This window comes from Streptomyces sp. NPDC048612 (genome assembly GCF_043199295.1).
In the GTDB taxonomy this organism is placed as follows: domain Bacteria; phylum Actinomycetota; class Actinomycetes; order Streptomycetales; family Streptomycetaceae; genus Streptomyces.
Map to the genome: position 1 here is coordinate 1 of NZ_JBICVV010000030.1, position 56,825 is coordinate 56,825.

The window sequence follows — 56,825 nt, forward strand, 5'->3', positions numbered from 1 at the left end:
GGTTTCCGGACGTAAAGCGAAGCAGTCCGGAAACCCTGCCCCGGAGGCCCGTCACCGCACCCGACACCCACCCGCCCGCCGCAGGCGCAACGGCGAGAAACCACCACGGCGGGAAAGACAACAACGTGGGCCGAAAGCAAAGCGCAGCCGAAACGTGGGAGGCTAAACGATCCGCCCCAGGCGAACGACGAGATCCGCGAACATCCCGTCCGCCGGCTCATCCGCGAGAATGCGGCGGACCACGTCCGCCATCCGCGCGTCGTACGCCGCACTCACCGCCGCCAGCGCAGCGAAATCGTGGACCAGCTGGCGTTCCAGTTCGGCGCGTGGCACGTGGTGGCCGTCCAGCCAGAGGAGGGCGGTGGTCTCGGCGAGGGAGACCCAGGAGCGGATGACCAACTGCAGGCGGGGGGCGGGGTCGGGGATGCCGAGGTGGGCCAGGATCTGTTCGTAGGCGGCCTGGCGGACGCCGTCGATCATCGCGCCGGTGTGGGCGGAGCCGATCGCGGGGCCGCCGCGCATCAGTGCCGAGAAGCCGGGGCCGTGCTCGGCCACGAAGTCGAAGAAGCGCTCCATGACGCGCAACAGCCGGGCGCCGAGCGGGCCTTCGTGGGGTTCGACGAAGCGGGCCGTGAGTTCCTCGGCGGCCCGTCGCAGCGCGGCCTCGTACAGCTGCTGCTTGCCCGGGAAGTAGTGGTAGACCAGCGGCCGGGAGATACCGGCCGCCTCGGCGACCTCGTCGATCGACACGTCCTCCGGGGAACGCCGGCCGAAGAGGTCGAGTGCGACAGAGATCAGCTGCTCACGCCGCTCCTCGACGCCCATCCTGCGGCGCGTCCCGGTGGTCATGCGGCCACCCTAACGACCTGGGGCGCGGCGCGGAATCGGCGCTTTCATCACAGATCGAGCACAAGTCGTCCACCGCGTGCGCGGGAGACACAGACGGATCGGGCAGTGCCTGGTCGCGGATCGCCCGCAGCGCACTGGTGTCGGCGGGGACGGTGACCGTGCGGCCGGTGCGGTGCGGTCCATCTCCAAGGGGCCGCCCAAGGGAATGCCGGTACCCCTTGGGCGGGGAAGGCTCAGGGCGCGGTCCAGGGGGCCGCGGGGTGCGCCTCGCCGCCGGCCGTCAGGGCGTGGTCGAGGTCCATCACCGGGCGCAGCGTTCCCAGCAGCGCGCCCACGCACATCTCCCGCAATTCGGTGCGGCTGAAGGCCTGGTGGGTCAGCCACTCCACGCACAGTGCGCGCACGAACACCAGCCAGCTCATCAGCGCCGCCGGCACCATGTCCCCGGGGCCGTCGCCGAGCCCGGTGGAGTCCAGCAGCCGCCGTCGCAGCTCCGTCAGTTCGCCGGTGATGACGGTCTGGATCACCGGGTCGCCGGCCAGCACCCGGTTCGCCGCGAGCACGGTGTGCCGGTTCGCGGCGAAGTAGTCGATGTGCGCGTCGAGTCCGGCGCGCAGCTGCTCGGGTACGGGGCGGGCCGGATCGAGTTCCGTACGGGTCAGCAGCCGGTCGGCGGCCTGCTGGTAGACGGCGGCGAACAGGTCGCGCTTGTTCGGGAAGTGGCGGTACAGGAGGGCGCGGGAGACGCCGGCCCGTTCGGCGACCTCCTCCATGAACACCTCGTCGTACGGCTTCGCCGCGAAGAGCCGGGCTCCGGTGTCGAGCAGCTGGCTGCGGCGCTCGGTGGGGGCGAGTCTGCGGCGTGGGGGCATGGCTCCGAGGTTACTTGACACCTGTCTACTATCGCCCGTACGTTCGCCCTGAGTAGACAGGTGTCTACCAGCGGCATCTGTCAACGGGGAAAGGGTGGCCGGGGCATGGCCGGACTTCTCAAGTGGCTTGCGCTGGCGATGGGGACCGCCTGCGCGGTGATCGGCGTCCTCCACTTCGCGCTCGGCATCGACTCGGTGCCGGGGGAGGCCGCGGCGGGTGCCACCGTCGACAGCCGGGAGCGGTTCTACGGGGCGGTCTTCCTCGGCTACGGCCTCGCCTGGATCTGGGCGGCGCGGCAGAGGCCCATTCCGGCGCGGGCGGTGCGGTGGCTGGCCGGGATCTTCCTGCTCGGCGGCCTCGGCCGGCTGCTGTCGATGGCCGTGCACGGCTCACCCCAGTGGTTCCAGACCGCCCTGACGGTCGTCGAACTCGCCCTGCCGCCGCTGTACTTCTGGCTGGCCGCCGCCGACGAGCGGGCCGTGGCGGCCCGGCCCTCACCGCGCCGCGCCGAACGCGTCCTCCCCTGAGCGGCCCGTCCTAGGACCTGTCGTCCTAGCCGAGCGCCTCGATCCGGCGGCCGTTCGCCAGCCGTCCGGCCAGCTCCGCGCGGTCGCCCGCCTTCGCCGGGACCGCCAGCAGCCGCCCGGTCACCTGACCGGAGACCCCGCCGGACGCCGTGACCGAGGCGACCTGGCCGCTGCCCGCCGCCAGCAGCCACCACCGCTTGTCGGCGGCCTTCCACAGCACCCCCGCCAGCGCCCGCGGCGCCCGCGGTCCGCAGGCCGTGCCGCCCTCGGCGCGGGCCGCGACCGTGCCCGGCTCGTTCGGCCGGCCGCTCGGGGCGGGCGTCTGGATCTGCGCCATCGTCCGGCTGCCCGGCCCCCGCCAGGTCTCGGCGCGGGTGCACAGCCAGGCCGCGCTGCCCGCGCCCCCGGGCAGCGGCTGGCGGGCGAACTCCCAGGCGTTGACCGTACGGACCCCCTGGCCGCGCACCGCGGCCAGCTGGCAGGCCGTACGCGCCCACGCCGTCCGGGCCTTCGGGGAGGTCACCTCGCCCGGCTTGCGCGGGGCGCCGTACGTCAGCCGGGCCGGGACCAGCTCCCCGAGATCGGTCAGCAGCGGGCGGCCCATCCGCAGCGCGGGCCAGGTCGTGCAGGTCGCGGAGGACCGCGCCGTGGGCACCGGGTCGGTCACCCCGCCCGCCCCGACCGCCACCGGCTGGGCCACCGCCTCCGGCTTGACCAGATCGGCCAGCCGCGCCGACTTCACCCACGGAGCGGTCAGATAGCGGATATTGCCCTGCGTACGGCTCACCACCACCGCGGCCGCGGAGCCCGCCTCCGCGCCGTCGGTGCGCGCGAAGTCCAGCGCCGCGCCCGTGCCGTCGCTCCGGCCCTCGCCGTCCGCGGCCTCCGCGTAGCGCACCACCCGCAGCCCGTCGTGCAGAAGCACCACCACGGCGTGGTCCACCACGCCCGCGAACAGCAGCTGGGCCGGGCCGGACGCCGGGCCGGCCGGGGTGCCGGGGGTCGCCGAGACCTGCACCCCGGCCCCGGGCCTGGCCCATACGGCCAGCGCCCGCCGCAGCAGCGCCCGGTCGTGGATGCGGTCGCCGCGCGCGGGCCAGGCCGTGAAGTCCTGGCGCGCGGCCTTCTTCCAGGCGGCCGCGGGGGTCACCGTCAGCTTGCCCGGGTCGAGCGCCGCCTCGGCGGCGGCGTTCTGCGCGTACGGCGGGGCGGCGGCCCCGTCCGGGCCCCAGCCCTCGCCCGGCAGCCCCAGCAGCGCCCCGCACACCAGCACGGCCGCGCCCGCCGCCAGCACCGCCCGGCCGTGCTGCCGCCGCCGGATCAGGTCGGTGGGCCTGGCCTGCAGCGCACAGGGGTCGAACTCCGTCGACTCCAGGAGCGACCGGTCCCGGCTGCCGGCCGGGGTCGCGGCCCGCTCCGCCTCGTCCAGCGCCTCCCGGGGGTGTTCCACCCCGGCGGCCTCCAGCACCCGGCGGGTCTCCGGTGCGCTCAGCCGCTCCAGATCGCGCAGGACGAAGGCCGCCCGGCCCGGCCCGGAGAGCTCGGACAGCGCCTGGTCCAGGGCCAGTTCATCGGCGCTGCCGGAGCGCGGGTACAGCCGCAGGCCCCATACCTGGGGGAGCAGCGGCGGCAGTGGGAGCCAGCGGCGGGTCCGCCCGCCGGCCAGGGCGGCCCGCAGCACCCGCAGCCGGACGAAGGCGTAGCCGGGGTCGATCGCCGCGTCCGCGCCGGTGCGCGGGGCGGGCAGGCCGGCTCCGCGGGTGGAACTACGCTGCCGCGGCAGGGTCCGCTGCACCACCCCGTGGGCGGCCAGCACCCGGCGGCCCCGGCCGCGGCCCCGGCCCGGCGGCAGCACCAGATACGCCAGCCGGACCAGCCGGGGGTAGTGCTCCACCAGCGCCGCCTCGGCCTGCTCGACGTCGATGACGTCGCCGAACTCCTCCAGGCCGCCGGGGGAGCCGTGGCCGGGACGCCGGGGTGTCGCCTGCTGCTGACTCTGCTGCTGCTTCACGTTCGGTGAAACGAGTGAATCCTGTGATGGTCACCGGCCCTCCAGGCGGCCCGAGGGGCGCCGGGAGGGCCGGTGACGGGGGCGGTCTCAGCCCTGGAGGTCGAACTCGCCGTCCCTGGCGCCGAGGACGAAGGCCCGCCACTCCGCCTCGGTGTAGCGCAGGACCACATCGGGGTCCGTGGAGTTGCGCATGGCCACCGCGCCCCGCTCCAGGAAGGCGATCTCCACCGCCTCCTCGGACTCGCCGGGCGCGCGCTGCCAGGTGGCGTCGGAGATGTCGAGGGCGTAGAGCCACTCCTTCTCAGCTGCGGCACTCATACCGTGATCCCCTCGCTCGTGGTCCGTTCCCGGGTCAGCGTACGCGGCGCTCAGGCGAGCTTCCAGCGGCGGAAAGCGGCCGTCCCGCCGTCCCCGGTCGCCGAGTTGGCGGCCGACTGGTGCAGCCCGGTGTCCTGCCGGGCGGCCGCTCCGGGCACGGTGACGGTGGCGATGTCGCGCCAGGCCGTACCGCCGTCGGTGGAGCAGGCGCCGGTGTAGGTACCGGAGTTGCCGCTGTCCCTGCCGCGGGTCAGCCGCAGCAGTACCGGGGCGGTGATGCCGGTGAGCCGCCGGTAGGTGTCCAGGGTGCCGTCGCCGTTGGCGTCGTAGGACAGCACCACGCCGTTGGCCGGTGTCACCGACAGGTTGAGGAAGCCGAGGGTGTCCGGGGAGCCGGGGGCGGCGGTGGTGAGGCGGTTGCGGACGATGAGGCCGGCGCGGGCCCAGGGCCCGGTCGGGTCCTGGGCGGTCACCTCGACGGTGACCGCGCCGCCGGCGGCCAGGGCCTCCGGGCGGTAGACCGCGCCGAACTCGGCGGTGGCCTTCCACAGGTCAGCACCCCCGCCGTGAATCGCGAACCGGTCGTCCAACTGGCCGAAAACCGCCGCATTGGTGGTGACCGTCCGCAGCTCCCGGTCCAGCGGGCCCGCGACGAAGAGGGTGCCGTGCCGGGCCGTACGGACCCGCGGCGCGCCCTGCGGGCCGTAGTCGACGGTGAGGTCGTAGGGGAGCGGGCGCAGCGGGGTCTCCAGGGGGCCGGGCGGGGCGGTGACCCGCCACCGGGCGCGGCCGGTGCCGCCGGGCGGGACCGACGGCAGCGACACCGGGCCCGACGCGGTCGCCCCGACACCGGACAGCGCGAAGTCCACCCGGCCGGTCGCGCGCAGCCCGTTGACGTTGCGCAGCGCCGCGGTGACCGTGGCCCGGCCGCCCGGCGGCAGCGCGGGCGGGTCGGCGGTGACCGTGAGCGTGCCCTGGTAGGGAGCTGTGGCGAGGGTGTCGTGGACCCGCCGTGCGGTGCGGTGGGCGTCGGTCGTGGGGCGCAGCGGATGGCTGGTGCGGGCGCGGGTCCAGGGCTCTTCGGTGGCGTACCAGTCGAAGGTCTTCGGCGGCCGGTCCGCGGCCAGGGCGTCCGCGAGGTCGTCCAGGTAGGCCTGCCACTGCGGGAGATGGACCTCGCCGATCAGGCCGTGCCAGTCGCGGTTGGCGTAGTTGGCGAGCGAGCCGCCGTCCGCGGTGGCCCGGTCCGCCCAGGTGGTGATCAGGGCCCGTGCGCTGTGCTCCAGCCGCGCCTCCTCCTCGGCGCCGGTCGCCATGGCGCGGGCGTCCGCCAGCCAGGGCCCCAGCAGGAACTGCCGGTGGGCGCCGGTGACCTCCTCGCTGAGCCGCATCAGCCGCAGCCAGAGGCCGGACAGCGCCCGGAAGGTGTCCCTGTCCTTGCGCCGGTAGGCGTCCTGGAGCTGCCCTATCAGCTGCCAGGACCGGTTGGCCAGCGCCTGCCGGGCGGCGTCCGTCAGGTCGTGGCGGTAGGCGTCGCTGTCGCGCAGCGCGGGGCGGACCGCGAGCAGCGCGGCGAACGCGGTGTCGAAGGCCGCCGGGTCGAAGGCGGGCGTGTGGGTGGCGTAGACGGTGCCGGAGCGGGCGGCGAGGTTCGGGCGGGCGGCGAAGACCGAGTCGTGCGGGCGGCCGTCCCTGCTGGAGATCTCGTACGTGCTGGTGCGCAGCGCGGCGAACGCGGCGCGGGCGTGGTCGTCGCGGGCGCCGTAGCGCAGGTCGGCGTAGCCGTCGAACCACGCGGCGCGGTCCACCGGGCGCTCCCGCCAGGCGAGTTCGCCGAACAGCTCGAAGGCGGCCGGGTCGCGCTCGGCGGCCTCCGGCATGTACGCGGTCCCGACGAGCCGGCTGCCCGGCTTGTCGCGCCAGGCCGTGAAGCGCTCGGCCCAGATGTGGGTCTTGGCGCCGAGGGTGGTGCGGCCGCCGAAGTTGGGGATCGAGCCGAAGGCGTACGGCACCCCGCCCCAGTCCCGTTCCCGGTCGGTGACCGTGTCCAGGTCGCTGAGGCCGTCCACGATCAGCATCCGGTCATGGTCGACGGCGTCCAGCAGCTCGCGCCGCGGGTTGTCCTGCCAGCCCAGGATCACCCAGGTCGCGCCGGGGCGGGCGGTGCGCAGCGCCTTCTCGACGGCGCGGGCGGCATCCGGCACCGGCACGTCCCCGGGGTCGCCGCCCTCGTGCAGCAGATCCATCTTGAAGTGGTCGGCGGGACCGAGGAGTTGTTCCTGGTGGCGGTAGAAGGCGGCGGCGACGGCGGTGAAGGCCTCGGTGCGCGGATCGAGCCAGTCGGGGCGTCTGAGGCCCGACCAGGTGCCCTGGGGGACGGTTCTGGCCCCGGGGTTGCGGGCGGCGAAACCGTCGGGGACGGTGCCGAAGTAGCCGGGGAGCACCGGGTGCATGCCCAGTTCGCGCAGCCGGCCGGTGATCCGGCGGCCCAGCTCGGCGCGCTTGGCGATCAGCGCGGCGCTGGTGGGGCCGCCGTAGCCGCTCATGTTCTGGAGCAGCCACCACGGCTGGTGCGAGGGTGCCGGGAGCCAGCCGCGGGCCTCGGTGTCGGAGTAGCCGAAGCCGGTCAGCAGCCGGTGGTAGACGGCCTCGGTGCCCGGGGTGACCAGCACCTCGTTCACCCCGCGCAGCGCCAGCGCGTCGATCAGCCGCTCCCAGCGCGGCCAGTCCGCGTACGGGGCGGTGTAGCCGTCGTGGGTGTCGTTGAGCGCGAACCGGTGCGGCAGCGCGGTCTCCCGTTCGACGGGGGAGGCCGGGGCGGGCAGCCGGGCGGGCAGCGCCACCTGGTCGCCGGCCCAGGACAGATGGACCCGGCAGGTGTACTTCAGATACCAGTTGACGCCGGTCAGCAGCACCGCGGGGGTGGTCCCGGAGACCGTGACGCGGCCCGTACGGCCCTCGATCCGGAAGCGGTCCCGGGCGCCGTCCCGGGCGAGCGGCTCCAGCGTGAACTGGTCGGCGTGCCGGGGCAGGAGCCGGGCCAGCGCGGCCCGTGCCGGTGCGGTGGCGTCCTCGGGTGCCCGCTCCCGGTCCCGGGCGGGCGGCGTCCCGGCGGAGGGGGCCGGAGCGGCGGAGGCGGCGGGGGCGGCCCCGCCGAACGCCGCTCCGGCGCCGAGAGCTCCGGCGGTTCCCAGCAGTGTGCGTCGTGACGGTCGGTTCACGTGTGCCCCCTGGCTCGGTGCTCACAACGGTCCCGTGCGGGGGGCACGCTAACGGTCGGCCCGCCGCGCTCCAAGTAGGCCGGACCCGCCGGGACCCGCCGGGTGCCCGGGGCCGGCGGGTGAGCACGCAGGCGGGAAGGGGCGCTCGTCCCGGCCGGCGCCGTCCCCGCGGTCCGGGCCGGTGCCAACCCCGCCCCGGACCACGGCGACCAGTGTTCCGCGGGCCCTCATCCGTTCGCTCCCTGGGCTTCACGCGCCCGGCCGCCGGGCCCGGGAACAGTCTGCCGCGTAGAGAAGGGCCAGGTCATGGGGTGCGTCCCCGGCCGGGGCAGACCCGGCAGCACCCCGGGGCGGCACACCGCCCCGTGCCCCACCGGCCCCCGCCGTCTCCACCGCCCCGCCGACTCACCCAGCCTCCCCACTCCCCAAGGAGGGCTCTCATGAGCATGGCAACGACCGCGTCCGCCGCCGTCCCCCACCCCGCGACCACCCCCGCACCGGCCCCCGCCCCCGCCGCCCCCGGCTACACCGCGGAGATCGCCGACACCCGGGCGCAGATCCGCGCCGCACAGCGCCTGCGCCACCAGGTCTTCGCCGAGGAGATGGGCGCGACCCTGCACACCCCGCTGGCCGGCCACGACATCGACGCCGTGGACGACCTCGCCGACCACCTCATCGTCACCCACACCGCCACCGGCGACGTGGTCGGCACCTACCGGCTGCTGCCGCCCGGCCGCAGCCCCCGGCTGTACTCCGACGGCGAGTTCGACCTCGGCGCGCTGGCGGAGCTGCGTTCCTCGCTCATCGAGGCAGGCCGCTCCTGTGTGCACCCCGGCCACCGCAACGGCGCCGTCATGACCCAGATGTGGGCCGCCCTCGCCCGCTACACCCTGCTCTCCGGGCACCGCTACCTGGCGGGCTGCGCCTCCGTCCCGCTCGCCGACGACGGCACCGCCGCCGTCCACGCCCGCGAACTGGGCCGGACCCGCTATGCCGCGCCCCCCGGGCTGCGGGTCACCCCGCACCACCCCTGGCACACCACGCTCCCCGCCCCCGAGCGTCCGAGCCTCGCCCAGCTGCCGCCGCTGCTCCGCGGCTATCTGCGCATCGGCGCCGTCATCTGCGGCGAGCCCGCTTACGACCCCGAGTTCGAGGTGGCCGACTTCTTCGTCGTCCTGGACATGGAACGGCTCGGCGACCGCTACCGGCGCTACTTCCTGGGGGAGCGGTGAACGGCCCCTTCGACGTCCACTCCGACTGCACCCCGGACTGCGCCGCCCACGCCCTGCCGCGGGTCCCGGCGGCCCGGATCGCCCGGCGCGGCGCCGCGTTCGCCCGCACCGTGCGGCGGGCGCTGACCGACGGTGCGCGGATGGCCGAGCCGGGACGGCTGCGGACCCACGCCCGCGCGCTGCTCGACGCGCTGGACCTCCGTGTCGAGGGCCCGGCCTCGCTCACCGCCGGGGACGGCCCCGGCACCCTCGTCGTCGTCAACCACGTCTCCTGGCTCGACATCCTCGCCCTGCTCGCCGTCGAACCGGTCACCCTGCTCGCCAAGCGCGAGGTCGGCGGCTGGCCGGTCGTCGGCGGCCTGGCCCGCCGGGCCGGCACGCACTTCATCGACCGGACCCACCCCCGCCGGCTGCCGCACACCGTGCGGGAGGTGTCCGAACTGCTCGCCGCCGGACGGTCGGTGGCGGTCTTCCCGCAGGCCACCACCTGGTGCACGGCCGGGGCGGGCACCTTCCGCCGGGCCACCTTCCAGGCCGCGGTCGACGCGGGCGCGCCGGTCCGCCCGGTGACCCTCGGCTACCGCCAGCAGGGCCGCCCCAGCACCGTCGCCGCGTTCTGCGGCGAGGACACCTTCGCGGCCTCGCTGCGCCGGGTGCTCGCCGCCCGCGACCTGACCGTACGCGTCACCGCGCATCCCCTGCTGACGCCGCTCGACGCGGGCCTGGACCGGCGGGAGCTGGCGGCCAGGGCGGCGCGGGCGGCGCTGGGCGGCCGCCCGGTGACGGCGACGGCCGGCGGCGTGCCGCGCCCGGCCGCTCCGGTGCCGCACGTCCCGCCCCGGGGTACCCCGGCCCATGTTTGAGCAGCTGGACCAGCTCACCGCGCCCCTCCAGGGCATGCTGGGATCGCCCTGGCTGTGGCTGGTCGTCCTGCTGGTGTCCGCCCTCGACGCACTGCTGCCGTTCATGCCGAGCGAGACCACGGTGGTCCTGGTCGCCGTGCTCATCGGCCCCGACCCGCCGCTGCTCGCACTGCTGGCGGGCGTCGCGGCGGCCGGGGCGCTGGCGGGCGACTGTCTCGGCTACGCGGTGGGGCGGTACGCGGGCCCGCGCGCGAGCGCCCGGCTGCTGCGCGGTGAACGCGGCCGGGCCCGGCACCTCAGGGCCCGCGCCAGGGTCGAACGGCACGCCGCCCTGCTGATCATCGCCGGGCGCTTCCTGCCCGGTGGCCGGGTGGTCGCCGCGCTGTCCACCGGGAGCCTGCGCTTTCCGCTGCGCCGCTTCGTGCTGCTGGACGCGGTGGGCGCGGGGGTCTGGGCGGTGTGCAGCGCGGCGCTCGGCGGCCTGGGCGGTGCGGCGCTCACCGACTCCCCGGCCGAGGGGGTGCTGCTGCTCTCCGGCGTCGGGCTGGTGGCGGCGGTGTGCGTGGGAGGACTGCACCGGTGGGGCGGCCCGGCGGACCGGGACGCTCCGCGGGGCGGGCCCCCTGCGGGTGCGGCACCCGGCCGGGCGGGGGAGCGGCTCCCCGCCCGGCCGGGCCTGCGGCAGCGGCAGGAGGGCGTCTGACCCGGCCTCAGAGGCTCGGTACGTACTTGTAGCCGACCCGCCGCACCGTCACGATCGACGACCGGTGCGCCGCGCCCAACTTGCGGCGCAGCCGGGCGACATGGACGTCGACGGTGCGGCCGTCGCCGATGTGCCCGTAGCCCCACACCGTGGTCACCAGCTGGTCGCGGGTGTGCACCCGGTGCGGATGGGTGACCAGATGGGCCAGCAGCTCGAATTCGAGGTAGGTCAGGTCCAGCGGACGGCCCTGGACGTGCGCGGTGCGCTGTTCGGGGTCGATCGCCACGATCGCGTCACCGGCCGGCGCGGGCGCCCCGGGCCCGGCGGCCGGCTCCGGAGCGGTGGGGGTGGCCTGCTCGGCCGGTACCAGCACGAGGTAGCCGACCATCGGCGGCTGTCCCGGCAGCGCGGGCAGGCTGTGCTGGGGTGCCGGGAGCCAGGTCGCGCCGGAGTGCAGCAGCTCGGCGGCCGTGGCGACGCTCTGATACGGAGCGCCTCCGGCCGGGACGGCGGGTGACGCGAGGGCCGCCTCCTCCGGTGTCACGGCGCGCAGCCGGTGGCGGTGGGGGTGCGCGGCGGAGGCGGCGGGAAGGGGAGCGGTCGCGGAACCGGCGGTCAGGGTACGGACGTTCGTCATGAGGAGTCAGCTCTTTCGCGCAGAGGGGCGTCGGGGACGTCATGCGCGCGGGCAGGGCGAGAAGGCGCCGTCAGCGGCGTCGGTGAGGCGTGTGCGGGCCCGCGCTCAGTGCGCGCGGCAACACAGGCGGTCGAAGGCGTGCGCCTGCCGGGACGGCCAGAAGGGCTCCAGGTCGCTGCGACCTGTCGCGGTGTCGGTGAGGCTGGCCATGGCCCTATTGAACCAGACGGTCGGTGATCTGTCCCCGGTGCGGAGCGCCACACGACGGGAATCCGCCGCGCCGGGCCCGCCCCGGCGCCGTGACCGGCGGCCGGACGGGCCCGACTCGGGCTGCCCGCAAGGGAGTTGACGACAGCGCGGCGGGGGATGGGGGAGGAGGGCGGCGGCCGGAATCCGCTGCGCGGTGCTCTGCCGTGCTCTGTCCGGCTCGCGCCCGCTCCGCCCCGGCCCGTCCCGCCGCGGCCACGTCCGGCCTCAGCTCGTCCCGCCCTTGCCCGTCCTGCCGCCCATCCCCGCTCCCATCGCCACCCCGAGCACCAGGGCCACCAGATGCCCGGCGTCGGTGAACGTCCGTCCGCGGCGCAGCACCGGGGCGGTCGCCAGCGCCAGCAGACCGGCCGTCGCCGCCGCCCGGACGCCGCGGTGCGGGACGGTCGCGGCCAGGGCGCCCACCGTGGCGTTGAAGCCGTAGCTGGCCCCGACGTCGACGGCCTGTGCGGTCGCGTCCCCGGGGCTGCTCTCCGGGGACCCGTCGGCGGTGCGCCCATGCCCCCGCGCCCGCAGGCCCGCGTAGACCAGCAGGCTGGCGCCGACGTGACCGGCCGCGAACACCCCCGCCGCGCGCCGGACGCCCCAGCGCGCCTCGGCCGTACCGAGCGCGGCGAGCAGCGCCGCGCCGTACGGCACCGGCAGCGGATGTTCGACGAACGCCGCGCTGGTGACCAGCGTCCGCCACCGGCCGGCCCGGAGGTTGGCGACGTTGGTGGAGTGCGCGCGCAGCAGTTCCGTGCGCCGTGGGCCGGGCAGCCGGGCGGTGGCGTACGCACCGAGCTGTACGGCGCCGACGTACAGTGGCGCGGCCCAGGGCACGGCGGTGCGCCGGGCGGCCCGTGCGGCACCCCGCCGAAGGGCGCCGGGCAGTGGCCGCGGGACGGCGAGCGGCATCTCAGGCCCCCATCGGCAGGCGCCTGCGCCAGTCCAGCGGCGCGACCTCGATGACCCGGTCCGGGTCGCCGTCCCAGGTCACCGGCAGACCCTGCGCGGAGAGCGCCGCGACCACCGCCCGCCCGACCCCGGCACGGTCCGCCCCGGAGGCCTCGCCGTCCGCCGCGTAGGCGCCGTACCGCAGCGACAGGCCGTGGCCCTCCGCGGCCGCCTCGGTGTCCTGGTGGTGGAAGAAGGCGAAGCCCCGGTCCCCGTCGGCGCGTTCGGCCGCTATCTCGCCCAGGGCGCAGCGGCTGCAGCAGCTGAAGTACATCCGTGCGGTCAGGCCCTGGGAGTCCAGCGCGGCGAAGGCGCGCGCGACCCGGTCGGCGTCCGTCACCTCCGGCCACTGCTCCTGCTCGGCGAGCCGCTCCTCCCACAGGCCCGCGACGATCCGCCGTGCCTCGTCGGGCGAGAGGGGGGTGTCGGCCGGGTCGAAGGCGTCACAGACGTCCTGCACGACCTGCGGGAAGGTCCGGAAGCCGGTGCGGAGGGCCTGCCGGGCCCGCTCCTCGGCGGCGGCCCGGGTCTCCGGGGCCGGACCGGGGGTGGCGGACAGGTCCGTGTGCCGCCAGTCGAGTGCCGTACGCCAGGTCTCCCCGCCGCGCGCCCAGTCCAGGAAGACCTGAACGACCTGCTCGGGGTCCTCGCTCCGTGCGCGGAAGTGCCGCTCCGGCCCGCCGTCGCGGTACTCCACGGAGAACGGCCCGTCGCCGTCCCGCCAGGTCTGGAGGTAGACCTGCGCCTGCTCGGGGTGGCGCTCGGCGACCACGAAATGGTCGTCGTCGGCACCGATCCGGCGCAGCAGCCCGGCGAGTTCGCCGGCGTCCGGGCGGGAACGGGCCGGGCCGGTCTCGGTCTTGACGGTGATCGCAAGCATGCCTTCAGCGTGCCGGCCGCCACTGACAAACGGCCCGGAGCCGCCGCGTCCGCCTCCGGCCGCCGCGCGCGGGGCCCGCGCCGTCCCGGCATGCGGAGGGGCCGGGCCCAGCCGGCCCGGCCCCGCTCACCCGCCCGTCCGCGGGTGTCAGATCTGCTCGCGCCGCGCCAGCTCGGTGCAGCAGGTGTCCACCATCAGCCGGGTGACCACGTACGGGTCGACGTTGGCGTTCGGCCGCCGGTCCTCGATGTAGCCCTTCTTCTCGACCTCGACCTGCCAGGGGATGCGCACCGAGGCGCCGCGGTCCGAGGCGCCGTAGGAGTAGGCGTCCCACGGGGCGGTCTCGTGCGCGCCGGTCAGCCGGTCCTCGATGCCGGTGCCGTACTGGCGGACGTGCTCCAGCGGCTTGCCGTCCTGGCCGAGCGCCTCGCAGGCGGTGATGATCGGGTCGTAGCCCTCACGCATCGCACGGGTGGAGAAGTTGGTGTGCGCGCCCGCGCCGTTCCAGTCGCCCTTGGCCGGCTTGGCGTCCAGCGAGGCGGTGACGCCGTAGTCCTCGGCGACCCGGTGCAGCAGCCAGCGGGCCACCCACATGTGGTCCGAGACCTCCAGCGGCGCCAGCGCGCCGACCTGGAACTCCCACTGGCCGGGCATGACCTCGGCGTTGATGCCGGACAGGCCCAGGCCGGCGGCCAGGCAGAGGTCCAGGTGCTTCTCGACGATCTCCCGGCCGAAGATCGCGCCGGCGCCCACACCGCAGTAGTAGTCGCCCTGCGGCGCCGGGTAGCCGCCGCCCTCGGGGAAGCCGAGCGGGCGGTCGCCCTTGAGGAAGGTGTACTCCTGCTCGATGCCGAACAGCGGCTCCTGGCCGGCGAACTCCTCCGCGACCGGGCGCAGCAGCGCACGGGTGTTGGACGGGTGCGGCGTCAGGTCGGTGTGCAGCACCTCGCACAGCACCAGCAGGTGGTCGCCGCCGCGGATCGGGTCGGGGCAGCTGAACACCGGCTCCAGTACGAGGTCCGAGGCGTGCCCCTCGGCCTGGTTGGTGCTGGACCCGTCGAAGCCCCACCGGGGCAGCTTGCTGCCGTCGGCCAGGATTTTGGTCTTCGAGCGGAGCGTGGCGGTCGGCTGGGTGCCGTCGATCCAGATGTACTCGGCCTTGATCACGGGGTCCTCTTCACGGTCGGTGCGGGTACGGTGCGGGCGTACCGGAGCACCTTCGCAACGCGCCATTTCTCGTCCGTTGCCCGTTTGTGAACCACAGGTTACCGAGCCGGACATCCAGGCGTTTCCAAGGTTTTCTTCGCTGCGCACCTGTGATTGCGTGCCTGGTCAGGGCTGTTTTCCCGCTGTTCCGATGTGACGGAGGCCTCAGGTGCGGGGCTTCGGCGGCCGCACCGAGCCGGGGTGCGGCGGCGACGTGTACCGCCCGGCACCCACCCGTACCACCCGACGGCACCGGCCGCGCAATCGGCGGCCCGCCCCGCGCCCCGGGAGACACTGGCCCCATGACGACCCTGCGCACCGGACTCCTCGGCACCGGCCCCTGGGCGCGGCGGGTGCACGCCCCCGCCCTCGCCGCACACCCCGGCGTCGAGTTCACCGGCATCTGGGGGCGCCGGGCGGAGGCCGCCGCGGCGCTGGCCCAGGTCCACGGCACCCGCCCGTACGCCGACCCCGACGAGCTGTTCGCGGCCTGTGACGCGGTCGCGATCGCCCTGCCGCCGTCCGTCCAGGCCCCGCTGGCGGTGCGCGCCGCCCGGGCGGGCCGGCATCTGCTCCTGGACAAGCCGGTCGCCACCTCCGTGCCCGAGGCCCGCGCGCTCGCCGACGCCGCCGACCGCGCGGGCGTCGCCTCGGTGGTCTTCTTCACCGCACGCTTCGGGGAGCAGGAAGGGGAGTGGATCGCCGCCCAGGCCGCGGCCGGCGGCTGGTTCACCGCGCACGCCGACTGGCTCGGCTCGGTCTTCGCCGAGGACAGCTCCAGCCCGTACGCCGAGTCGCCCTGGCGCCGTGCGAAGGGCGGGCTGTGGGACGTCGGGCCGCACGCGCTGTCGGTGCTGCTGCCCGTCCTCGGGGACGCGGAGGCGGTCACCGCCACCCGGGGCCCGGCCGACACCGTGCTGCTGACGATGCGGCACAGCAGCGGCGCGGCCAGTACGGCGACGGTCGGACTGACCGCCCCGGCCGCGGCCGCCGGTGTCGAGATCACCCTCCGCGGCACCGCCGGCATCACCACCCTGCCCCGCCGCCTGGACGGCCCCGAACCGGCCTACCACCGCGCCGTCGACGCCCTGCTCGCCGCCGCCGGAACCGGACTGCCGAACGCCTGTGACGTCCACTTCGGCCTCCGGGTCACCGAGATCCTGGCCGCGGCGGAGGAGACACTGCGCCCCCTCATGCCGCAGGAGGCATGACCACATGGCGCATTTGGTCGTGGAGGGCATCAGCGGCGGCCCGTAGCGTCAGGGCGTCATCTGCCGCCCCGGAACAGGGAGTTACCCCGCCATGACGTCCCCCACCAGCTTCGCCGGCTACCCCGAGGCCCTGCTCGCCGTCCTCGCCCGGGACCCGTCCCGGACCGTGCTGACCACCGGCGACGGCGGCGCGGAGACCACCGCCGGTGCCCTGCACGACACCGTCCACCGCATGGCGGCGGTGCTCACCGGGCGGGGTATCGGCCGCGGCCGGACCGTCGGCCTCCTCAGCCGCAACCGCCCCGAGGTACTGGCCGCCCGCTACGCCGCCAACCTGGCCGGCGCCCGCGTCGTCTTCCTCTACGACGGGATGGCCGCCGCGACCCTGGCCCGGATCGCCGCGAGCGTGGAGACCGCCCTGCTGCTCGTCGACCCGGCCCTCCACGACACCGCTCGGGCGCTGCTCCACCACCTCGGCGGCGCGGCCCCCGATGTCATGACCCTGGGCCCGGAGCCCGCGGCAGGCGAGCTGGGCCCCGACCTCCTGGCCGCCTGCGCCGCGCTCCCCGCCACGCCCGAGGTGCCCGGTGCCGCCCGCCCCGGGGACGACTGGTGCATCCGGCACACCGGCGGCACCACCGGCATCCCCAAGGGCGTACGGATGGCGCACGCCCCGTACACCGACATGCTCCTGAACCAGCGCATGGAAGCCGCGGGCGACCCGCCCCGCTTCCTCGCCTGCACCCCGCTCGCCCACCTCGCGGGCGTCCTGGCCGACGCCACGCTCGCGGCCGGCGGCTCCGTCGTACTGCACCGCGCCTTCGACCCCGCGGCCGTCCTCGCCGCCGTCGCCCGCGACCGCGTCACCCACCTCTGGCTGCTGCCCCCGCTCCTCTACCGCCTCCTCGACGACCCCGCCCTCCCGGCCACCGACCTCAGCTCCCTCACCCGTATCACCTACGGCGGCTGCCCGGCCTCGCCGTCCCGGCTGCTGCGGGCCGCCGAGGTCTTCGGTCCGGTGCTGTACGGGATGTACGGCTTGTCCGAGGCGATGACGGTCACCGAGGCGCGCCCGGAGGACCACCGGCCCACCGGGCCCGGCGGCCGGATCACCGTCGGCCGCGCTCTGCCCGGCGTGACGCTCGCCATCCGCGACGCGGACGGGTGGGACCTGCCGGCGGGCGAGCGGGGCGAGGTCCATGTGCGCTCGGCCGGAGTGATGGCCGGTTACTGGAAACAGCCGGAGCTGACCGCGCGGGCGCTGCCCGGCGACGGCTGGCTGCGCACCGGCGACGTCGGGACGCTGGACGACGACGGCCGGCTCTACCTCGTCGACCGGGTCAAGGACGTGATCATCGTCGTCGGCGGCCATGTCCACCCGGCGGAGGTCGAGGACCTGCTGCACACCCACCCGGCGGTCGCCCACTGCGCCGTCTACGGGGTGCGCGGACCGGACGAGACCGAGGAGGTGCACGCCGCGGTCGTGCCGGCCCCGGGCCACCGTGCGGACCCCGCCGCCCTGCGCGCCTTCGTCACCGCGCGACTGGGCGCGCTGTACGCCCCGGCCGCCGTCCGCCTCGTCGACGCCATCCCGCTCACCCCCGTCGGCAAACCGGACAAGGCGCGGCTGCGGGCGAGGGTCGACACGGCCTGAGGGGGACGCCCCACAGGGCCTCGTCCACACCGCCAAATCCCCCCTGGCCAGGGGCTTTTGTCAGTGGTGGCCACTAGAATGGGAACCAGTCAGTGAGGGTTTTTCCAACGCTCCAGGAGGTCGCCGATGGCCACTGCCACACTCATGACGAAGCCTCTCCCGGCCCACCCACTGCCCAAGAAGCCGCTGCCCGCCGGATGGCCGCGCGAGCGGTACGAATCCCACAACCGCCGCCTGAAGGCCATGCGGCTGGCCATCGCCCTGCTCGACACCGGCGTCTACCGCCCCGAGCAGGCCCCCAACCGCAAGATCCGCAGCACCGCGGCCGACATAGGGGTGCACGCCCCGTCCGACACGACCTGCCGTCTGGTGCGCGCCCTCCTCTACGACAACTGCTGACCGTTCCGGTGCGTCAACAAGGCGGCCGGCCCCGGGACTTCCCCCGGGGCCGGGGGGCCCCCCCGGGGCCCGGGGGGGGGGGGGGCCCCCCCCCCCCCCCGCCCCCCGGGCCCCCCCCCGGGGGGGCCCCCCCCCCCCACCCCCCCACGCCGGGCGGGGGGGGGCCCCACCCCCGCCCGGCCCCCGCGGCCCCCCCGCGGCGCCCCCCCCCCCCCGCCGTGCGCGCGGGCGGGGCGGCTCACCCGTCCGCGCCGTCCCCCGGTGCCGTCGCGGCGTCCAGGTCCGTCACCTCCGCCAGAGCCTCCGCCAGCCACTCCACCCAGAAGGTCTCCAGCCCGATCCCGGCCCGCAGCACCAGCCGCCGCAGCCGGTCCTCCGGATCGGCCGCCGCCCCGAAGTCGCGGTCCTCGATCTCCTGGTACTCCGCCAGCTGCCGCCGGTGCAGCGTCAGATGGCGCCGCAGTTCCGCGTCGAGCCCGGCCCGCCCCACCACCGCCGAGGCCCGCAGCCGCAGCAGCAGCGCGTCCCGGATGGGCTTGGAGTCCTGTTCGCCGGAGGCCCAGCGGGTCAGCTCGGCACGGCCCGCGGGCAGCACCTCGAACTCCTTCTTCTGCCCCCGGGACGGCTGCTCGCTGGGCAGCGCCCGGATGAAACCGGCCTGCTCCAGCTTGCCCAGCTCCCGGTAGATCTGCTGATGGCTGGCCGACCAGAAGTAGCCGATCGACCGGTCGAACCGACGGGTCAGCGCCAGCCCCGACGACGGCTTCTCTAGCAGGGCGGTCAGGATCGCGTGCGGGAGTGACATGGGGGAATCCTAGGCCGCAGCGGCCGGCGCACGGCGGGCCCGCACCGCCCGCCGCGCCCCCGGTCAGCCCCGGTTCACAGGCTCGCGGCCAGCTCCGTTCCCTGCTGGATGGCGCGCTTGGCGTCCAGCTCGGCGGCGACGTCCGCACCGCCGATGAGGTGCACCGTGCGGCCCCCGGCCCGCAGCTCCTCGTACAGGTCCCGGCGCGGCTCCTGCCCGGTGCACAGCACGACGGTGTCCACGGGGAGGGTGGTGGCCGTTCCGTCGACCGTGAGGTGCAGGCCCGCGTCGTCGATCCGCTCGTACGACGCCCCGGCGACCGTGGTCACCCCCCGGTGCCGCAGCTCCGCCCGGTGAATCCAGCCGGTGGTCTTGCCGAGCCCGGCGCCGACCTTCGAGGTCTTGCGCTGGAGCAGATGCACCTGCCGCGGGGCCTTGGGGCGCTCCGGTGCGCGCAGCCCGCCCCGGTCGGCGTACCCGGTGTCGACGCCCCAGGCGCGGAAGTAGGCCTCCGGGTCCTGGCTCGCCGCGTCGCCGGCGTCGGTGAGGAACTCGGCGACGTCGAAGCCGATGCCGCCCGCCCCGAGGATCGCCACCCGCTCGCCGACCGGCGCCCCGTCGCGCAGCACATCGAGGTAGCTGACCACGCTCGGGTGGTCGATGCCCTCGATCTCCGGGGTGCGCGGGGTGACCCCGGTGGCGACCACGACCTCGTCGTAGCCGCCCAGGTCGGCGGCCGTGACCGGGGTGTTCAGCCGTACGTCCACGCCCCGGCTGTCGAGCTGGTGGCGGAAGTAGCGCAGGGTCTCGTCGAACTCCTCCTTGCCCGGTATCCGCTTGGCGATGTTCAGCTGCCCGCCGATCTCGGCCGCGGCGTCGAACAGGGTGACCTCATGGCCGCGCTCGGCCGCGGACACGGCACAGGCGAGCCCGGCCGGACCGGCGCCGACCACCGCGAGCCGCTTGCGCCGCCGGGTGGGGGAGAGCACCAGCTCGGTCTCGTGGCAGGCCCGCGGATTGACCAGGCAGGACGTGATCTTGCCGCTGAAGGTGTGGTCGAGGCAGGCCTGGTTGCACCCGATGCAGGTGTTGATCGCCTCGGCCCGGCCGTCCCGAGCCTTGGCGACGAAGTCCGGGTCGGCGAGGAAGGGCCGGGCCAGCGACACCATGTCGGCGCGCCCGTCGGCGAGCAGCTCCTCGGCGACCTCGGGGGTGTTGATGCGGTTGCTGGTCACCAGCGGGATGGTCACCGAGCCCATGAGCCGCTTCGTCACCCAGGTGTAGGCGCCGCGCGGCACCGAGGTCACGATGGTGGGGATACGGGCCTCGTGCCAGCCGATGCCGGTGTTGATGATCGTGGCCCCCGCCGCCTCGATCTCCTTGGCGAGGGTGACCACCTCCTCCAGCGTGGAGCCGCCCGGGACGAGGTCCAGCATGGAGAGCCGGTAGATCAGGATGAAGTCGGTGCCGACGCGTTCCCGGGTGCGGCGGACGATCTCCAGCGGGAAGCGCATCCGGTTCTCGTACGAGCCGCCCCACCGGTCCGTGCGCTGGTTGGTCGCGCCGACGATGAACTCGTTGATCAGGTAGCCCTCGGAGCCCATGATCTCGACACCGTCGTACCCGGCGGACTTCGCCAGCTCCGCCGCCCGCACATAGTCCTCGATGGTCTGCTCGACCTGCTCGTCGGTGAGCGCATTCGGCACGAAGGGGCTGATCGGCGCCTGGAGGGCACTGGGCGCGACCAGGTCGGGGTGGTAGGCGTACCGCCCGAAGTGCAGGATCTGCATCGCGATCCGCCCGCCCGCCGCGTGCACCGCGTCGGTCACCGTCCGGTGCTGCGCCGCCTCCTCCTCGGTGGTCAGCTTGGCCCCGCCGTCGTAGGGCCGGCCCGCCTCGTTCGGGGAGATGCCGCCGGTCACCATCAGGCCGACGCCGCCGCGCGCGCGGGCGGCGTAGAAGGCGGCCATCCGCGCGAAGCCGTTCTCGGCCTCCTCCAGCCCGATGTGCATCGACCCCATCAGCACCCGGTTGGGCAGGGTGGTGAACCCGAGGTCGAGCGGGCTCATCAGGTGGGGGTACTGGCTCATGGGGGGCCTCCTGGCACGGGTGTCGTCGGAGTAGTTGTAGACCAGCCGGAGAGAGTTGTGCAACAAGTTGCATAAAGACGTGACGCAGAAGACTCCGCCCACCCGCCCGGCGCCCGGTTCCCCAGCACACGGTGCGCCGATGCCCGGTCGCACAGTGCGACGTGTCACAGACAACCCGGCGGCGCTGTGGGAGCTTCAACTCTGCCGCTCCTCAGTGGAGTTGCCGAAGAGGAGTTGCCGGAGGGCCGGGGTGCGCACCCGGCGGCACGCGGACCCACGGACGGCCCCGGAGGGGACGTCCGCGGCGGGCTCGCGCGGCCGCGGGCGGCCTCCGGCTCACGACGGTCTGCCCGTATGTGGAGAGGATCGAATGAGCACTGCGCAAGCCCTCACACTCGACCAGGTGGTCGACACCGCCCGGTACCCCCTGCCGGACCTCGACAGCGCCGGGGGGCAGGCCGTGATCGCCCGTGCCCGGCACGACCTCGGGACGCTCGGCTGCACCGTGCTGCCGGACTTCGTCCGCCCGGCGCTCCGCGAGGCGCTGGAGGAGGAGTGCGCCGCCCTCGCCCCCCAGGCGCACTACGACGTCGAGACGGTCAACGTCTACAACATCGCGGTGGACTCGGACCTGCCCCCCGACCACCCCGGCCGGCGGACCTTCCGGCGCGGCAACGCCTTCGTCCCCCGCGACCGCGTGCCCGCCGGGTCCCTCATCAGCCGGCTCTACTCCGCCCCGGCGTTCCAGGACTTCCTCGCCCGCTGCTTCGGACTCCCGCGGCTGCACGAGCTGGCCGACCCGCTCTCCGGGCTGGTGCTCAACGTCGTCGCACCGGGCATGGAACACCCCTGGCACTTCGACACCAACGAGTTCACCGTCAGCATGCTCACCCGGCAGGCCCAGGACGGCGGCGTCTTCGAGTACTGCCCCCACATCCGGTCCGCGGACGACGAGCACTTCGACGACGTCCGCGACGTCCTCGACGGCCGCGGCGAGCGGATGGTCCGGCGCCTCCCGCTGCACCCCGGCGACCTCCAGCTGTTCCGGGGCCGCTACTCGCTCCACCGGGTGAGCCCGGTACGCGGCGAGACCGCCCGCCACTCCGCGATCTTCGCCTACAGCGAGCGGCCCGGCGTCATCGGGAGCGTGGCCCGCACCCGGCAGCTCTTCGGCCGGGTCCTGCCCGCGCACACCGCGGCCGAGGGCCGGGCCGTCCGCGGCGACCGGCTGCTGGACTAGCGGACGGCACGGACACCCCCCCGCCGCGACCGCGCCCCGCTCCGCACGCCCCAAAGAGCGGACACGGTGGGTGACGGCGCGACCATGGACGAGTGACAGCACAGGTCCCCACGAGCCGAATCGAGAGAGCAGAATTGAATAACCGTCAGGAAAGGGCCGTCATGCCGACCTTCGCCCAGGAGGACAGCCTCCCGCGGGTGCCGCTGCCCACGCTCGAAGAGAGCTGCGAGCGGTTCCTCGCCTGGTGCGCGCCGCTGCTCACCGCCGAGCAGCGGGCGGCCACCGAGGCGGAGGTGACCGCCTTCCTCCGGCCCGGCGGCCCCGGCCGGGCGCTGCACGCGGCGCTGGAGGAGTACGACGCCACCGAGGGCGTCCACAGCTGGCTCGACACCTTCTGGCCCTACCGCTACCTCGGCCGCCGGGACCGGATCGCGCTCAACGCCAACTTCTTCTTCCTGTTCCAGGACCCCGCCCCCGGGCAGCCCCAGTCGCAGGTCGAGCGGGCGGCCGGGCTCATCGCCGGCGCCGTCGGCCACAAGCGGCAGCTGGACCAGGAACTCCTCCCGCCCGCGGTGCAGCGCGGCGTCCCCCAGACCATGGTGCAGAACAAGTACCTCTTCTCCGCCACCCGGATTCCCGGGGCGGAGCAGGACGCCGTCCGCAGCCCCTACAGCGACGCCTGGCCGGGCCCGTCCGAGGCCCGCCACATCGTGGTGTTCCACCGCGGCAACATGTTCCGGATGGACGTGCTGGGCCCGGACGGTGTCCCGCACGGCTTGGACGACCTCGAAGCCGGACTGCGCGCCGTACAGAAGGCCGGCGCCGAACCGGCCCCGCCCGGCACCCCGGTCGGCCACCTCACCACCATGGCCCGCGCGCAGTGGGCCGCCGCCCGGGAGACCCTGCGCACCCGCCACCCCGGCAACGCGCAGGCCCTGGACGACATCGAGACCGCGCTGTTCTGCGTCTGTCTGGAGGACGCCGCCCCCGCGGACACCCAGGAGGCCTGCGACCGGCTGCTGTACGGCGACGAGGGCAACCGCTGGTTCGACAAGGCGGTATCCCTGGTCGTGTTCGCCGACGGCCGGGCGGGCATCAACGTGGAGCACTGCGAACTGGACGGCACCACCATCCTCGCCTTCACCGATGCCCTGCTCGGCACCCCGGCCGAGGAACACTCCCGCCGCTCCGGAGCCCGCTCGCAGGGCCTCCCGTCCGTGGAGCCCCTCCGTTTCGAGCTGGACGACGCCCTCCGGGCACAGGTGCGCTCCGCCGCCGACGCCTTCGCGGAGTACGGCGCGGCCACCGCCACCCGCACCGTCGCCTTCGACGACTTCGGCAGCACCACCGCCAAGGCGCTGGGCGTCTCCCCGGACGCCTTCGTGCAGCTCGCCTACCAGCTGGCCCATCAGCGCGCCAAGGGCCACCTCGGCGCCACCTACGAGTCCATCGCCACCCGCCAGTGGCGGCACGGCCGGACCGAGGCGATGCGCGTCGTCACCCCGGAGATCCAGGCCTTCGTCGCCGCCATGGAGGACCCGGCGGCCTCCGCGGACGCCCGCCGGGACGCGTTCCGGGCCGCCGCCGGGAAGCATGTGGCGCGCGCCAAGGAGTGCCAGGCCGGCCAGGCGCCCGAGCAGCACCTGTGGGAGCTGGAGCTGATCCAGCGGCGGCGCGGCGCGGAACTCGGCGTCACCGAACAGCCCGCCCTCTACCGCACCCCGGGCTGGCTGACCATGCGGGACGACTACCTGAGCACCAGCTCCGCCCCGTCCGCGCACATCCAGTACTTCGGCTTCGGCTCCACCAGCAGCCGCTGCATCGGCGTCGCCTACGTCCTGCTGCCCGACCGCTTCCACCTCTACCTGAGCACCCCCCGGACGGTGGCCGGCCCGATGCGGGACTTCGCCGACCGCCTCCGCGAGGCCGTGACCGAACTGCGCGCGCTGCTGTCGCCCGGCGGGTCCCTGGACTGACCGCCCGCCCGGACCGGCGGCCGTCCCGCTGCTCTGCTACTTCAGCAGCCGGGACAGCCGCCGGTCCGCGAGGGGCTTGCCCCCGGTCTGGCAGGTGGGGCAGTACTGGAGCGCCGAGTCGCTGAACGACACCTCACGGATCGTGTCCCCGCAGACCGGGCAGGGCTCCCCCTTCCGCCCGTGCACCCGCAGCCCGCTCTTCTTCTCCGCCTTGAGATCCTTCAGGGCCAGCCCGCGGGACCGCTCGACCGCCTCCGTGAGGGTGCTCCCGACCGCCGCGCACAGCCGGTCCACCTCCTCCTCCGAGAGCGTCGCGGCCAGCTTGAACGGCGACATCCGCGCCGCGTGCAGAATCTCGTCCGAGTAGGCGTTCCCGATCCCCGCCAGCACGCTCTGGTCCCGGAGCACCCCCTTGATCTGCCGGCGCTCCCCGGCCAGCAGCTCCCGGAACGCCGCCGGACCGAAGCCAGCCGCCAGCGGATCGGCCCCGAGCCGCGCCACCCCCGGCACCTCCTGCACCTCATGCACGACATACACCGCAAGGCGCTTCTGACTCCCCGCCTCAGTCACATCAAACCCCGCCCCACCCTCCACCCCGTCGCCCGCCCCGCCGAGCCGCACCCGCAGCGCCAACGGCCCCTTCCCCGGCCGCGGCGCCACCCCCGGCAACTGCTCCCGCCACCGCACCCACCCCGCCCGCCCGAGGTGCATGACCAGGTGCAGCCCCCCGACCCGCAGATCGAGAAACTTCCCATGCCGGGTCACCCCGTCGAACGCCAGCCCTTCCAGCGCGCTGGCCGGCGGGTCGTAGGTCTTGAGCGCATGCACGGCGACGGGATACACCCGGTCGACGACCCGCCCGGCCAGGCGGCCGGTCAGAAACCGGGCCAGAGATTCAACTTCGGGCAATTCAGGCATATTGCCAGTTTGCCTTGAGTGGGGTGGGGGTGCGTGTGGAGGGGGGCTGGGGGAGGGGCCGGGGGTGGTTTGTTGTTTCCGGTGGAGGGGGCGGCGGCTCCGGCGCTCCGACGGCCCATCGGCGTCAACGGCCGCTCGTGGGCCGCGTGTTGGAGTGGCGCAGTGATCGGTCTGACTGCCGGAACCGGCCACCGTACTGCGGGCCGTAGGCCTCTGCCCACCGGCAAGATCCCCTCGATGACCAGCGGGCCGGACACCGGAGTGGGCACGCGTGGATATACGAATCCAGCGGCACCACCCCCCTGGGTCACCCTCCGTAGCCCTCTGGGTCGAGACGGCCAGGTCTACGCACTCGCGAAAAGGGCCTGACGGCGATCGGGCAACGATGAGAGGTTGCCCCCACCCCCGCAGGGCTAAGACAACCGCTCCTCAGGCCTCAGCCGGTGACTGGCGAGATCGGGCTCTGCTCCGAGAATGAACATTCAGCCGCTCGACTCAGCCGCTCGACTCGGTCGGCGACTGCAGGAGGAGACGATGAATCCGACATCGCCGCGCGGATACCTGCGCGACGCCTTGTTGTCTGTCGGCGAAAAGAGGGACGTAAACGAGGCCGTCCTCAGTGCGGCAGTCACCACCGTGCTGCGCGAACTGGCTTCGGAAGTGCTGGGCGAGCGATCGCGTGTCGATCTGGTCACCATCGGCTCTGAGGGCCACCCCTGGGGGCGAAGCCTCGGTCTTCGGCTTGCGGGCTATGACGTGGGGCTGCCGGATGTGCTCTTTTACGCAGACCAGAGCGACCTTCCGCCTCAGGTGCAGGAGGGTTTCCCGACTCTCAGGCAGGAGGAGTGGGAGGTCGTACTGCTGGTCTCCAAGCTCGTTCTCATGGGGCTTCAATCGGAGCCCGAGCCCGTGAACGACGTTGTCGACCACCATCCGCAGGTCTTCCCAAGGCTGCCCCGGTCGGGCGCGAGAGAGCAGTTCTGCCAGGCACTGGCTGACATTTCGGAACGTGCTGACCTGCAGCAGGGCGAACTCACTGCGCGGTTGCGGACAGCTTTCCGGAACTTCGCGTCGGAGACACCGGATAACAAGGACGCCGCTCAGCACATCGCGGTACTGCATAGCGAGGAGCCGGAGCAAGGGCCGCGTTTGTGCCTCAGCCGCTCGGGTTTGGCCTTCGCGAAAGTAGTGCTGAGCGCTGGCGGCTGTCCTGTTCCCAGCTGTGTACGGGAGGAATTCCCGGACCTTACCCAGGAAGAGTGGAATGCCGTCATCCACGTCACAGGACTGACGCTCATGGCGTTCGAGGCCGCCCCGCCCTCGACGTGGGATGGCGTAGCGGGTGCCGGTCGATGAACGGGCGCCCGTTCCCCACGCCACGAAGCCCCGTTCCGTAGTCGACGTTGCCTCACTTCTGACTTTTCCGTCTCGTCGGCGCCGGTTTTCGTGCCACAGTGCACCCATGCGTGCATTCATCAAGGGTGTCGGTAGCCTCGCAGTCCTTGCCGCACTGCTGTTCGGTGTGGTGGAGGTCGTAGCGTTTCTGGCGAGGTACGTGGGGCATCAAGTCTTTCACGGCGTGAACCCCACAGTTGCCGCCGCAGCGGTAACCGCAATGGCGACGGTTCTTGTAACCGTTGCCACGTTGGTCATCGGGCGCTACGTGGAACGCCGGAAAGCTGTTGAAGCGGAGATCCGGGGCAGCAAGATACCCGTTTACACCAGGCTTGTGAGCGGTCTGATGAGGACGGTCATGAATCCCGAGTCATCGAGTGAAGATGACGTGGCACAGTTCCTGCGAGAAATTACGCCAGATCTTATTACGTGGGCTTCGGACGACGTCCTGCTTGCCTGGTCAAAATTCAAGCGAGAAGCACAAGTTCTCGTGTCTGAGGATACGGTGTTCACCTTCGAGCAGCTCTTGTCCGCAATTCGCCGAGACTTTGGGCACAGCGGTAGACAAGTGAAAGAGGGGGATCTCCTGGCTCTCTTCATCAATGACATCGATGAACAGCTGGCCAGGCGGCGCGCTCAGAGCGGCGCCGTGTGAGCACTCCGGGGCCTTAGGTGGCTAGGTTCGGGGGCTATGCCGCTTCTCCGGCGCAGGCCGCTGATCGCTGTGCGCGCGTCCCAGTCGCCCGGCCTGCGGCCCAAGTGACGCCGACGAAAAGGCCGTCGGCCGTGTCTTCCGAGAAGGGAAGGACACGGCCGACGGCCCAGAGACGGCTCAGGTGAGCGGAAGCCCACTCTTACCTGCGGCGTTCTTAGAGATCGAAGTAAAGCTCGAACTCGTGCGGGTGCGGCCGGAGCTGGATCGGGGCGATTTCGTTGGTGCGCTTGTAGTCGATCCAGGTTTCGATCAGGTCGGAGGTGAAGACGCCGCCCTGCTGGAGGTACTCGTTGTCGGCCTCGAGGGCGTCGAGGACGGCCGGGAGGGAGGTGGGGACCTGGGGGACGCCCGCGTGCTCCTCGGGGGCGAGCTCGTAGAGGTCCTTGTCGATCGGCTCGGCCGGCTCGATCTTGTTCTTGACGCCGTCCAGGCCCGCGAGGAGGAGGGCGGAGAAGGCGAGGTACGGGTTCGAGGACGGGTCCGGGGCGCGGAACTCGACGCGCTTGGCCTTGGGGTTCGAGCCCGTGATCGGGATACGCATGGCCGCGGAGCGGTTGCGCTGCGAGTAGACCAGGTTGACCGGGGCCTCGAAGCCGGGGACCAGGCGGTGGTAGGAGTTCACCGTCGGGTTGGTGAAGGCCAGCAGCGACGGGGCGTGCTTGAGGATGCCGCCGATGTAGTAGCGGGCGGTGTCCGAGAGGCCCGCGTAGCCCTGCTCGTCGTAGAAGAGCGGCGAGCCGCCCTGCCACAGCGACTGGTGGACGTGCATGCCGGAGCCGTTGTCACCGAAGATCGGCTTGGGCATGAAGGTCGCGGTCTTGCCGTTGCGCCAGGCGACGTTCTTCACGATGTACTTGAAGAGCATCAGGTCGTCGGCGGCGGCGAGCAGCGTGTTGAACTTGTAGTTGATCTCCGCCTGGCCGGCCGTGCCGACCTCGTGGTGCTGCCGCTCGACCTGCAGGCCGGCCGCGTCCAGCTCCAGGGAGATCTCGGCGCGCAGGTCGGCGAAGTGGTCGACCGGCGGGGCCGGGAAGTAGCCGCCCTTGTACCGGACCTTGTAGCCGCGGTTGTTCTCCTCCGAGCCGGTGTTCCAGGCGCCGGCCTCGGAGTCGATGTGGTAGAAGGACTGGTTCGCGCCGGTCTCGAAGCGCACGCTGTCGAAGACGTAGAACTCGGCCTCGGGACCGAAGAACGCGGTGTCCGCGATGCCGGTGGAGGCGAGGTAGGCCTCGGCCTTCTTGGCGATGTTGCGCGGGTCACGGCTGTACTGCTCGCCCGTGATCGGGTCGTGGATGAAGAAGTTGATGTTGACGGTCTTGTCGCGGCGGAACGGGTCCACACGGGCCGTCGACAGGTCGGCGCGCAGCGCCATGTCGGACTCGTGGATGGCCTGGAAGCCGCGGATCGAGGAGCCGTCGAAGGCGAGTTCCTCGGCCGGGTCGAACGCCTTTGCCGGGATGGTGAAGTGCTGCATCACACCGGGCAGGTCGCAGAACCTGACGTCGACGAACTTCACGTCCTCGTCCGCGATGAACTTCTTGGCCTCGTCGGCGTTCTGGAACATCCAACTCCTCCTAGCCCGGTCACCGGTCGGCGGACGCGGGATTGCTACTCGGAACGCGACCCTCTGCGGTGGCGCGATGCCCGACCATAGGCAGGCGGGATTTCCCAAGCATGACCCATTTGTTTCGCCGAGGTTAACCGGCGGCGGCCGCCCTTACCTCCCAGTGTGCGCCAAAGAGGGGCATTTGGGGCGCCCGCTGCCGCCGTACCGGCCGACGGCTCGCGGGGGTGCCCTGTCCTCCCGGAACGTCCTTCGTGGCTGGTCCGCCAGCCGTGCGGCCGGCCCCGTGTGCGGCCCGCCTCCCCGCTCCGACCCGGACCTCCGCGAAGGGAACGTATGCGGTCGCAGTACCGTGGTCGGGTGGACAACAGGCGAGCAATCGGAACGTGGATCTCCGGGCCCCGCGCGGCAGCCGAGGACATGGGTGTCGAGTTCGGATACCGCGGGCAGCAGCTCGGGCTGCCGGAGGAGGGGCCGGGCTCGATCGCCCGCCCCGGGCGGCGCTTCGCCGCGCTCTTCATCGACTGGGCGCTGTGCCTGCTCATCGCGTACGGCCTGCTCAGCGGCGGTAAGGCGACGGCGGCGAGCAACTGGGCGCTGCTGGTCTTCGCGGTGCTCAGCGTGCTGACGGTCGGCACGGTCGGCTTCACGCCGGGCAAGCGGCTGCTGGGCCTGCGGGTGATCTCCGAGGACGGTGGCCGGATCTCGCTCCCGCGGGTCGCGCTGCGCACGGTGCTGCTCGTGGTGGTCATTCCGGCCGTGGTGTGGGACCGGGACGGGCGAGGGCTCCACGACCGCGTCTCGCGCGCCGTACAGGTCCGGCTGTAGGAAGTTCCTCTGCGCCACGGTCCGGGCCCGCTGTGGCCAGGCACGTCTGTGAGCGGGCCGCCTGCGACGGGCCCGCTCGTTGGCTGACGGGCCCCCTCCGCCCCCGGCGACCCGCGCATCGCATACAAGCCGCCCCTCCCGGCCCCCACCCCACGCAAAACGCCCCGGAGCCAAAGCCCCGGGGCGTCTCGTGTGGTCGGTCAGGTCCGGTCCGGCGGCCGCCGGGCCGAGCGGTCAGCGGGTCTTGCCGCCGCCCTTGGGCATCCGCATGCCCTTCGGCATCGGGCCCTTCGGGACGGGCATGTTGCTCATCAGGTCGCCCAGTGCCTTGAGGCGGTCGTTGACGGCCGTCACCTGCGCGCCGGGGAGTACCCGCGGCAGCTTCAGCAGGGTCGTGCGGAGCTTCTTCAGCGGCACCTGGCCCTCGCCGTCGCCCACGATGATGTCGTGGACGGGGGCGTCGGCGACGGTGCGCGCCATCCGCTTCTTCTCGGCGGCCAGCAGGCCGCGGAGCCGGTTCGGGTTGCCCTCGCCGACCAGCACGATGCCGGCCTTGCCCACGGCGCGGTGGACCACGTCCTGGCTGCGGTTCATGGCCACCGCGGGGGTGACCGTCCAGCCGCGGCCGACGTTCTCCAGCACGGCCGCCGCCGCACCGGGCTGGCCCTCCATCTGCCCGAAGGCAGCTCGCTCGGCGCGCCGTCCGAAGACGATCGCCATCGCGAGGAAGGCCAGGACGAAGCCCAGGATTCCCGCGTAGATGGGATGGCCGATCGCGAAGCCGATGGCAAGGAGAACGCCGAATACGACGATGCCTACCCCAGCGACGACAAGACCGACCTTGGAGTCGACCCGACGGGTCATCTTGTAGGTCAGGGCGATCTGCTTCAGCCGCCCGGAGTTCTCAGCGCCGGCAGCGCCGACAGCGCCCTCAGCGTTTACCTTCCTCGCCATACAGCGCAGTCTACGTGGCGCGCGGGCGCCGGGTCGCCGCGGCCTCCAGTACGTACTCGGCCTCGTGGCGGTCCTTGGCGCGGCGGCGGTCCTCCAGGACCGACGTCCAGGCGTTACGGCGGGCGGTGCGCTGTCCGCCACGCATCAGGACGGCCTCGACGGCACGCAGTGCGCCGGTGACCGTGGGACGCGGGAGAGCGGGGGCGGTGGCGGGGGTGGCGCGGAGCGGCGCGGCCTGCATGGTGGGTGACTCCCTCTGATCTGTTCGGAGAAGCAGGGGTAGGTGCGGGAGCGGTGCGTGCATCCATCGTCACGGACAGGTGTTACCAACGGATGACCTGCCGGTCAAACACCGATGAAACGTTGACGCGGCCCCCACGCCCCCCGTCCTGGGGGAGTGCGGGCCGCGTCCTCAGCATGTGCCACGTTTCACAAGAAGGCGCGCCGAGCGCGTCAAACCGCCCGACTGGCCGCCTCGGCCTCGCGCCGCTCCATGGCCTGCTGGTAGAGGCGGCCGGCGCGGTAGGAGGAGCGGACCAGCGGGCCGGACATGACGCCGGCGTAGCCGATCTCGTCGGCCTCTTCCTTGAGCTCCACGAACTCGGCGGGCTTGACCCAGCGGTCGACGGGGTGGTGGCGCGGCGACGGGCGGAGGTACTGGGTGATGGTGATCAGTTCGCAGCCCGCGTCGTAGAGGTCCTGCAGCGCCTGGCTGATCTCCTCGCGGGTCTCGCCCATGCCCAGGATGAGGTTGGACTTGGTGACCAGGCCGGCCTCGCGGGACTTGGTGATGACCTCCAGCGAGCGCTCGTAGCGGAAGCCGGGGCGAATCCGCTTGAAGATCCGCGGGACCGTCTCGACGTTGTGGGCCAGCACCTCCGGGCGGGAGGAGAAGACCTCGGCGAGCTGCTCGGGGACCGCGTTGAAGTCGGGGATCAGCAGCTCGACGCCGGTGCCGGGCATCGAGGCGTGGATCTGCCGGACGGTCTCGGCGTAGAGCCAGGCGCCGCCGTCCTCCAGGTCGTCGCGCGCGACGCCGGTGATCGTGGCGTACTTCAGCTCCATGGTCTGCACGGACTCGGCGACCCGGCGGGGCTCGTCGCGGTCCAGGGGCTGCGGCTTGCCGGTGTCGATGAGGCAGAAGTCGCAGCGGCGGGTGCACTGCTCGCCGCCGATGAGGAAGGTGGCCTCGCGGTCCTCCCAGCATTCGAAGATGTTGGGACAGCCCGCCTCCTGGCAGACCGTGTGCAGACCCTCGCTCTTGACCAGGCCCTGGAGGTGGTTGTACTCAGGACCCATTTTCGCCCGGGTCTTGATCCACTCGGGCTTGCGCTCGATGGGGGTCTGGCTGTTCCGGACCTCCAGGCGCAACATCTTGCGTCCGTCGGGTGCGACTGCGGACACGACCGGCTCCCTACGACTTCGTTTCTTCGGCGTACACCAGGGTACGCCCGTTGATTCGCACGTCTTTACGCGCGGTGCAACCCCGTATGGCGGGGCCGCATTCCCGGCGGCCCCTCGGGTGCGTCACCGGAGCCACCCCGCTCAGACCGCTCGGGGGAGCAGTTCGGCGCCCTCCAGGACGTCCCGCAGGTGCTTCTCGGCCACCGGCAGCACCTCGGCGATGGTGATCTCGCGGCCGAGCTCGTTGGCCAGCGAGGCGACACCGGCGTCCCGGATGCCGCACGGCACGATCTTGTCGAACGAGGTGTTGTCCGGATTCACATTGAGCGCGAAGCCGTGCATCGTGACGCCCTTGGCGACGCGGATGCCGATCGCGGCGAGCTTGCGGTCCTCACGGCGCTGGCCGGCGTTGGACGGCGCGTACTCCGGGCCGTTCAGCCGCGGGTCGAACAGCTCGTCCGTGACCCGCGGGTCGAAGTCGAGGTTCAGCCCGCCCAGGGCCGCCCGCTCCTCCACCGGGTCGCCCAGCACCCACACACCGCTGCGGCCCTCGACCCGGGTGCCCGTCACACCGAACTCGGCGCAGACCCGGATCAGCGCCTCCTCAAGGCGGCGGACATGGGCCACGACGTCAACCGGGCGCGGCAACTTCTGGATCGGGTAGCCGACCAGCTGGCCGGGCCCGTGCCAGGTGATCTTCCCGCCGCGGTCCACGTCCACGACCGGGGTCCCGTCCAGCGGGCGCTCGTCGTCGGACGTACGCCGCCCCGCGGTGTAGACGGCCTGGTGTTCCAGCAGCAGACAGGTGTCGGGTACCTCGTCGGCGAACCGGGCGGCGTGCACCCGGCGCTGCTCCTGCCAGGCGGATTCGTACTCCACGGCCTCGGCGCCGAAGCCCAGATGCACAAAGTGCAGCCCCTCGGGTGCGGGGGTCTCCCCCCGAGAGATCGCAGTCACGGCAGCTCCTCTTCGAACCTTCGTTGCACGGTGCTGCAACGTTGATGCCACTTCGCGCCCAGGCCACTGTACGGCCGCGGCCGCCCGTTCCCGCAGGCGGCCGGTGTCCTGGACGCTCCCGCCCTGCTCACACGATCGGATGAACGCGGGTCGCAGGCCGGGATCGGGCCGCCGAAGGCCGTTACATTCACGCCGTTCCACAAGGGCGAGGAGCATGCCGGAGCAGGGTCCGCCGGACCCGGCAGTGCGGCCCGGAAGGCAGGAGACCGGTAAAGCTGATGACGGAACGACCCCCGCACCACACGCCCAACCGCCAGCTCGCCGCACTCATCGCCGAGGCCGGCTTCTCCAACGCAGGGCTGGCCAGACGCGTCGACCAGCTCGGCATCGAGCACGGCCTCGATCTGCGCTACGACAAGACCTCGGTGACCCGCTGGCTGCGCGGCCAGCAGCCCAGAGGCACCACCCCGGCGCTGATCGCGGAGGTGTTCACCCGCAGGCTGGGGCGCCGGCTGTCCGCTCAGGACCTCGGCCTGGACGCCTGTGCGCCGGTGTACGCCGGGCTGGAGTTCGCCGCGACCCCCAGCGAGGCGGTGGACATCGTCAGCGGTCTGTGGCGCAAGGACTCCGGCAGCCATGCCGAACTCCGCAAGATCGCCTTCACCCCGGCCGGGCTCGTGGTGCCCAGCCGGGACTGGCTGATCGGCCGCGCCGACGAACGCGTCGCCCGCGGCGAGACCGTCCCCGAGGGCGGCGTGGGCCGGGTGCCCGCCCAGAACCGGGCCACGGTCCCGCGGCAGCGCCGCAACGACCAGGTCGACCGGACCCAGGGCTCCCGGGTCACCTCCGGCGACATCGCGGCGCTGCGCTCGGTCGGCGAGCTGTTCCGGGCACTGGACCACGCCTACGGCGGCGGCCACGCCCGGCAGGCCCTGGTGCGCTATCTGGAGCACGAGGCCGAGCCGATGCTGCGCGGCACCTACGGGGAGGCCATCGGCCGCCGGCTGTTCGCCGCGGCCGCCGATCTGACCCGGCTGGCGGGCTGGACCTCGTACGACATCGCGGCCCACGGCCTGGCGCAGCGGTACTTCGTGCAGGCCCTGCGGCTGGCCCAGGCCGCCGGCGACCGGGCGTACGGGTCCTACGTCCTGGTGACCATGAGCCGGCAGGCCGTCTATCTGGGGCACGGCAGGGAGGCCGTCCAGCTGGCGCGCGTCGCCCAGCAGGGCATCGGCAGCAGCGCGCCGCCCACGGTGCAGGCGCTGCTGCACTCCGCGGAGGCGCGCGGCCACGGCGTCCTGGGCGAGGTCCGGGCCTGTACGGCGGCGCTGGCCCGCGCCGAGCGGGCGCTGGAGACCGCCCGCCCCGGTGACGACACCCCGTACTGGGCACGCTTCTTCGACGAGGCGCAGCTCGCCGACGAGCTGGCGCACTGCCACCGCGACCTCCAGCAGTACCGCGCGGCCTCCCAGCACGCCGAACGCTCCCTCCAGCTGCGCGCGGCCGGGTTCGCCCGCAGCCGGCTCTTCTGCCGGGTGGTGCTGGCGACCGCGCGGCTGGGCCTGGGCGAGCTGGAGCAGGCCTGCACGCTGGGTGCCGAGGCGGCGCTGCAGGCCTCCGAGATGCGGTCCGTACGGGCGCACGAGTACATCAGGGAGTTCGAGCGCCGCCTGGAGCCCTACCGGGACGCGGCGGCGGTCCGCGGCTACCGGGAACGGGTGGCGGCGCTGGGCTGACCGGGCCCGGCGGTCGCGGTCAGGCCGCCGTGGGCAGGGAGTCCGGTTCCGTCGTGAGGCCGGGCAGGCCGAAGTCCTGGAGGACGGCGCGGGCCGCGCGCCGTCCCGAGTTCAGGGCGCCCTGGAGCGTGCTGGTGTCGCGGTGGTCGCCGCACACATAGAGACCGGCGAGCACCCGCACCGGGCGCTCCGGGTCGTACGGGGCGGGCATCGCGGGGACCGCGTACGGGGTGTGATGGGCGGTCAGCAGCTGCCGGTCCTCGGTGTGCGCGCCGTAGATCCGGTCGAGCTGGGGACGGACCGCCCGGTCGAGCACGGACACCGGCAGCGCCGCCGCGGCGCCGAGCACGGCCGTGGTGATCAGGGTCCGGCCCGGCGGCGTACGGGACGGGTCGACCGCACCGGCGACGTAGGTGTACGCGACCGGGCCGTCGGTCGGCAGGATCAGCGTGGTGTCGCGCAGGGCCGCGCCGCGGCCCCCGGGCGCCGCCGTCGCGGTGTGGTGCAGCACGGACACCGGGTGGAAGGCGGGCACCCGCAGCCCCGGCAGCAGCTCGGCCGCCTCCCGTGCGCCGGTCGCCACCAGCACCGCCCGGCAGGGGACCGGGCCGTGCTCCGCGGTGCTGACGCCGGTCGTGGAGACGGCGGTGACCCGCACCGAGGTGTGGACCGTGCCGGGGGGCAGCGCGGCGGCGAGCAGTTCGGGGACGGCCCCGGCGCCGCCGGCCGGCAGCCACAGCCGGCCCTCCGCGTAGGCGCGCAGGGCGGCGGCGGCACCCCGGCTGGAGCCGCGCAGCTGCGGATCGCACAGCAGCGCGCCCAGCAGGGGCCGCAGGACCGCGTCATGGGCGCGCGGCGGAAAGACGGGGCGGCCCGCCAGGGCGTCGCGGACCGGACGGTCGGCGGGCGGGGCGTGGGGGGCGGAGGAGGGGGGAGTGACGGCGGTGACGCCGGAGTGGTCCGTACGGCGGTCCGTGTCCGGCGCGGTCCGACGGTCGGTGGGACGGCCCGTCTGACGTCCTGCCTGACGTCCTGCCTGGCGGGCCGTCTGACGGTCCGTCCGGCGTTCGGTGCGGCGGTCGGCGCGGGAGAGCGCGCGGGCCGCGGACAGTGCGGCCTTCATGCTGCGCGGGGCGCTGAGGCGCTGCGTCCGCTGACCGTTGTGGAGCGCCAGACCGGGCGCGAACGGACGCGGTGTCAGCTCGCCGAGCCCCGGTGTACGGCGCAGCTCGGCGGCGGAGACGGCCAGCGGCCGCGCGCAGCGGTCCAGCAGGAAGCCGTCGACAGGGTCGGTGACGGACCGGCCGCCGATCCGTGGCGCGGCCTCCAGGACGGTGACCGACAACCCTGCGCCGGTCAGATGGCGGGCGGCGGCGAGACCGGCCGGGCCGGCTCCCACGATGACGACGTCCACGGCCGATACGGTGCGCAGCACTTGCCCCTCCCGGGGTCGGTCCCAAATGGCGGCACCGAGTGTCATGCCCGGTACAGCTGCGAGAGATGCCGCGTGGTGGGTGTGAGGTGAGGAGACGGCCGGGAGGGGCGGCCCGTGCGGCAGAGGTGTCCGGGGACCTAGGCGGCGGCCCGGACCGCCTCCATGATGCGGGGGTGGCGGAAAGTGAACCCGGAGTCCAGCAGCCGCCGCGGGATGACCCGCTGGCTGCCCAGCACGTCACCGGCGAACTCGCCGAGGGCGACCCGCAGAACCGGCGCCGGGACGGAGCACAGCGTGGGGCGGTTCAGCACCTTGCCCATCACGGCGGTGACTTCGCGGTTGGTGACCGGCTCCGGGGCCGTGAGGTTGACCGGTCCGGACAGGTCCTCGGTGTCGAGGAGGTGGCGGAGCGCCGCGATGTGGTCGTCCAGGGAGATGAAGCTCCAGTACTGGCTGCCGTCGCCGAGCCGCCCGCCCAGGCCGAGCCGGAAGACCGGGAAGAGCCGTCCCCACGCGCCGCCCGAGCGCGCCACCACCAGGCCGGTGCGGGCGAAGACGGTACGGATGCCCGCGTCCCGGGCCGGCTGCGCGGCGTCCTCCCAGGCCGTACAGACTTCCGGCAGGAACCCGGAACCGGCCGGCGCGCTCTCGTCCGTACGCCGGTCCCCGGTGTCGCCGTAGTAGCCGATCGCGCTGCCCGAGACGAAGACCCGCGGCGGGGTGTCCATGGAAGCGAGGGCGGCGGCGAGGGTCCGGGTGCCCAGGACCCGGCTGTCGCGGATCTCCTGCTTGTAGGCCGCCGTCCAGCGGTGGTCGCCGACCCCGGCGCCGGCCAGGTGGACCACCGCCTCGCAGCCGGCCAGCCCGGCCGTGTCGACGTCCTGCCGCCTGGGGTCCCAGCGCACTTCGCCGGCGGCCGAGGGCGCCCGCCGTACGAGCCGGACGATGTCATGGCCTCCCTCTGGGCCTCCGGCCCGTGAGGTGCCCCCAGCGCGCAGAGACCGTACGAGCGCCGTGCCGATGAGTCCGGTCGAGCCGGTGATCGCGATCCGCATGGGGCCATACTGCCCGCAGTGACGGGCCGGTGGCCGCAGCAGGGACCCGGACGCCGCGCCCCGGTCCGGAACGCCCTACGGCTTGAAGCGGTCCCACAGCCTGGGGAAGCGCTCGGCCATGGCCCGTTCGTCGTCGAAGTCGAGGTAGCCGCCGAGCGGTTCACGGGGCGGCGCGGGCAGGTCCAGGTCCGGCATCACCCCGCCGGTCAGCTGCTCGTACGCCTCGTCGGCCGCGTAGCCCAGCTCCTCGGCGTCGCCGTCCACCGCCTCGTCGAAGTCCTCGACCAGCTCGGCGAGCTGGTCCGGGTCGTGCAGCGCACCCTCGAAGACCTCCCGGCCCTGGCCGATCAGCCAGCAGCGGAAGTAGTCGAAGGCGTCGTCGCTGGCGCCGCCCAGCATCAGGGAGGCGGCGGCCCACAGGTCCCAGGAGTACGCCCGGTTGTAGCGGGCCTCGAAGTGGCGGGCGAAGTCCACGACGGCGTCCGGATCGAGCCCGAGCAGCCGCTCGACCAGTCCGTCGGCCTGCTCCTCGGGGTCGCCCTCGGCGGCCTCGCGGGAGCCGTCGATCAGCTCCCAGAACTCCGTCTCGTCCATCACCGCTCCAGCATCTGCCCTGCCGGCGCCCGTCGCATGCGGAGTCCCCCGGATGCGACGGTGCGTTATCCGGAATGGTGACGAGCTGTCCGGAAAGGTGACGGGATGTTCGGATTCGCCGCTCGCACGGCCCGGCCGGTGATCCGCCGTGTGACCGTCCCAAGAATCACTCGTTGGAAGGCGTGCAACGGCAAACGACCGTTATCCCCCACTTCGCGAAGGGCTGTTCCAGGCCATGCCCATGGACGAACGCACCCGGGCCGACGTCGAACGGGCCGAGGCGGCCATCGTCGAGCACTATCCACGGCTCGTCCGCCTCACCTACCTCGTCCTGCCCCCGTCGCTGGGCCGCCACCGCCGGGTCCTGACCGCACACGGACTGGTCCAGCGCGCGCTGCCCCGGACCCGGCTGCGCCGCCCCGACGGCGGGCTGCCGGCGCAGCGCGGCCCGGCCCCCGAGTCCGGCTACGACCTGGTCCGGCAGCGGGCCCTGCGGCTGGCGCTGGCGTACGAGGGGCAGCCGGGCCGGGGGCTGCCGGTCCTGCCCCTGGTCTGGGGGCTGCGGCTCTTCCCCCGGGCCGGCGGCGCCGATGAACTCGCCCTGGACCAGGCGCTGTCCGCCGTCCCGGCGGCGGTACGGGCCGCCCTCGGGCTGGGGCATCTGGAAGGGCTCGACGAGGACGCCGCGCGCACCGTGCTGGCGCGGGCCGGGGCCGAGGACCCGGACGCGGCGCAGCGGGCGGCCACGCAGCTGGACCGGGAGACCGGGGCCGGGGCGGCGGCCCTGCTGAGCTCGGGGGAGTTCGACCCGTGCATGGTGCAGACCCGGCCGACCGATCTGCTGCGCCGCCGGCAGCGGGTGCGGGCGGCGTCGGCGGTGGCGGCCGTGCTCACGCTCGGCGCCGCGGTGGCCGGGGCCTGGCCCGCAGCGCCCGACCCGGCCGGACGCGTCGAGACCGCCGCCCAGCAGGCGCTGAACCCGGACCGGCTGCTGCGCACCCCCAACGAGCAGTGGGCGGACACCTCCCGGGTCGACTTCACCGCCTGGCCCACCCGCGGCCGGCAGGCCGGCGACCGGAAGCTGCTGGCGCGGGCGCTGCGGGTCTGGGCGGCGCCGCCCCCCGACGCCCGGATCACGGCGGCCGCCGGCACCTCCACCCGGCCGCCCGGCCATCCGCCGCAGCTGCTGTACGCGGGCCTGATCGACAACGTCATGGTGGTGGTCCTGCACGACGGGGAGCGCCTGGTCCGCTACGCCGAGCCCGAAGACGCCACGCCCACCCTGCACTTCGCCCGGGTCGACAACGCGGATCTGCCCGGTGCCGCCGCGCTGGTGATCGGGCGCGGCAACGGCTGGATGCGCTATCTGCTCGCGCCGTGGATCTCCGAGATCACCACCCGCGACCTGCTGACGCCGGACGCCCCGCCGCACGGCCTGCATGTCGCCCCCGACGGCGTCACCGACCGCATCCCGGTCCCGCCCCCGGCGGGCACCGGCTGCGGGCACTGGCCGGTGGCCCGGCTCCGGACCTCGACCCGGATCGTGACGGCCGGCCCGAACACCCCCTTCCTCGTGGCCGACCTCGACGACCTCGTCCCCGTCCACCTCACCGCCGGGCCCCCGCCGTCCGCCGTACCGGCCGGGGCCCCCGGCGAGGCGGCCGATCCGCCCGCCCTGCGGAGCTGGACCCGTACGGCCTGCTCGCTCGGGGAGCTGCGGGGCGCCGGCGTACGGTCCGTCAACACCTGGGAGTTCGCCCGCCAGCAGCTCCCGGAGGACGGCGGCAGCGCGACCTGGATGTGCACCCGCGCCGACACCTGGCGCGGGCCCGGCCGCGTCACCCTGGGCTTCCTGCCGCCCGCCGCCCGCCCCGCCGACCCCGGACGGACCGCCGGACGGGCCGTGAACACCGCCGCCTGCAGCCGCTTCGGGCCCCACGTGGTGGGAGCCACCCACTGGCAGGCGAAGTCCGGGAAGTGGTACCTGCTCGCGGCCGGCAGCCAGGAGGTCGGTGGCCTTGACGCCACCGGCGGCGTCCGCGCCACCGCCGGGGAGGGCACTCTCGCCACGCCTGCCGCGGCGGACACCCCGGCCGAGGTCGTCGGGCGGCTGCGGAGCGGGGGGAGTGTACGGGCGCTGCGCCGCCCGTAGTCCGGCTCACTCCGTAGCCCGACCGACTCCGTGGCCGGATTCGGTGGGTCCGGTCTCAGCGGCTGGGCCTCGTGGCCGGTCTCCGTGGCCGCTGGACGGATGGCCCGCATCGCGTGCTGAATCCGGACAGGAGGTGTCGGGTATCGCTGTCAGGGTCGCCGTGCGGGACAAGGCACCTGACAGCGAGGAGTGGCGTACGTGACCGGACAGCAGGAACTGGCGGGACGGGTGGCGCTGGTGGCCGGGGCGACCCGGGGCGCCGGCCGGGCGATGGCGGTGGAACTGGGCCGGGCCGGCGCCCTGGTCTATGTGACGGGGCGGACCACCCGGGAGCGGACCAGCGAGGTCGGGCGGCCCACGGAGACGATCGAGCAGACCGCGGAGCTGGTGTCCGCGGCGGGCGGCACCGGCATCGCCGTACCGACCGACCATCTCGACCCCGCGCAGGTCAAGGCGCTGACCGAGCGCATCGACCGGGAACAGGGACGGCTGGACGTACTGGTCAACAGCGTCTGGGGCGGTGACCGGCTGATCGAGTTCGAGACCAAGCTGTGGGACCTCGACCTGGAGAACGGCCTGCGGATGTTCCGCCTCGGCATCGACACCCACATCATCACCAGCCACTACGCGCTGCCGCTGCTGATCCGGCAGCCCGGCGGCCTGGTCGTCGAAGTCACCGACGGCACCGAGGCGTTCAACCGCCGCTACCGCGACAGCCTCTGCTTCGACCTCACCAAGAACGCCCCGCACCGCATCGCCTTCGGCCTCGCCGCCGAGCTGAAGGAGTACGACGGCACGGCGGTCTCCCTCACCCCCGGCTTCCTGCGGTCCGAGGAGATGCTGGACCACTTCCGGGTGACGGAGGAGACCTGGCGCGACGCGGTGGCCCAGGAACCGCACTTCGCGATCGCCGAGTCACCCGCCCTGATCGCCCGCGGTCTGCGTGCGCTGGCCGCCGACCCGGACAAGGCCCGCTGGAGCGGGCAGTCGCTCTCCAGCGGCCAGTTGGCGAAGGAGTACGGCGTCACCGACACCGACGGCTCACGGCCGGATGCCTTCGGCTACTTCGAGGACGTGGTCTTCGGCGGTAAGGAGGGCGGCGCGGACGACTACCGGTAGTCGGGTGGGGCCCGGCGGTGGGGCCGGCCCCTCCGGGGACTGCCGCGGGGCGCGACCGGTCAGGTGTACAGCGCGGCCGTTCGCCGGGCGGAGTCGGCGAAGCGTGTGCGGAGCCCCGAGGGCGCGAGTATCTCGCCCTCCGGGCCGAGCGCCAGCAGCTGGGCGTGGGCGACGTCGGCGGACTCCACGGCGAGGGTGACGGTCAGCCGGCCCTGCTCGTCCGGGCCGCCCGTGGCCTGCGCCCGTGCGATCGCCTCGCGGGCCGCGGCCCGTTCGGTGACGTACGGCAGCTGGCGGACGCCGCGCGCGGACAGTCGCAGCACGACCTCCTCGCGCAGGATCGACCGGGCGAACTGCGCCGCCCGCTCCGCCCAGAACGCCGGGAGGTCGAACGACTCCTCGCGGCTGAACCGCCCTCCACCGTCCCCGGCACCGGCGCCCCGGTCGCGCTCCGCGAACTCCACCGCGGTGAACCGGTCGACCCGGTAGACGCGGTAGTCCCCCTCCGTACGCGCCGCCAGATACCAGACACCCGCCTTCAGCACGAGGCCGTACGGCTCCAACTCCCGCTCCACCTCGGTCTCCTTGCGGAGGTAGCGGGCGGTGATCCGGCGGTCGTCCCAGACCGCGTCGGCTATCTCGGGCAGCAGGGCCGGGGTCTCGGGCTCCTGATACCAGGCGGGTGCGTCGAGGTGGAAGCGCTGGGCGACGCCCGTCGCGGCATCCCGCAGCTCGGGCAGCAGAGCGGCGGACACCTTCAGCCGGGCCGCGGAGGCGGCGTCGGCGAGGCCCATCTCGCGCAGGGCGGAGGGCACGCCGGACAGGAAGAGGGCCTCCGCCTCGCTGCGGCCGAGGCCGGTGAGGCGGGTGCGGTATCCGCCTATGAGGCGGTAGCCGCCCGCCCGGCCGCGGTCCGCGTAGACGGGCACGCCCGCCTCGGAGAGCGAGAGGACGTCCCGGGCGACCGTGCGCTCGGACACCTCCAGCTCCTGCGCCAGCTCGGCGCCCGTCATCGACGGCCGCGTCTGGAGCAGCAGCACCATCTTGATCAGCCGTGCAGCACGCATGTGTCCATCATGCCGGGGGGTACTGACAATGGCTGGGGGCCGCTTCGTTCGTCTGCGGGGTGCGGTTGTGGCTGGGCGCGCAGTTCCCCGCGCCCCTTTGGGGGCGCGAGCTGGTCGCCGTGTCGGGCGTTGGCGCGGGCCCGGTGGTGGCTTGCGCCTGCGGGGCCTGTGGTTGCCGCGGGGGTCGGAGGGGACGCACCGGGGCCCGTCCTCGGCGCGGGCGACGCGGCTCAGTGCGATTGAGTGCCCCGGCGTTCGCTCCGGTCCTGCGGGCGGTCCCCGGTACATCCCCTCCGACCGTCCCCCGTTGCCGACTGCGGACCGGTGACACCGCGCCTCACGGCCACGACTCAGCCGCGCCCAAGCTCGGGGCGGGGCCGAACCAGCTGCCTGCCAAGGGGATGCCGTACGGGTCTGCCGTAACGGTGATCGGTACGGCGGGTCAGCCGCGTACGGACGGCGGTCGGAGGGGATGTCCGGTGAGCCGCCCGCAGGACCCGGAGCGAACAACGGGGTTCCGAACCTCAGGGACCAGCATCGCCCGCGCCGAGGACGGCTTACCGGGCGTCCCCTCCGACCCACCACCCACCCGCCGTAGGCGAACGGCGCCCAGCCACCGGCAACCCGCAACCCGCAACCCGGCCACAAGGAAACGGCAGCAAGGAAATCCCGGCCCGGCCGTAGTCAGGGCGTGACCGGCCGGGCCGGTGGTGGGTTCCCGTGCGGAGGCCCCGGGCGCGGGATGGTGGCCTCCGCACGGGAGATCGGGGTGCCCCGGTGAGGGGCGAGGGGCGGCCGGCCGCCGCCCAAGGTGTCACCGGCCGCGGCGCGGCCCGTGGCTCAGAGGCCGTAGCGCTCCTTGGCCTCCTTGACGGTCTCCGACTTGACCTCGCCGCGGCGGGCCAGGGCGGCCAGGGCCTGGACGACGACCGACTGCGGGTCGACGCCGAAGTGCCGGCGGGCCGCCTCGCGGGTGTCGGAGAGGCCGAAGCCGTCGGTGCCGATGGAGGTCCAGTCCTGGTCGACCCAGGGGGCGATCTGGTCCGGGACCGCGCGCATCCAGTCGCTGACCGCGACGACCGGGCCGGGGGCGCCGGCCAGGGCACGGGTGACGTACGGGATGCGGTCCTCGCCGTCCAGACGGGCGGCATCGCACTCCAGGGCGTCCCGGCGCAGCTCCGTCCAGGACGGCGCCGACCAGACGTCCGCGGCCACGCCCCAGTCGTCGGCCAGCAGCTGCTGCGCCTCCAGGGCCCAGTGGATGGCGGTGCCGGAGGCCAGCAGCTGGAGCTGCGGGCTGTCGGCCTCGGGGCGGGGGCCCTCGTTGAAGCGGTACAGGCCCTTGAGGATGCCCTCCTCGACGCCCTCCGGCATGGCCGGCTGGACCTTGGTCTCGTTGTAGACCGTGAGGTAGTAGAAGACGTCCTCGGCGTCCGGGCCGTACATCCGGCGCAGGCCCTCCTTGACGATGACCGCGACCTCGTAGGCGAAGGCCGGGTCGTAGGAGAGCGCCGCCGGGTTGGTGGAGGCGATCAGGTGCGAGTGGCCGTCGGCGTGCTGGAGGCCCTCGCCGGTCATCGTCGTACGGCCCGCGGTGGCGCCGATGACGAAGCCGCGGCCCAACTGGTCGGCGAGCGCCCAGAACTGGTCGGCGGTGCGCTGCCAGCCGAACATCGAGTAGAAGATGTAGAAGGGGATCATCGGCTCGCCGTGCGTCGCGTAGGACGTCGCGGCGGCGGTGAAGTCGGCGAGCGAACCGGCCTCGGTGATGCCCTCGTTGAGGATCTGGCCGTCCTTGGCTTCCTTGTACCAGAGGAGCTGGTCACGGTCGACCGGGTCGTACGTGGCGCCCTTCGGGGAGTAGAGGCCGGCCGTCGGGAAGAGGGACTCCATGCCGAAGGTGCGGGCCTCGTCGGGGACGATGGGGACCCAGCGCTTGCCGGTCTCCTTGTCCCGCATCAGGTCCTTGACCAGCCGGACGAACGCCATGGTGGTGGCGATCTCCTGGCTGCCGGAGCCCTTCTTCAGGGCGTCGAAGGTCTTGTCGGCGGGCATCGGCAGCGGCTTGGCGGCGACCTTGCGGGCGGGGGCCGGGCCGTCGAGGGCGGCGCGCCGTTCGCGCAGGTAGACCATCTCGGGGGAGTCGTCGGCCGGGCGCCAGTACGGCACCCGGTCGCCCTCCAGCGCGCTGTCCGGGATGGGGAGTTCGAGGACGTCACGCATGGTGCGGAACTCCGCCATGGTGAGCTTCTTCATCTGGTGGTTGGCGTTGCGGGACTCGAAGCCCGTGCCGAGGGTGTAGCCCTTGACGGTCTGCGCCAGGATGACGGTCGGCGCGCCCCGGTGCTCGACGGCGGCCCGATAGGCGGCGTACACCTTGCGCGGCTCGTGGCCGGCGCGGGAGGTCTGGAACAGCTCCAGCAGCTTGGCGTCGGTGAGGCGGTCGGCGAGGGCCTTCAGGGACTCGTTCGCGCCGAAGAAGTGCTCGCGCAGGTAGGCGGCGTCGCGGGTGGCGTACGTCTGGAACTGCGCGTCGGGGGTCTCGCCGAGGCGGCGGATCAGCGCGCCGTCGGTGTCGAGCGCGAAGACCTCGTCCCAGGCCTGGCCCCACAGCGATTTGACGACGTTCCAGCCGGCCGCGCGGAACTGGGCCTCCAGCTCCTGCACGATCTTGAAGTTGGGGCGGACCGGACCGTCGAGGCGCTGCAGGTTGCAGTTGATGACGAAGGTCAGGTTGTCCAGGCCCTCGCGGCCGGCCAGCGCCAGGGCGGCGGTCGACTCGGGCTCGTCCATCTCGCCGTCGCCCAGGAACGCCCAGACGTGGGAGTTGGCGGTGTCCTTGATGCCGCGGTGCTCCAGGTAGTGGTTGAAGCGCGCCTGGTAGATCGCGGAGAGCGGGCCGAGGCCCATGGAGACGGTGGGGAACTCCCACAGCCACGGCAGCCGCCGCGGGTGCGGGTAGGAGGGCAGGCCCTCGCCGCCGGTCTCCTGGCGGAAGTGGTCGAGGTGGTCCTCGGTGAGGCGGCCTTCGAGGAAGGCGCGGGCGTAGACGCCGGGGGAGGCGTGGCCCTGGATGTAGAGCTGGTCGCCGCTGCCGTCGCCCTCCTTGCCGCGGAAGAAGTGCTGGAAGCCGGTCTCGTAGAGCCAGGCGGCGGAGGCGAAGGTGGCGATGTGGCCGCCGAGGCCCAGCGCGGAGCCGCGGGTGACCATCGCGGCGGCGTTCCAGCGGTTCCAGGCGGTGATCCTGGCCTCCATCGCCTCGTCGCCGGGGAAGGCGGGCTCGGCGGAGGTCGGGATGGTGTTGACGTAGTCCGTCTCCAGCAGGGACGGCAGGGCGGTGCCCTCGGTGCGCGCGGTGTGCTCCAGGGCCCGGCGCATCAGGTACGCGGCGCGGTGCGGGCCCGCCGCCTCGGTGACGGCGTCGAGCGACTCGCGCCACTCGGTGGTCTCCTCGGGGTCGCGGTCCGGGAGCTGGTCGAGCTGGCTGTACGGCAGACGCACGGTTTCGGGCATGGGTGGCCCCTTTCCGGACGGGAGGTAGCTCGGGGGTGCCGTCGTGATCGGGCCGCGTCCTCAGGGTGGACGGCGGCCTGACGACACCCCCTACGAGTTCGGCAGGCAGGGTTGTCGCGCCCCGAGGGAGGACGATACGCCCCTGATCGATGATCGATCAACGCTCAAACAAAGAAAACCGCAGGTCGGCACGGGGTGCCGCATTTTCGGGCACCCCGTGCCAGCCCTGCGGAGGGTCCGTGGCGCCCTCCCGGCGCCGCGTCAGACCTGGGGAGCGCAGCTCAGCACATGCGCCTTGAGCACGCTCCCGATCTTCGGATCGCGCCGCCGGAACGCGTCGACGATCTCCTGGTGGTCCTGGGAGTGCGCGCGCGGCTCCGGGCTGAACCAGCGGATCGACAGCGTCGTCCAGACCTCGATGCCCAGCGATTCCCAGGTGTGCAGCAGGACGGCGTTCCCGGCCGCCCGCACGATCTCCCGGTGGAAGGCGACCGTGTGCCGCACCTGCGCCTCCCCGTCGCCCGCCAGGTCCGCCGCGCGCAGCGCCGCGACCTCCCGCTCCAGCGCCCCGGTGTCCTCGGCCAGCCGCCCCGCGGCCAGTTCGGCGGCCACCTGCTCCAGCCCGGCCCGCACCGGGTAGCTCTCCTTGAGGTCGTCGGCGGTCAGATTCCGCACCCGTACGCCCTTGTTCGGCGCCGACTCGATCAGCTGCAGCGACTCCAGCTCGCGCAGCGCCTCCCGTACGGGCGTCTGGCTGACCTCCAGCTCCACCGCGATCCGCCGCTCCACGATCCGCTCACCCGGCTGCCAGCGGCCGCTGACGATCCCCTCAAGGATGTGCTCGCGGATCTGCTCGCGCAGCGAATGGACGACCGGCGGGGTCATGAGGTGCTCCTTCAGAGCGGTGGGTGGCAGGAGGGCCATTATCCGGGAGGCGCGGGGGGACCTGGGCGGGTTCTGGCGCGCTCCGTCCCCGCCCCGGGGACGCAAAAGGGCCGGCCCCGGCTCGTACGAACCGGGGCCGGCCCCTAGGACACGCCTGCTGCGTGACCGCCGGGACTCAGAGACCGATCTCGGTCTCGAACTCCGCGGCCTCCAGGATCTGCTTGACCGTGGTCAGGTAGCGGGCGGCGTCGGCGCCGTCCACCAGACGGTGGTCGTAGGAGAGCGCGAGGTAGGTCATGTCGCGCACCGCGATGGTCTCGCCGAGGTCCGGGTGGTTGATGACCACCGGGCGCTTGACGGTGGCACCGATGCCCAGGATGCCGACCTGGTTCGGGGGCACGATGACGGTGTCGAACAGGGCGCCGCGCGAACCGGTGTTGCTGATGGTGAAGGTCGCACCGGACAGCTCGTCCGGCGTGATCTTGTTCGCGCGGACCTTGCCCGCCAGGTCCGCCGTCTTGCGGGCGATACCGGCGATGTTGAGGTCACCGGCGTCCTTGATGACCGGGGTCATCAGGCCCTTCTCCGCGTCCACCGCGATACCGACGTTCTCGGTGTCGAAGTAGGTGATCGTGCCCTCGTCCTCGTTGATCCGGGCGTTGACGACCGGGTGGGCCTTCAGCGCCTGGACCGCGGCCTTGACGAAGAACGGCATCGGGGAGAGCTTGACGCCCTCACGCTGCGCGAACCCGTCCTTGGCCTGGTTGCGCATCCGCATGATCTTGGTGATGTCCACCTCGACCACGGAGGTCAGCTGCGCCTGGCTGTGCAGGGCCTTCATCATGTTGTCGCCGATGACCTTGCGCATCCGCGGCATCTTGACGGTCTGACCGCGCAGCGGCGACGCCTCGATGGTCGGGCCCGTCGACTTGGCAGCCGCGGCCGGGGCGGCGGCGGCCGGCGCGGCGGCCTTGGCGGCCTCGGCGGCGGCGATGACGTCCTGCTTGCGGATACGGCCACCGACGCCGGTGCCCTTGACGGTGGCCAGGTCGACGCCGTTCTCGGCGGCGAGCTTGCGCACCAGCGGGGTGACGTACGCGCCCTCACCGGCGGCCGGAGCCGGGGCGGCGGGGGCGGCCGGAGCGGCCGGAGCCGGCGCGGGGGCCGGAGCCGGAGCCGGGGCGGCGGGCGCCGGGGCGGCGGCAGCCGGAGCGGGCGCCGGGGCCGGGGTGGGCTCCGGAGCGGGCGCGGCGGCGGGGGCCGGGGCGGCCGGAGCCGGCGCGGCGGCCGGGGCTGCACCAGCGGCACCGATGACGGCGAGCTTGGCGCCGACCTCGGCGGTCTCGTCCTCGCCGACCACGATCTCCAGCAGGGTGCCGGAGGCCGGGGCGGGGATCTCGGTGTCGACCTTGTCGGTGGAGACCTCCAGCAGCGGCTCGTCGGCCGAGACCTCGTCGCCGACCTCCTTCAGCCAGCGGGTGACGGTGCCCTCGGTGACGCTCTCACCGAGCGCGGGGAGGACGACGTCCGTGCCCTCGGCGCCACCCGCGGGGGCGGCGGCGGGGGCGGGGGCCTCGGCGGCCGGAGCCGGCTCGGGCTCGGGCTGCGGCTCGGCCGCGGGCGCCTCGGCGGCGGCCGGGGCCGCCTCGGCAGCCGGCGCACCGGTGCCGTCGTCGATGACGGCCAGCTCGGCGCCGACCTCCACGGTCTCGTCCTCGGCCACCTTGATGGCGGTCAGGACGCCGGCGGCGGGCGCCGGGATCTCGGTGTCGACCTTGTCGGTCGACACCTCGAGCAGCGGCTCGTCGGCCTCGACGCGCTCGCCTTCGGCCTTCAGCCAGCGCGTGACGGTGCCCTCGGTGACGCTCTCGCCGAGCGCCGGCAGGGTTACGGAAACCGCCATGGTTTCAGTTGCTCCTTACAAGTGTGGTGCGGATGTGGTCGCGCCCGGGACTGGGGTCAGTCGTGGGAGTGGAGAGGCTTGCCGGCCAGGGCCAGGTGGGCCTCGCCGAGTGCCTCGTTCTGCGTCGGGTGCGCGTGCACGAGCTGCGCAACCTCGGCCGGCAGGGCCTCCCAGTTGTAGACCAGCTGGGCCTCACCGACCTGCTCGCCCATACGGTCACCGACCATGTGGACGCCGACCACGGCACCGTCCTTGACCTGGACGAGCTTGATCTCGCCCGTGGTCTTGAGGATCTTGCTCTTGCCGTTGCCCGCGAGGTTGTACTTCAGAGCGACGACCTTGTCGGCGCCGTACAGCTCCTTGGCCTTGGCCTCGGTGATACCCACCGAAGCGACCTCGGGGTGGCAGTACGTCACGCGCGGCACGCCGTCGTAGTCGATCGGCACGGTCTTCTGACCGGCCAGCCGCTCCGCCACCAGCATGCCCTCGGCGAAGCCGACGTGCGCGAGCTGGAGGGTGGGAACGAGGTCACCGACGGCCGAGATGGTCGGCACGTTGGTCTGCATGTACTCGTCGACCAGGACGTAGCCGCGGTCCATCGCGACGCCCTGCTCCTCGTAGCCCAGGCCCGCCGAGACCGGCCCGCGGCCGATCGCGACCAGCAGCACCTCGGCCTCGAAGGTCTTGCCGTCGGCGAGGGTCACCTTGACGCCGCCGTCGGTGTACTCGGCCTTGTCGAAGAAGGTGCCGAGGTTGAACTTGATGCCACGCTTGCGGAAGGCCCGCTCCAGCAGCTTGGAGCTGTTCTCGTCCTCGACCGGGACGAGGTGCTTGAGGCCCTCGACGACGGTCACGTCGGTGCCGAAGGACTTCCACGCGGAGGCGAACTCGACGCCGATGACGCCGCCGCCCAGCACGATCGCGGACTCCGGCACGCGGTCCAGCGTGAGCGCGTGGTCCGAGGAGATGATGCGGTTGCCGTCGATCTCCAGGCCCGGCAGCGACTTCGGCACGGAGCCGGTCGCCAGCAGGATGTGACGGCCCTGGACACGCTGGCCGTTCACGTCGACGGAGGTCGGGGAGGACAGACGGCCCTCACCCTCGATGTAGGTCACCTTGCGGGAGGCGACCAGGCCCTGCAGGCCCTTGTACAGGCCCGAGATGACCTCGTCCTTGTACTTGTGGACGCCCGCGATGTCGATGCCCTCGTACGAGGTCTTGACACCGAACTGGGCGGCCTCACGAGCCTGATCCGCGATCTCACCGGCGTGCAGCAGTGCCTTGGTGGGGATGCAGCCGTTGTGCAGGCAGGTGCCGCCGAGCTTGTTCTTCTCGATCAGGGCGACGTCCAGGCCCAGCTGCGCCCCGCGCAGGGCAGCGGCGTAACCACCGCTACCGCCTCCGAGGATCACTAGGTCGAAAACGGTGCTGGCGTCGTTCGCCACGTCACGTCCTCCATGCATGGGTACGCCGGAGCCGGTCTCCGATGACCGGGCGGCGGCTGTGGTTCGGCCGCTTTTACTTCGGCCCTGGGTAAGGGGGGCCCTGTCCTGCCGAGAACCCATCTTCGCACTTGTTCCGTGAAGCCGGGACGGCGGGCCGGGCTGTGGGACGGCGATCAGCCGCCCCGTACGGGTTACTGATGCGTACGAAATGTGCGGTACCGCGCGGCGCCGCCGGGGCGGGGCGGTGGCGGGAAACGCGTGGACGTACGGATTTCGTCGGGGGTGAACGCGGGGCGGCCGCGCGGCGCCCGCGTGCCGACGGCCCCGGGCGGACTGCCCGGGGCCGTGGCGGATATCACGGGCGGCGGCGGGGAGGCCCCGCCCGGCCGTCAGCCCAGGTCGCCCGCGGCGGTGCGCTCCGCGAGCCGGACCAGGGTGCGTACCGCGGAGCCCGTGCCGCCCTTGGGCGTGTAGCCCCAGGGCGCGCCCTCGTGGTAGGCCGGGCCCGCGATGTCCAGGTGCGCCCACGGGATGCCCTCGCCGACGAACTCCTTGAGGAAGAGCCCGGCGACCAGGCCGCCGCCCATCCGCTCGCCCATGTTGGCGAGGTCGGCGACCGGGGAGTCCATGCCCTTGCGCAGCTCGGACGGCATCGGCATCGGCCAGGACTGCTCGCCGACCTCCTCGGCGATCTCGTGGACCGAGGTACGGAAAGCGTCGTCGTTGGCCATGATCCCGAAGGTGCGGTGGCCCAGGGCCAGCACCATGGCGCCGGTCAGGGTGGCGACGTCCACGATCGCGTCCGGCGACTCCTCCGAGGCGCGGGTCAGCGCGTCGGCCAGGACCAGGCGGCCCTCGGCGTCGGTGTTGAGCACCTCGACCGTCTTGCCGCTGTACATGGTCAGCACGTCACCGGGGCGGGTGGCGGAGCCGGACGGCATGTTCTCGGCGAGCGCCAGCCAGCCGGTGACGTTGACCTCCAGGCCGAGCCGGGCGGCGGCCACGACCGCGGCGAACACGGCGGCCGCGCCGCTCATGTCGCACTTCATGGTCTCGTTGTGGCCGGCCGGCTTGAGCGAGATGCCGCCCGAGTCGTAGGTGATGCCCTTGCCGACCAGCGCCAGGGTCTTGGCGGCCTTGGAGTGGGTGTAGGCGATCCGCACCAGCCGCGGCGGGGTCTGCGAGCCCTGGCCGACGCCCATCAGGCCGCCGTAGCCGCCCTTCTTCAGCGCCTTCTCGTCCAGCACCTCGACCTTGAGGCCGAACTCCTTGGCCGCGGCCTGCGCCTCGGCGGCGAACGACTTCGGGTCGAGGTCGTTGGGCGGCAGGTTGATCAGGTCGCGGGCGCGGTTGATCTCGTCGGCCAGCGCCAGGGAGCGCGCGGCGGCGGCCTTGAAGTCCTTGTCGCGCGGCTTGGTGCCCAGGAGCGCGACCTCCCCGAGCGGCGCCGACTTGGCGTCGTTCTTCTTGCCGCCCTTGGCGTTCTCACGGGAGGCGGCGTAGGAGTACGCGCCGAGCAGGGCGCCCTCGCTCACCGCGGCGGCCGCCTCGGCGTCCTCGACGGGCAGGGCGAAGCCGGCCTTCTTGCTGCCGGACAGGGCGCGGGCGGCGCTGCCCGCGGCGCGCCGCAGCGCCTCGTGGCCGTAGCCGTCGCCCTTGGCCGGCGCCTCGCCGAGGCCGGCCGCCACCACGACCGGCGCCTTGAGGCCGTCCGCTGCGGGCAGCTTGGTCACCTCGCCCTCGGCACCGCTCGCGCCGAGGGTCTCCAGCACGGTGGCGAGCTTGCCGCCGAAGGCCTTGTCCACGGCTTCCGCGCCGGGGGCGACGACGACGCCCTTGGCGCCCTTGGCCACGCCGACGACGACGGCATCCGCACGCAGCGTCGCGGCGGAAGAAGTACTGAGGGTCAGTGCAGTCACGGTGATGAGGGTCCTGTTCCGTCCGGGGAATCCGTCTGCGCGCAGCGCGCTGCTCGGCTGAGCCTACGCTCGGTGGCGCCACAAGGCCCGTCCGATAGCACACCGGCACATAAGGGTGCCCCGGCAGTTGCCCGCATACCGGGTGAACCGGCCGACCGCGGACGCCGGTTGGGCGGGCGGAAGGGGCGGGCGCGCGTGCTAACCGAGCGTCAGCACGACCAGTGCCGTGAGCCCCGCGCTCTCCGCGAGCGCCCCGAACACATCGCCGGTCACCCCGCCGAACCGCCGCCGGCAGTGCCGGAGCAGCAACTCGCCCAGCCCCAGGCCGCACAGCGCCGCGAGCCCGGTGTGCAGCGCGCCGTACGGGCCGAAGCCGGCGCCGGCCGCCGCGCACCCGGCGGCCACCAGCAGCGCGCACAGCAGCGCCGCCCGCGCCGGGACGGTGCCCGCGACCGCCGCGCCGAGCCCCTCAGGACGGGCGGCCGGCACCCCCGTACGCGAGGCGAGGGTCAGCGCGCAGCGCGCCGTGACCGCCGCGACGGCCGCCGCAACGGCGCCGTGCACCCAGCCGTCCGCGAACAGTTCGGACAGCGCGGCCACCTGGGCCAGCAGGGCGAACAGCAGCGTGATCACCCCGAACGGGCCGATGTCGGACTGCTTCATGATGCGCAGCGCGTCCTCGGCGGGCTTGCCGCTGCCCAGGCCGTCGGCGGTGTCGGCGAGGCCGTCCAGGTGCAGTCCGCGGGTGAGCACGGCGGGCACCGCGGCGGAGGCGACCGCGGCGAGCAGCGGCCCGCCGCCGAGCGTCAGCAGCGCCCCGCCGGCCGCGGCCGCGCACAGCCCGACGACCAGCCCGGCCAGCGGTGCGCAGAGCATCCCGCCGCGGGCCGCCGCCCGGTCCCAGCGGGTGACGCGGACCGGCAGCACGGTCAGCGTGCCGAACGCGAAGCGCAGGGCGTCGGACGGGGCCAGGGGAGCGGGGATCTCGGTCACCGCGGCAGGCTATCCGGGCGTCCACCGCGTTTGACTGCCGGTTCCGGCCGCCCGGACAGGGCCTAATGGTGGCTATGTGTCCTTACGCGACAAAGGGGAGCGTGTGGGATGGGCCACTGGTGGTACCGCAACATCGTCGAGCCGGGGAAGCTGCCGCTGCTGCTCGCCCTCGCCTCGTTCGTGCTGACCTTCCTGGTGACCCGGGCCGTCACCCGCCTCATCCGCGCGGGCCGGGGGCCGTTCCGCAACCTCACGCCGGGCGGGGTCCATATCCACCATGTCGTCCCCGGCGTGGTGCTGATGGTCGTCGGCGGCTTCATCGGGCTGGCCGGCGCCCGGCGCGGCTTCGGCACCGGGGTCGCCGCGGTGCTGTTCGGGATGGGCGTGGGCCTCGTGCTGGACGAGTTCGCGCTCATCCTGCACCTGGACGACGTGTACTGGACGGAGGAGGGGACCAAGAGCGTCGAGATCGTCATCCTCACCGTCGCCCTGGTCGCCCTGATCCTCGGCGGCTTCCTGCCGTTCGGCGTCAACGAACTCAGCCCGGACGAGGAGACCGACCGCTTCACGGTCGTGCGGACGGTCGCTGTCAACTTCCTCTTCGCGGTCGTCGCCCTCCTCAAGGGCAAGGGCCGGATCGCGGTCATCGGGGTGTTCGTGCCGTTCGTCGCGGTCTTCGGTGCGGTCCGGCTGGCCCGGCCCAACTCGCCCTGGGCCAGGCGCTGCTACCGCAACCGCCCGAAGGCGCGGGCCCGCGCCCGGGTCCGCGCCTACCGTCACGACCGCCGCTGGTCGTCGGTGCGCCGCAAGGTCGAGGACTTCGTCGGGGGCGCGCCGAGCCGCTGACCCGCCGGGCGCGGCCACAGCTCCCGCACCCCGCACAGCACCAGCACCGCCAGGATCGCCGCGATGTGTTCCTTGCCCGCGAGGTTGTTCTTGATGGACACCACCTCGACGACCATCGCCACCACCACCGCGGCACAGGTGAACCAGGCGCGGTAGCGCCAGCACACGAACACCGCCAGCCCCACCACGGCCGCCGACGGCCCGGTGTCGATGACGTACTTGTCCGAGTCGGGCAGCCCCACCGGGCTCACCGGGCCGATCCAGATGCCGATCCGCGCGTACATCGTTCCGGCGAGCGTGGCCAGGTAGGCGACGGCCAGCAGCCGGCGCCGCCCCACACAGATCTCGGCGATCCCGAAGACCACCAGGATCTGCGCCAGGGCACCCCACACCGGCAGGTCCAGCGCGGGCACGAACAGCGACAGCGGGGTGCGCAGCAGCGCCAGCCACAGATGCTCGTCGGCCTGTACGGAGCCGATGTCCTGGACGGCCCGGTAGCCCCAGGCCTGGTTCTGCACGAACTGGAGGACCAGGGTCAGCCCCACCGCGGTGAGCGTCAGCGGGATCGCCCGCAGCCGCGAGGCGGCGAGCGCGGACCGTACCGTCCGCAGCAGCCGTCCCCACTCGGCGCACGCGGCACGGCGCAGGACGGGCACCGCTCCCCGGGCCGGCACGGCCCCCTCCCGCGGCTCCGCACCGGCCGAACTCATCTCACGTTCTCCAGGTGCTTGCGGTTCAGCCACTTGGGCAGGCCGGGCGCTTCCAGAAAGCCTTCCGCACGGCCCGCGGCGATTCCGATGCGCAGCAGATCGGTGCTTTTTCCGAAGAGCATGTACCGCGGCTCCCAGATCGGCCGGTATTTCGCGTTGGCGCGATAGAGCGATTCGATCTGCCACCACCGGGAGAAGAAGCTGAGCAGCGAGCGCCACAGGCGCAGTACCGGGCCCGCACCGAGCCGCGATCCGCGTTCGAAGACAGAACGGAACATCGCGAAGTTGAGCGAGAGCTGCGTGACCTCCACCTCTTTCGCCCGCTGGATCAGCTCCAGCACCATGAACTCCATCAGTCCGTTCTCGGAGTTCCTCTCCCGCCGCATCAGATCCAGCGAAAGGCCCTTGTCGCCCCACGGCACGAAGCTGAGCAGCGCCCGCAGTTCACCGGGCTCCGCCCCGCTGCCGCCGTCCCGGCATTCGAGCATCACGCAGCGCCCGTCGCCCGGGTCGCCGAGCCGGCCCAGCGCCATCGAGAAACCGCGCTCGGTCTCCCCGTCGCGCCAGTCGTCGGCCAGCCGCAGCAGCCGGTCCATCTCCGGGGCCGGGATGTCCTCGTGGCGCCGGATGGTGACCGTGTACCCGGCCCGCTCGATGCGGCTGTAGGCCTGCCGCACGGTGCGCATCGCCCGGCCGCCGAGGGTGAACTCCGCGGTCTCCACGATCGCTTCGTCGCCCAGCTCCAGCGCGTCCAGGCCGTGCCGGGCGTAGATCGTGCCGCCCTCCTCGCTCGCCCCCATCACCGCCGGCGCCCAGCCGTGCTCCCGCGCCTCGGCCAGCCACACCTCGATCGCCCCCGGCCAGGCCTCCGGGTCGCCGAGCGGATCGCCGGAGGCCAGGGAGACCCCGCCCACCACGCGGTAGGTGACGGCGGCCTTGCCGCTGGGGGAGAACAGCACGCTCTTGTCGCGGCGCAGCGCGAAGTAGCCCAGCGAATCGCGGTCGCCGTGCCGCGCCAGCAGGGCCCGCAGCCGCTCCTCGTCGTCCGCGGTGAGCGCCTCGGTGCTCCGTACGGACCGGAACGCCGCCCACAGGACGGCGACCAGCAGCAGCGCGCTCAGCACGTTGATCGCGGCGTTGACCCAGTTCGGGGTGGCGATCTCCGGGAAGGCGCGGTCGTCGGCGACCAGCGACACCAGCCGCATCAGGCCGTAGCGCCAGCGCTGCACGAAGGTCGAGGAGCCCGCCGCGGTGTTGGTGACGGTCACCAGCAGCGCCGCGAGCAGCGAGGCGGCCAGCAGGCCGCCGGCCGCGACCGCCGCCGCCAGTTTCGGGTTCGCCCGGTCGCCCTTCGCGGAGAATTCCCGGCGCCCGGCCACGAGCGCGGCGGCGAACAGCACGGTCAGTCCCAGCGACATCCAGTTCTGCACATGTCCGCGGAACTCCGGGGCCGCCACCATCGCCCAGGCGAACAGCAGCGCCAGCAGCCCGGACAGCGCCAGATTCAGAATCCACGCCGCCCGCTTTCCCCGCCGCAGGGTGACCGACAGGAACAGCGAGAAGGCGCCGGAGGCGAATCCCGCCGTCAGCAGATACGGAGTGAAGAATTCCGCGCTGTTGTGCCGGCGGATATCACTGCCGAACGACACCCACACCGCACTCAGCACATTGATGAAGGTGACCGTGCGCAGATACCAGATGCCGAACGCGGCACCACGCTGTGACCATGAGCCGCGCGCGCGGCCTTCGTCCGGACTCAACCGATGTCTCCCATAAACCGTGTAAAGCGCGATCTTATGGGGCGCCGCCGGGTGGTCCGGTACGGGCGGGAAGCGGGCGCCCGGATTCCGGGCGCCCGTCCGTGCGCTTCCTGCCGGGCCGGCCGCGTGGGCCGGCTCCGGTCAGTCGCGTACGGGCAGTTCTGCCGCCAGGGCCGCGGCCGCCTGCACCAGTGGCAGGGCCAGCAGCGCCCCCGTCCCCTCACCCGCAGTGACGCCATGGTCGAGCAGAGGGTTGAGTGCGATCCGGTCCAGCGCCTTGGCCTGCGCCGGCTCCCTGCTCGCCTGCCCGGCCAGCCACCAGTCCGGCGCCCGGAACGCCACCCGCTGCGCCACCAGCGCACAGGCCGCCGAGACCACCCCGTCCAGGATCACCGGGGTCCGGCGCACCGCGCTCTGCAGCAGGAAGCCGGTGATCGCGGTCAGATCCGCGCCGCCGACCGCGGCCAGCAGCTCCAGCTGGTCGCCGAGCACCGGACGGGCCCGCCGCAGCGCGTCGCGGACCGCCGCGCACTTGCGCATCCACGCCAGGTCGTCGATCCCGGCGCCGCCCCGCCCGGTGACCACCGAGGCGTCCGTCCCGCACAGCGCGGCGATCAGCGTGCTCGCGGCCGTCGTCCCGCCGACGCTCAGATCGCCCAGCACCACGAGGTCGGTACCGGCGTCCGCCTCCTCGTCCGCGACGGCCATCCCGGCCCGGAAGGCGGCCTCGGCCTCCTCGGCCGTCAGCGCGTCCTCGGTGTCGATCCGGCCCGAACTCCGCCGCACCCGGTGCCGGGTGACCTCCTCCGGCAGCTCCGCCGGATCGCAGTCCACCGCCAGGTCCACCACGCGCAGCTCCGCGCCGGTGTTCCGCGCCAGCACCGCGGCCGGGCTCGCCCCGTCCAGCACGGCCCGTACGAGATCCCTGGTGCCGCCGGCCGGCCGGGCCGACACCCCCAGCTCCGCCACCCCGTGATCGCCCGCGAACAGCAGCACCCGCGGCCGCTCCACCGGCCGCACCGGCACCTGCTGCTGGGCGGCGGCCAGCCACTCGCCCAGC

The 56,825-nt window shown here is 73.5% G+C and carries 46 protein-coding genes (1 of these 46 running past the window's edge); 16 read left to right on the forward strand and 30 right to left on the reverse strand.

The genetic code is table 11. From position 1 onward, the window contains the following. Nucleotides 1-162 precede the first annotated feature (162 nt). Nucleotides 163-849, reverse strand: a complete 687-nt coding sequence (locus ACGFN2_RS31945) for a TetR/AcrR family transcriptional regulator (protein WP_362611733.1) — start codon at nt 847-849, stop codon at nt 163-165. A gap of 233 nt (nt 850-1,082) precedes the next feature. Continuing rightward, nucleotides 1,083-1,721 (reverse strand): TetR/AcrR family transcriptional regulator, encoded by a 639-nt coding sequence (locus ACGFN2_RS31950; RefSeq protein ID WP_393366189.1) that lies wholly within the window; start codon nt 1,719-1,721, stop codon nt 1,083-1,085. 105 nt (nt 1,722-1,826) lie between these two features. Here ACGFN2_RS31950 and ACGFN2_RS31955 point away from each other — a divergent pair, with 105 nt between their 5' ends. After that, the gene (locus tag ACGFN2_RS31955; RefSeq protein ID WP_393366191.1) at nt 1,827-2,249 is read left to right on the forward strand and encodes a DUF4345 domain-containing protein; all 423 of its coding nucleotides are present in this window, start codon (nt 1,827-1,829) and stop codon (nt 2,247-2,249) included. Nucleotides 2,250-2,274: 25 nt separating this feature from the next. On the opposite strand, the gene ACGFN2_RS31960 is transcribed toward ACGFN2_RS31955, so the two are convergent. The 3 genes from ACGFN2_RS31960 to ACGFN2_RS31970 all read right to left on the reverse strand — a co-directional run bounded on the left by ACGFN2_RS31960 (nt 2,275) and on the right by ACGFN2_RS31970 (nt 7,799). Beyond that, nucleotides 2,275-4,260 (reverse strand): hypothetical protein, encoded by a 1,986-nt coding sequence (locus ACGFN2_RS31960; protein ID WP_393366193.1) that lies wholly within the window; start codon nt 4,258-4,260, stop codon nt 2,275-2,277. Between the two features lie 87 nt (nt 4,261-4,347). Then, nucleotides 4,348-4,578, reverse strand: a complete 231-nt coding sequence (locus ACGFN2_RS31965) for a DUF397 domain-containing protein (protein WP_362611724.1) — start codon at nt 4,576-4,578, stop codon at nt 4,348-4,350. Nucleotides 4,579-4,628: 50 nt separating this feature from the next. Continuing rightward, entirely contained in the window at nt 4,629-7,799 is a 3,171-nt protein-coding gene (locus ACGFN2_RS31970; protein WP_393366195.1) for an alpha-N-acetylglucosaminidase TIM-barrel domain-containing protein, read from the reverse strand. Between the two features lie 440 nt (nt 7,800-8,239). Between ACGFN2_RS31970 and ACGFN2_RS31975 the strand changes: the two genes are divergently transcribed. From ACGFN2_RS31975 to ACGFN2_RS31985, 3 genes are read left to right on the forward strand one after another with little or no spacing between them, the layout of a single operon-like run. Further along, nucleotides 8,240-9,031 carry a GNAT family N-acyltransferase gene (locus ACGFN2_RS31975; RefSeq protein ID WP_362611720.1) on the forward strand — a complete coding sequence of 264 codons (792 nt, stop codon included), beginning with the start codon at nt 8,240-8,242 and terminating at the stop codon, nt 9,029-9,031. Further along, entirely contained in the window at nt 9,028-9,894 is an 867-nt protein-coding gene (locus tag ACGFN2_RS31980; protein ID WP_393366197.1) for a lysophospholipid acyltransferase family protein, read from the forward strand. The genes ACGFN2_RS31975 and ACGFN2_RS31980 overlap by 4 nt, the downstream gene beginning before the upstream one ends. Then, nucleotides 9,887-10,597: a DedA family protein gene (locus ACGFN2_RS31985; RefSeq protein ID WP_393366199.1), complete on the forward strand. Its 711-nt coding sequence runs from the start codon at nt 9,887-9,889 to the stop codon at nt 10,595-10,597. The genes ACGFN2_RS31980 and ACGFN2_RS31985 overlap by 8 nt, the downstream gene beginning before the upstream one ends. A gap of 7 nt (nt 10,598-10,604) precedes the next feature. Here ACGFN2_RS31985 and ACGFN2_RS31990 read toward each other — a convergent pair whose 3' ends face one another. The 4 genes from ACGFN2_RS31990 to glnII form a co-directional block, all read right to left on the reverse strand. Beyond that, nucleotides 10,605-11,234, reverse strand: a complete 630-nt coding sequence (locus ACGFN2_RS31990; RefSeq protein WP_393366201.1) for a winged helix-turn-helix domain-containing protein — start codon at nt 11,232-11,234, stop codon at nt 10,605-10,607. A gap of 474 nt (nt 11,235-11,708) precedes the next feature. After that, complete coding sequence (locus tag ACGFN2_RS31995; protein WP_393366203.1) at nt 11,709-12,398, reverse strand: rhomboid-like protein; 690 nt, start codon at nt 12,396-12,398, stop codon at nt 11,709-11,711. Nucleotide 12,399: 1 nt separating this feature from the next. Then, a complete protein-coding gene (locus ACGFN2_RS32000; RefSeq protein ID WP_393366205.1) occupies nt 12,400-13,317 on the reverse strand; it encodes a DUF6891 domain-containing protein in 918 nt (305 codons plus the stop codon). A 147-nt stretch (nt 13,318-13,464) separates the two neighbouring features. Continuing rightward, entirely contained in the window at nt 13,465-14,484 is a 1,020-nt protein-coding gene (gene glnII, locus ACGFN2_RS32005) for a glutamine synthetase (RefSeq protein ID WP_393366207.1), read from the reverse strand. Nucleotides 14,485-14,825: 341 nt separating this feature from the next. Between glnII and ACGFN2_RS32010 the strand changes: the two genes are divergently transcribed. The 3 genes from ACGFN2_RS32010 (at nt 14,826) to ACGFN2_RS32020 (ending at nt 17,787) form a co-directional block, all read left to right on the forward strand. Continuing rightward, nucleotides 14,826-15,734, forward strand: coding sequence for a Gfo/Idh/MocA family oxidoreductase (locus ACGFN2_RS32010; protein ID WP_362611702.1), 909 nt, complete (start codon nt 14,826-14,828; stop codon nt 15,732-15,734). Nucleotides 15,735-15,825: 91 nt separating this feature from the next. Continuing rightward, nucleotides 15,826-17,388: an AMP-binding protein gene (locus ACGFN2_RS32015; RefSeq protein ID WP_393366209.1), complete on the forward strand. Its 1,563-nt coding sequence runs from the start codon at nt 15,826-15,828 to the stop codon at nt 17,386-17,388. A gap of 126 nt (nt 17,389-17,514) precedes the next feature. After that, complete coding sequence (locus ACGFN2_RS32020; protein ID WP_362611699.1) at nt 17,515-17,787, forward strand: hypothetical protein; 273 nt, start codon at nt 17,515-17,517, stop codon at nt 17,785-17,787. Nucleotides 17,788-18,025: 238 nt separating this feature from the next. Here ACGFN2_RS32020 and ACGFN2_RS32025 read toward each other — a convergent pair whose 3' ends face one another. Together ACGFN2_RS32025 and ACGFN2_RS32030 are read right to left on the reverse strand one after the other, a co-directional pair. After that, nucleotides 18,026-18,592: a PadR family transcriptional regulator gene (locus tag ACGFN2_RS32025; protein ID WP_393366211.1), complete on the reverse strand. Its 567-nt coding sequence runs from the start codon at nt 18,590-18,592 to the stop codon at nt 18,026-18,028. A gap of 74 nt (nt 18,593-18,666) precedes the next feature. Continuing rightward, nucleotides 18,667-20,682: an FAD-dependent oxidoreductase gene (locus ACGFN2_RS32030; RefSeq protein ID WP_393366213.1), complete on the reverse strand. Its 2,016-nt coding sequence runs from the start codon at nt 20,680-20,682 to the stop codon at nt 18,667-18,669. A 370-nt stretch (nt 20,683-21,052) separates the two neighbouring features. Here ACGFN2_RS32030 and ACGFN2_RS32035 point away from each other — a divergent pair, with 370 nt between their 5' ends. Beyond that, a complete protein-coding gene (locus ACGFN2_RS32035; protein ID WP_362611691.1) occupies nt 21,053-21,922 on the forward strand; it encodes an arpA protein in 870 nt (289 codons plus the stop codon). A 161-nt stretch (nt 21,923-22,083) separates the two neighbouring features. After that, nucleotides 22,084-23,898: a choline/carnitine O-acyltransferase gene (locus ACGFN2_RS32040; RefSeq protein WP_393366215.1), complete on the forward strand. Its 1,815-nt coding sequence runs from the start codon at nt 22,084-22,086 to the stop codon at nt 23,896-23,898. Nucleotides 23,899-23,934: 36 nt separating this feature from the next. Here the strand turns inward: ACGFN2_RS32040 and ACGFN2_RS32045 are convergent, their stop codons facing one another. Then, the gene (locus ACGFN2_RS32045; protein WP_393366217.1) at nt 23,935-24,816 is read right to left on the reverse strand and encodes an Fpg/Nei family DNA glycosylase; all 882 of its coding nucleotides are present in this window, start codon (nt 24,814-24,816) and stop codon (nt 23,935-23,937) included. A 474-nt stretch (nt 24,817-25,290) separates the two neighbouring features. On the opposite strand from ACGFN2_RS32045, the gene ACGFN2_RS32050 reads away from it, so the two are divergent. Together ACGFN2_RS32050 and ACGFN2_RS32055 are read left to right on the forward strand one after the other, a co-directional pair. After that, nucleotides 25,291-26,172, forward strand: a complete 882-nt coding sequence (locus ACGFN2_RS32050) for a hypothetical protein (protein WP_393366220.1) — start codon at nt 25,291-25,293, stop codon at nt 26,170-26,172. Nucleotides 26,173-26,278: 106 nt separating this feature from the next. Then, complete coding sequence (locus ACGFN2_RS32055; RefSeq protein ID WP_362611681.1) at nt 26,279-26,866, forward strand: hypothetical protein; 588 nt, start codon at nt 26,279-26,281, stop codon at nt 26,864-26,866. Between the two features lie 214 nt (nt 26,867-27,080). Here ACGFN2_RS32055 and glnA read toward each other — a convergent pair whose 3' ends face one another. After that, entirely contained in the window at nt 27,081-28,490 is a 1,410-nt protein-coding gene (gene glnA, locus ACGFN2_RS32060; RefSeq protein ID WP_362611679.1) for a type I glutamate--ammonia ligase, read from the reverse strand. A 360-nt stretch (nt 28,491-28,850) separates the two neighbouring features. On the opposite strand from glnA, the gene ACGFN2_RS32065 reads away from it, so the two are divergent. Next, nucleotides 28,851-29,318: an RDD family protein gene (locus tag ACGFN2_RS32065; protein WP_393366223.1), complete on the forward strand. Its 468-nt coding sequence runs from the start codon at nt 28,851-28,853 to the stop codon at nt 29,316-29,318. A 234-nt stretch (nt 29,319-29,552) separates the two neighbouring features. Here the strand turns inward: ACGFN2_RS32065 and ACGFN2_RS32070 are convergent, their stop codons facing one another. From ACGFN2_RS32070 to lipB, 4 genes are all read right to left on the reverse strand, one after another. Beyond that, the gene (locus tag ACGFN2_RS32070; protein ID WP_362611675.1) at nt 29,553-30,272 is read right to left on the reverse strand and encodes a DUF4191 domain-containing protein; all 720 of its coding nucleotides are present in this window, start codon (nt 30,270-30,272) and stop codon (nt 29,553-29,555) included. A gap of 10 nt (nt 30,273-30,282) precedes the next feature. After that, nucleotides 30,283-30,513, reverse strand: coding sequence for a hypothetical protein (locus ACGFN2_RS32075; protein WP_362611673.1), 231 nt, complete (start codon nt 30,511-30,513; stop codon nt 30,283-30,285). Between the two features lie 212 nt (nt 30,514-30,725). Next, a complete protein-coding gene (lipA, locus tag ACGFN2_RS32080; protein WP_362611671.1) occupies nt 30,726-31,676 on the reverse strand; it encodes a lipoyl synthase in 951 nt (316 codons plus the stop codon). Nucleotides 31,677-31,817: 141 nt separating this feature from the next. Continuing rightward, entirely contained in the window at nt 31,818-32,633 is an 816-nt protein-coding gene (lipB, locus tag ACGFN2_RS32085; protein WP_362611666.1) for a lipoyl(octanoyl) transferase LipB, read from the reverse strand. 278 nt (nt 32,634-32,911) lie between these two features. On the opposite strand from lipB, the gene ACGFN2_RS32090 reads away from it, so the two are divergent. Continuing rightward, nucleotides 32,912-34,369, forward strand: a complete 1,458-nt coding sequence (locus ACGFN2_RS32090; protein ID WP_362611663.1) for a regulator — start codon at nt 32,912-32,914, stop codon at nt 34,367-34,369. Between the two features lie 19 nt (nt 34,370-34,388). On the opposite strand, the gene ACGFN2_RS32095 is transcribed toward ACGFN2_RS32090, so the two are convergent. The 3 genes from ACGFN2_RS32095 to ACGFN2_RS32105 all read right to left on the reverse strand — a co-directional run bounded on the left by ACGFN2_RS32095 (nt 34,389) and on the right by ACGFN2_RS32105 (nt 37,453). Beyond that, complete coding sequence (locus tag ACGFN2_RS32095; protein WP_393366227.1) at nt 34,389-35,804, reverse strand: FAD-dependent oxidoreductase; 1,416 nt, start codon at nt 35,802-35,804, stop codon at nt 34,389-34,391. Nucleotides 35,805-35,941: 137 nt separating this feature from the next. Then, a complete protein-coding gene (locus ACGFN2_RS32100; protein ID WP_393366229.1) occupies nt 35,942-36,859 on the reverse strand; it encodes a TIGR01777 family oxidoreductase in 918 nt (305 codons plus the stop codon). Between the two features lie 75 nt (nt 36,860-36,934). Continuing rightward, the gene (locus tag ACGFN2_RS32105; RefSeq protein ID WP_393366231.1) at nt 36,935-37,453 is read right to left on the reverse strand and encodes a DUF4240 domain-containing protein; all 519 of its coding nucleotides are present in this window, start codon (nt 37,451-37,453) and stop codon (nt 36,935-36,937) included. Between the two features lie 241 nt (nt 37,454-37,694). On the opposite strand from ACGFN2_RS32105, the gene ACGFN2_RS32110 reads away from it, so the two are divergent. Next, nucleotides 37,695-39,605 (forward strand): hypothetical protein, encoded by a 1,911-nt coding sequence (locus ACGFN2_RS32110; protein WP_393366233.1) that lies wholly within the window; start codon nt 37,695-37,697, stop codon nt 39,603-39,605. Nucleotides 39,606-39,803: 198 nt separating this feature from the next. Then, nucleotides 39,804-40,724, forward strand: coding sequence for an SDR family oxidoreductase (locus ACGFN2_RS32115; protein WP_393366235.1), 921 nt, complete (start codon nt 39,804-39,806; stop codon nt 40,722-40,724). Nucleotides 40,725-40,783: 59 nt separating this feature from the next. On the opposite strand, the gene ACGFN2_RS32120 is transcribed toward ACGFN2_RS32115, so the two are convergent. The 7 genes from ACGFN2_RS32120 to ACGFN2_RS32150 all read right to left on the reverse strand — a co-directional run bounded on the left by ACGFN2_RS32120 (nt 40,784) and on the right by ACGFN2_RS32150 (nt 52,449). Beyond that, nucleotides 40,784-41,791 carry a helix-turn-helix transcriptional regulator gene (locus tag ACGFN2_RS32120; RefSeq protein WP_393366237.1) on the reverse strand — a complete coding sequence of 336 codons (1,008 nt, stop codon included), beginning with the start codon at nt 41,789-41,791 and terminating at the stop codon, nt 40,784-40,786. Nucleotides 41,792-42,631: 840 nt separating this feature from the next. Further along, complete coding sequence (aceE, locus tag ACGFN2_RS32125) at nt 42,632-45,304, reverse strand: pyruvate dehydrogenase (acetyl-transferring), homodimeric type (RefSeq protein ID WP_393366239.1); 2,673 nt, start codon at nt 45,302-45,304, stop codon at nt 42,632-42,634. 261 nt (nt 45,305-45,565) lie between these two features. Then, nucleotides 45,566-46,189, reverse strand: a complete 624-nt coding sequence (locus tag ACGFN2_RS32130; protein WP_362611615.1) for a GntR family transcriptional regulator — start codon at nt 46,187-46,189, stop codon at nt 45,566-45,568. Nucleotides 46,190-46,364: 175 nt separating this feature from the next. After that, nucleotides 46,365-48,092 (reverse strand): 2-oxoglutarate dehydrogenase, E2 component, dihydrolipoamide succinyltransferase, encoded by a 1,728-nt coding sequence (gene sucB, locus ACGFN2_RS32135; protein ID WP_393366241.1) that lies wholly within the window; start codon nt 48,090-48,092, stop codon nt 46,365-46,367. 56 nt (nt 48,093-48,148) lie between these two features. Continuing rightward, nucleotides 48,149-49,537: a dihydrolipoyl dehydrogenase gene (lpdA, locus tag ACGFN2_RS32140; protein ID WP_393366243.1), complete on the reverse strand. Its 1,389-nt coding sequence runs from the start codon at nt 49,535-49,537 to the stop codon at nt 48,149-48,151. 389 nt (nt 49,538-49,926) lie between these two features. Next, on the reverse strand, nt 49,927-51,456 hold the full coding sequence (locus ACGFN2_RS32145; RefSeq protein WP_362611622.1) for a leucyl aminopeptidase: 1,530 nt from the start codon (nt 51,454-51,456) through the stop codon (nt 49,927-49,929). A 198-nt stretch (nt 51,457-51,654) separates the two neighbouring features. Next, complete coding sequence (locus ACGFN2_RS32150) at nt 51,655-52,449, reverse strand: adenosylcobinamide-GDP ribazoletransferase (RefSeq protein ID WP_393366245.1); 795 nt, start codon at nt 52,447-52,449, stop codon at nt 51,655-51,657. A gap of 108 nt (nt 52,450-52,557) precedes the next feature. Between ACGFN2_RS32150 and ACGFN2_RS32155 the strand changes: the two genes are divergently transcribed. Further along, complete coding sequence (locus ACGFN2_RS32155; protein ID WP_362611626.1) at nt 52,558-53,295, forward strand: hypothetical protein; 738 nt, start codon at nt 52,558-52,560, stop codon at nt 53,293-53,295. Here the strand turns inward: ACGFN2_RS32155 and ACGFN2_RS32160 are convergent. The 3 genes from ACGFN2_RS32160 to cobT all read right to left on the reverse strand — a co-directional run. Then, nucleotides 53,226-54,005, reverse strand: coding sequence for a hypothetical protein (locus tag ACGFN2_RS32160; RefSeq protein WP_393366247.1), 780 nt, complete (start codon nt 54,003-54,005; stop codon nt 53,226-53,228). The two genes, ACGFN2_RS32155 and ACGFN2_RS32160, sit on opposite strands and share 70 nt — an antisense overlap. Further along, nucleotides 54,002-55,765 carry a phosphatidylglycerol lysyltransferase domain-containing protein gene (locus tag ACGFN2_RS32165; protein ID WP_393366249.1) on the reverse strand — a complete coding sequence of 588 codons (1,764 nt, stop codon included), beginning with the start codon at nt 55,763-55,765 and terminating at the stop codon, nt 54,002-54,004. Before ACGFN2_RS32165 ends, ACGFN2_RS32160 begins: the two co-directional genes overlap by 4 nt. A gap of 141 nt (nt 55,766-55,906) precedes the next feature. Further along, a protein-coding gene (gene cobT / locus ACGFN2_RS32170) for a nicotinate-nucleotide--dimethylbenzimidazole phosphoribosyltransferase (protein ID WP_393366251.1) crosses the window boundary here: on the reverse strand, nt 55,907-56,825 show its 3' portion. 128 nt of this gene lie beyond the right edge of the window; the window shows 919 of its 1,047 coding nt (coding positions 129-1,047); the start codon falls outside the window, past its right edge; its stop codon occupies nt 55,907-55,909.

Excerpts from the sequence above, each read along its gene's own strand:
- ACGFN2_RS31945 (WP_362611733.1), bottom strand. The coding sequence starts at position 849 with ATGACCACCGGGACGCGCCGCAGGATGGGCGTCGAGGAGCGGCGTGAG.
- ACGFN2_RS31950 (WP_393366189.1), bottom strand. The coding sequence starts at position 1,721 with ATGCCCCCACGCCGCAGACTCGCCCCCACCGAGCGCCGCAGCCAGCTG.
- ACGFN2_RS31955 (WP_393366191.1), top strand. The coding sequence starts at position 1,827 with ATGGCCGGACTTCTCAAGTGGCTTGCGCTGGCGATGGGGACCGCCTGC.
- ACGFN2_RS31965 (WP_362611724.1), bottom strand. The coding sequence starts at position 4,578 with ATGAGTGCCGCAGCTGAGAAGGAGTGGCTCTACGCCCTCGACATCTCC.
- ACGFN2_RS31975 (WP_362611720.1), top strand. The coding sequence starts at position 8,240 with ATGAGCATGGCAACGACCGCGTCCGCCGCCGTCCCCCACCCCGCGACC.
- ACGFN2_RS31985 (WP_393366199.1), top strand. The coding sequence starts at position 9,887 with ATGTTTGAGCAGCTGGACCAGCTCACCGCGCCCCTCCAGGGCATGCTG.
- ACGFN2_RS31990 (WP_393366201.1), bottom strand. The coding sequence starts at position 11,234 with ATGACGAACGTCCGTACCCTGACCGCCGGTTCCGCGACCGCTCCCCTT.
- ACGFN2_RS31995 (WP_393366203.1), bottom strand. The coding sequence starts at position 12,398 with ATGCCGCTCGCCGTCCCGCGGCCACTGCCCGGCGCCCTTCGGCGGGGT.
- ACGFN2_RS32000 (WP_393366205.1), bottom strand. The coding sequence starts at position 13,317 with ATGCTTGCGATCACCGTCAAGACCGAGACCGGCCCGGCCCGTTCCCGC.
- ACGFN2_RS32010 (WP_362611702.1), top strand. The coding sequence starts at position 14,826 with ATGACGACCCTGCGCACCGGACTCCTCGGCACCGGCCCCTGGGCGCGG.
- ACGFN2_RS32015 (WP_393366209.1), top strand. The coding sequence starts at position 15,826 with ATGACGTCCCCCACCAGCTTCGCCGGCTACCCCGAGGCCCTGCTCGCC.
- ACGFN2_RS32020 (WP_362611699.1), top strand. The coding sequence starts at position 17,515 with ATGGCCACTGCCACACTCATGACGAAGCCTCTCCCGGCCCACCCACTG.
- ACGFN2_RS32025 (WP_393366211.1), bottom strand. The coding sequence starts at position 18,592 with ATGTCACTCCCGCACGCGATCCTGACCGCCCTGCTAGAGAAGCCGTCG.
- ACGFN2_RS32030 (WP_393366213.1), bottom strand. The coding sequence starts at position 20,682 with ATGAGCCAGTACCCCCACCTGATGAGCCCGCTCGACCTCGGGTTCACC.
- ACGFN2_RS32035 (WP_362611691.1), top strand. The coding sequence starts at position 21,053 with ATGAGCACTGCGCAAGCCCTCACACTCGACCAGGTGGTCGACACCGCC.
- ACGFN2_RS32040 (WP_393366215.1), top strand. The coding sequence starts at position 22,084 with ATGCCGACCTTCGCCCAGGAGGACAGCCTCCCGCGGGTGCCGCTGCCC.
- ACGFN2_RS32045 (WP_393366217.1), bottom strand. The coding sequence starts at position 24,816 with ATGCCTGAATTGCCCGAAGTTGAATCTCTGGCCCGGTTTCTGACCGGC.
- ACGFN2_RS32050 (WP_393366220.1), top strand. The coding sequence starts at position 25,291 with ATGAACATTCAGCCGCTCGACTCAGCCGCTCGACTCGGTCGGCGACTG.
- ACGFN2_RS32055 (WP_362611681.1), top strand. The coding sequence starts at position 26,279 with ATGCGTGCATTCATCAAGGGTGTCGGTAGCCTCGCAGTCCTTGCCGCA.
- glnA (WP_362611679.1), bottom strand. The coding sequence starts at position 28,490 with ATGTTCCAGAACGCCGACGAGGCCAAGAAGTTCATCGCGGACGAGGAC.
- ACGFN2_RS32070 (WP_362611675.1), bottom strand. The coding sequence starts at position 30,272 with ATGGCGAGGAAGGTAAACGCTGAGGGCGCTGTCGGCGCTGCCGGCGCT.
- ACGFN2_RS32075 (WP_362611673.1), bottom strand. The coding sequence starts at position 30,513 with ATGCAGGCCGCGCCGCTCCGCGCCACCCCCGCCACCGCCCCCGCTCTC.
- ACGFN2_RS32090 (WP_362611663.1), top strand. The coding sequence starts at position 32,912 with ATGACGGAACGACCCCCGCACCACACGCCCAACCGCCAGCTCGCCGCA.
- ACGFN2_RS32100 (WP_393366229.1), bottom strand. The coding sequence starts at position 36,859 with ATGCGGATCGCGATCACCGGCTCGACCGGACTCATCGGCACGGCGCTC.
- ACGFN2_RS32105 (WP_393366231.1), bottom strand. The coding sequence starts at position 37,453 with ATGGACGAGACGGAGTTCTGGGAGCTGATCGACGGCTCCCGCGAGGCC.
- ACGFN2_RS32110 (WP_393366233.1), top strand. The coding sequence starts at position 37,695 with ATGGACGAACGCACCCGGGCCGACGTCGAACGGGCCGAGGCGGCCATC.
- ACGFN2_RS32120 (WP_393366237.1), bottom strand. The coding sequence starts at position 41,791 with ATGCGTGCTGCACGGCTGATCAAGATGGTGCTGCTGCTCCAGACGCGG.
- aceE (WP_393366239.1), bottom strand. The coding sequence starts at position 45,304 with ATGCCCGAAACCGTGCGTCTGCCGTACAGCCAGCTCGACCAGCTCCCG.
- ACGFN2_RS32130 (WP_362611615.1), bottom strand. The coding sequence starts at position 46,189 with ATGACCCCGCCGGTCGTCCATTCGCTGCGCGAGCAGATCCGCGAGCAC.
- sucB (WP_393366241.1), bottom strand. The coding sequence starts at position 48,092 with ATGGCGGTTTCCGTAACCCTGCCGGCGCTCGGCGAGAGCGTCACCGAG.
- ACGFN2_RS32155 (WP_362611626.1), top strand. The coding sequence starts at position 52,558 with ATGGGCCACTGGTGGTACCGCAACATCGTCGAGCCGGGGAAGCTGCCG.
- ACGFN2_RS32160 (WP_393366247.1), bottom strand. The coding sequence starts at position 54,005 with ATGAGTTCGGCCGGTGCGGAGCCGCGGGAGGGGGCCGTGCCGGCCCGG.